This window comes from Pseudomonas sp. GD04015 (genome assembly GCF_029837675.1).
Classification (GTDB): domain Bacteria; phylum Pseudomonadota; class Gammaproteobacteria; order Pseudomonadales; family Pseudomonadaceae; genus Aquipseudomonas; species Aquipseudomonas paralcaligenes.
The window spans coordinates 1-57,509 of sequence record NZ_JAOEEE010000026.1 but is presented as its reverse complement, the minus strand read 5'-3'; the positions used below and the strand labels follow the sequence as shown (position 1 = coordinate 57,509).

The 57,509-nt window shown below is 68.1% G+C and carries 44 protein-coding genes; 20 read left to right on the top strand and 24 right to left on the bottom strand.

The annotated features are described in order from the left end of the window. Nucleotides 1-4 precede the first annotated feature (4 nt). Nucleotides 5-718 carry a DTW domain-containing protein gene (locus N7640_RS18965; RefSeq protein ID WP_279905012.1) on the top strand — a complete coding sequence of 238 codons (714 nt, stop codon included), beginning with the start codon at nucleotides 5-7 and terminating at the stop codon, nucleotides 716-718. A 126-nt stretch (nucleotides 719-844) separates the two neighbouring features. Here the strand turns inward: N7640_RS18965 and N7640_RS18960 are convergent, their stop codons facing one another. After that, nucleotides 845-1,723: a DMT family transporter gene (locus N7640_RS18960; RefSeq protein ID WP_279905014.1), complete on the bottom strand. Its 879-nt coding sequence runs from the start codon at nucleotides 1,721-1,723 to the stop codon at nucleotides 845-847. Nucleotides 1,724-1,847: 124 nt separating this feature from the next. On the opposite strand from N7640_RS18960, the gene erdR reads away from it, so the two are divergent. Both erdR and N7640_RS18950 read left to right on the top strand, forming a co-directional pair. Next, a complete protein-coding gene (gene erdR, locus N7640_RS18955; RefSeq protein ID WP_220812736.1) occupies nucleotides 1,848-2,498 on the top strand; it encodes a response regulator transcription factor ErdR in 651 nt (216 codons plus the stop codon). A 189-nt stretch (nucleotides 2,499-2,687) separates the two neighbouring features. Next, complete coding sequence (locus tag N7640_RS18950) at nucleotides 2,688-3,053, top strand: diacylglycerol kinase (protein ID WP_279905015.1); 366 nt, start codon at nucleotides 2,688-2,690, stop codon at nucleotides 3,051-3,053. Between the two features lie 81 nt (nucleotides 3,054-3,134). On the opposite strand, the gene N7640_RS18945 is transcribed toward N7640_RS18950, so the two are convergent. The 7 genes from N7640_RS18945 to N7640_RS18915 form a co-directional block, all read right to left on the bottom strand. Further along, nucleotides 3,135-4,466, bottom strand: coding sequence for a DUF58 domain-containing protein (locus tag N7640_RS18945; protein ID WP_279905016.1), 1,332 nt, complete (start codon nucleotides 4,464-4,466; stop codon nucleotides 3,135-3,137). 4 nt (nucleotides 4,467-4,470) lie between these two features. Then, a complete protein-coding gene (locus N7640_RS18940; RefSeq protein ID WP_279905017.1) occupies nucleotides 4,471-5,544 on the bottom strand; it encodes a MoxR family ATPase in 1,074 nt (357 codons plus the stop codon). Continuing rightward, nucleotides 5,541-6,803: a DUF4350 domain-containing protein gene (locus tag N7640_RS18935; RefSeq protein ID WP_279905019.1), complete on the bottom strand. Its 1,263-nt coding sequence runs from the start codon at nucleotides 6,801-6,803 to the stop codon at nucleotides 5,541-5,543. The genes N7640_RS18940 and N7640_RS18935 overlap by 4 nt, the downstream gene beginning before the upstream one ends. Further along, complete coding sequence (locus tag N7640_RS18930) at nucleotides 6,800-8,386, bottom strand: DUF4129 domain-containing protein (RefSeq protein ID WP_279905020.1); 1,587 nt, start codon at nucleotides 8,384-8,386, stop codon at nucleotides 6,800-6,802. Before N7640_RS18930 ends, N7640_RS18935 begins: the two co-directional genes overlap by 4 nt. After that, nucleotides 8,373-9,353: a stage II sporulation protein M gene (locus tag N7640_RS18925; protein ID WP_279905021.1), complete on the bottom strand. Its 981-nt coding sequence runs from the start codon at nucleotides 9,351-9,353 to the stop codon at nucleotides 8,373-8,375. Before N7640_RS18925 ends, N7640_RS18930 begins: the two co-directional genes overlap by 14 nt. Next, nucleotides 9,350-10,075: an RDD family protein gene (locus tag N7640_RS18920; RefSeq protein WP_279905022.1), complete on the bottom strand. Its 726-nt coding sequence runs from the start codon at nucleotides 10,073-10,075 to the stop codon at nucleotides 9,350-9,352. The genes N7640_RS18925 and N7640_RS18920 overlap by 4 nt, the downstream gene beginning before the upstream one ends. Before the next feature lie 94 nt (nucleotides 10,076-10,169). Next, on the bottom strand, nucleotides 10,170-10,931 hold the full coding sequence (locus N7640_RS18915) for a hypothetical protein (RefSeq protein ID WP_279905024.1): 762 nt from the start codon (nucleotides 10,929-10,931) through the stop codon (nucleotides 10,170-10,172). Nucleotides 10,932-11,095: 164 nt separating this feature from the next. On the opposite strand from N7640_RS18915, the gene sbcB reads away from it, so the two are divergent. Further along, a complete protein-coding gene (gene sbcB / locus N7640_RS18910; protein WP_279905025.1) occupies nucleotides 11,096-12,532 on the top strand; it encodes an exodeoxyribonuclease I in 1,437 nt (478 codons plus the stop codon). 56 nt (nucleotides 12,533-12,588) lie between these two features. Here sbcB and mvaT read toward each other — a convergent pair whose 3' ends face one another. Next, the gene (gene mvaT, locus N7640_RS18905; RefSeq protein ID WP_279905026.1) at nucleotides 12,589-12,966 is read right to left on the bottom strand and encodes a histone-like nucleoid-structuring protein MvaT; all 378 of its coding nucleotides are present in this window, start codon (nucleotides 12,964-12,966) and stop codon (nucleotides 12,589-12,591) included. Nucleotides 12,967-13,254: 288 nt separating this feature from the next. On the opposite strand from mvaT, the gene purU reads away from it, so the two are divergent. Both purU and N7640_RS18895 read left to right on the top strand, forming a co-directional pair. Continuing rightward, nucleotides 13,255-14,106, top strand: coding sequence for a formyltetrahydrofolate deformylase (gene purU, locus N7640_RS18900; RefSeq protein WP_279905028.1), 852 nt, complete (start codon nucleotides 13,255-13,257; stop codon nucleotides 14,104-14,106). A gap of 16 nt (nucleotides 14,107-14,122) precedes the next feature. Further along, complete coding sequence (locus N7640_RS18895; RefSeq protein WP_279905029.1) at nucleotides 14,123-14,311, top strand: hypothetical protein; 189 nt, start codon at nucleotides 14,123-14,125, stop codon at nucleotides 14,309-14,311. Between the two features lie 385 nt (nucleotides 14,312-14,696). On the opposite strand, the gene N7640_RS18890 is transcribed toward N7640_RS18895, so the two are convergent. Then, nucleotides 14,697-16,574, bottom strand: a complete 1,878-nt coding sequence (locus N7640_RS18890) for a methyl-accepting chemotaxis protein (protein ID WP_279905030.1) — start codon at nucleotides 16,572-16,574, stop codon at nucleotides 14,697-14,699. Between the two features lie 122 nt (nucleotides 16,575-16,696). Between N7640_RS18890 and N7640_RS18885 the strand changes: the two genes are divergently transcribed. Next, nucleotides 16,697-18,193: a helicase HerA-like domain-containing protein gene (locus tag N7640_RS18885; protein WP_279905031.1), complete on the top strand. Its 1,497-nt coding sequence runs from the start codon at nucleotides 16,697-16,699 to the stop codon at nucleotides 18,191-18,193. Between the two features lie 28 nt (nucleotides 18,194-18,221). Here N7640_RS18885 and N7640_RS18880 read toward each other — a convergent pair whose 3' ends face one another. From N7640_RS18880 to N7640_RS18850, 7 genes are all read right to left on the bottom strand, one after another. Next, entirely contained in the window at nucleotides 18,222-18,416 is a 195-nt protein-coding gene (locus N7640_RS18880) for a hypothetical protein (RefSeq protein ID WP_220812873.1), read from the bottom strand. Nucleotides 18,417-18,743: 327 nt separating this feature from the next. Then, the gene (gene cysN, locus N7640_RS18875; RefSeq protein ID WP_279905032.1) at nucleotides 18,744-20,645 is read right to left on the bottom strand and encodes a sulfate adenylyltransferase subunit CysN; all 1,902 of its coding nucleotides are present in this window, start codon (nucleotides 20,643-20,645) and stop codon (nucleotides 18,744-18,746) included. Continuing rightward, nucleotides 20,645-21,580 carry a sulfate adenylyltransferase subunit CysD gene (cysD, locus tag N7640_RS18870; RefSeq protein ID WP_279905033.1) on the bottom strand — a complete coding sequence of 312 codons (936 nt, stop codon included), beginning with the start codon at nucleotides 21,578-21,580 and terminating at the stop codon, nucleotides 20,645-20,647. The genes cysN and cysD overlap by 1 nt, the downstream gene beginning before the upstream one ends. An 87-nt stretch (nucleotides 21,581-21,667) precedes the next feature. Next, the gene (locus tag N7640_RS18865) at nucleotides 21,668-22,564 is read right to left on the bottom strand and encodes a PHB depolymerase family esterase (protein ID WP_279905034.1); all 897 of its coding nucleotides are present in this window, start codon (nucleotides 22,562-22,564) and stop codon (nucleotides 21,668-21,670) included. A 10-nt stretch (nucleotides 22,565-22,574) separates the two neighbouring features. Further along, nucleotides 22,575-22,961, bottom strand: coding sequence for a hypothetical protein (locus tag N7640_RS18860; protein ID WP_220812754.1), 387 nt, complete (start codon nucleotides 22,959-22,961; stop codon nucleotides 22,575-22,577). Nucleotides 22,962-22,973: 12 nt separating this feature from the next. After that, a complete protein-coding gene (locus tag N7640_RS18855; protein WP_279905036.1) occupies nucleotides 22,974-23,885 on the bottom strand; it encodes a sulfotransferase in 912 nt (303 codons plus the stop codon). Continuing rightward, nucleotides 23,885-24,721, bottom strand: a complete 837-nt coding sequence (locus N7640_RS18850; RefSeq protein WP_220812756.1) for a sulfatase-like hydrolase/transferase — start codon at nucleotides 24,719-24,721, stop codon at nucleotides 23,885-23,887. Before N7640_RS18850 ends, N7640_RS18855 begins: the two co-directional genes overlap by 1 nt. Before the next feature lie 668 nt (nucleotides 24,722-25,389). Here N7640_RS18850 and N7640_RS18845 point away from each other — a divergent pair. Genes N7640_RS18845 through N7640_RS18820 form a run of 6 tightly spaced genes read left to right on the top strand, consistent with a single transcriptional unit; the run spans nucleotide 25,390 to nucleotide 45,217 of the window. Beyond that, the gene (locus tag N7640_RS18845) at nucleotides 25,390-33,582 is read left to right on the top strand and encodes a type I polyketide synthase (RefSeq protein ID WP_279905037.1); all 8,193 of its coding nucleotides are present in this window, start codon (nucleotides 25,390-25,392) and stop codon (nucleotides 33,580-33,582) included. After that, nucleotides 33,582-38,180 (top strand): type I polyketide synthase, encoded by a 4,599-nt coding sequence (locus N7640_RS18840; RefSeq protein WP_279905038.1) that lies wholly within the window; start codon nucleotides 33,582-33,584, stop codon nucleotides 38,178-38,180. The genes N7640_RS18845 and N7640_RS18840 overlap by 1 nt, the downstream gene beginning before the upstream one ends. After that, nucleotides 38,173-38,469 carry a hypothetical protein gene (locus N7640_RS18835; RefSeq protein ID WP_220812759.1) on the top strand — a complete coding sequence of 99 codons (297 nt, stop codon included), beginning with the start codon at nucleotides 38,173-38,175 and terminating at the stop codon, nucleotides 38,467-38,469. Before N7640_RS18840 ends, N7640_RS18835 begins: the two co-directional genes overlap by 8 nt. Beyond that, entirely contained in the window at nucleotides 38,466-40,076 is a 1,611-nt protein-coding gene (locus N7640_RS18830; protein WP_279905039.1) for an alkaline phosphatase family protein, read from the top strand. The genes N7640_RS18835 and N7640_RS18830 overlap by 4 nt, the downstream gene beginning before the upstream one ends. Before the next feature lie 6 nt (nucleotides 40,077-40,082). Continuing rightward, nucleotides 40,083-42,665 carry an alpha/beta fold hydrolase gene (locus N7640_RS18825; RefSeq protein ID WP_279905040.1) on the top strand — a complete coding sequence of 861 codons (2,583 nt, stop codon included), beginning with the start codon at nucleotides 40,083-40,085 and terminating at the stop codon, nucleotides 42,663-42,665. After that, a complete protein-coding gene (locus tag N7640_RS18820) occupies nucleotides 42,662-45,217 on the top strand; it encodes an efflux RND transporter periplasmic adaptor subunit (RefSeq protein ID WP_279905041.1) in 2,556 nt (851 codons plus the stop codon). The genes N7640_RS18825 and N7640_RS18820 overlap by 4 nt, the downstream gene beginning before the upstream one ends. A gap of 179 nt (nucleotides 45,218-45,396) precedes the next feature. Here N7640_RS18820 and N7640_RS18815 read toward each other — a convergent pair whose 3' ends face one another. Further along, nucleotides 45,397-46,656 (bottom strand): FAD-dependent oxidoreductase, encoded by a 1,260-nt coding sequence (locus N7640_RS18815; protein WP_279905042.1) that lies wholly within the window; start codon nucleotides 46,654-46,656, stop codon nucleotides 45,397-45,399. 243 nt (nucleotides 46,657-46,899) lie between these two features. On the opposite strand from N7640_RS18815, the gene N7640_RS18810 reads away from it, so the two are divergent. Beyond that, nucleotides 46,900-48,459 carry a sensor domain-containing diguanylate cyclase gene (locus N7640_RS18810; protein ID WP_279905043.1) on the top strand — a complete coding sequence of 520 codons (1,560 nt, stop codon included), beginning with the start codon at nucleotides 46,900-46,902 and terminating at the stop codon, nucleotides 48,457-48,459. 21 nt (nucleotides 48,460-48,480) lie between these two features. Here N7640_RS18810 and N7640_RS18805 read toward each other — a convergent pair whose 3' ends face one another. After that, on the bottom strand, nucleotides 48,481-49,176 hold the full coding sequence (locus N7640_RS18805; protein ID WP_279905044.1) for an aspartate/glutamate racemase family protein: 696 nt from the start codon (nucleotides 49,174-49,176) through the stop codon (nucleotides 48,481-48,483). A 159-nt stretch (nucleotides 49,177-49,335) separates the two neighbouring features. Between N7640_RS18805 and N7640_RS18800 the strand changes: the two genes are divergently transcribed. After that, nucleotides 49,336-50,220: a pseudouridine synthase gene (locus N7640_RS18800; protein WP_279905045.1), complete on the top strand. Its 885-nt coding sequence runs from the start codon at nucleotides 49,336-49,338 to the stop codon at nucleotides 50,218-50,220. Here N7640_RS18800 and N7640_RS18795 read toward each other — a convergent pair whose 3' ends face one another. Together N7640_RS18795 and N7640_RS18790 are read right to left on the bottom strand one after the other, a co-directional pair. Then, the gene (locus N7640_RS18795; RefSeq protein WP_279905046.1) at nucleotides 50,221-51,132 is read right to left on the bottom strand and encodes an AraC family transcriptional regulator; all 912 of its coding nucleotides are present in this window, start codon (nucleotides 51,130-51,132) and stop codon (nucleotides 50,221-50,223) included. Nucleotides 51,133-51,241: 109 nt separating this feature from the next. Continuing rightward, complete coding sequence (locus tag N7640_RS18790) at nucleotides 51,242-51,985, bottom strand: transporter substrate-binding domain-containing protein (RefSeq protein WP_279905047.1); 744 nt, start codon at nucleotides 51,983-51,985, stop codon at nucleotides 51,242-51,244. Nucleotides 51,986-52,170: 185 nt separating this feature from the next. Here N7640_RS18790 and N7640_RS18785 point away from each other — a divergent pair, with 185 nt between their 5' ends. Next, complete coding sequence (locus tag N7640_RS18785) at nucleotides 52,171-52,536, top strand: antibiotic biosynthesis monooxygenase (RefSeq protein ID WP_279905048.1); 366 nt, start codon at nucleotides 52,171-52,173, stop codon at nucleotides 52,534-52,536. Here N7640_RS18785 and N7640_RS18780 read toward each other — a convergent pair. The 3 genes from N7640_RS18780 to N7640_RS18770 all read right to left on the bottom strand — a co-directional run bounded on the left by N7640_RS18780 (nucleotide 52,512) and on the right by N7640_RS18770 (nucleotide 53,940). Then, nucleotides 52,512-52,964 carry a hypothetical protein gene (locus N7640_RS18780; protein ID WP_279905049.1) on the bottom strand — a complete coding sequence of 151 codons (453 nt, stop codon included), beginning with the start codon at nucleotides 52,962-52,964 and terminating at the stop codon, nucleotides 52,512-52,514. The genes N7640_RS18785 and N7640_RS18780 overlap by 25 nt on opposite strands. Next, a complete protein-coding gene (locus N7640_RS18775; protein WP_220812770.1) occupies nucleotides 52,964-53,269 on the bottom strand; it encodes an I78 family peptidase inhibitor in 306 nt (101 codons plus the stop codon). Before N7640_RS18775 ends, N7640_RS18780 begins: the two co-directional genes overlap by 1 nt. 71 nt (nucleotides 53,270-53,340) lie before the next feature. Next, complete coding sequence (locus tag N7640_RS18770; protein WP_279905050.1) at nucleotides 53,341-53,940, bottom strand: short chain dehydrogenase; 600 nt, start codon at nucleotides 53,938-53,940, stop codon at nucleotides 53,341-53,343. 114 nt (nucleotides 53,941-54,054) lie between these two features. On the opposite strand from N7640_RS18770, the gene N7640_RS18765 reads away from it, so the two are divergent. The 4 genes from N7640_RS18765 to N7640_RS18750 all read left to right on the top strand — a co-directional run. After that, nucleotides 54,055-54,966: a LysR family transcriptional regulator gene (locus N7640_RS18765; RefSeq protein ID WP_279905051.1), complete on the top strand. Its 912-nt coding sequence runs from the start codon at nucleotides 54,055-54,057 to the stop codon at nucleotides 54,964-54,966. Between the two features lie 392 nt (nucleotides 54,967-55,358). Further along, complete coding sequence (locus N7640_RS18760; RefSeq protein WP_279905052.1) at nucleotides 55,359-55,772, top strand: HPF/RaiA family ribosome-associated protein; 414 nt, start codon at nucleotides 55,359-55,361, stop codon at nucleotides 55,770-55,772. Between the two features lie 137 nt (nucleotides 55,773-55,909). Continuing rightward, complete coding sequence (locus tag N7640_RS18755; RefSeq protein ID WP_279905053.1) at nucleotides 55,910-56,065, top strand: hypothetical protein; 156 nt, start codon at nucleotides 55,910-55,912, stop codon at nucleotides 56,063-56,065. Between the two features lie 92 nt (nucleotides 56,066-56,157). Beyond that, nucleotides 56,158-57,509 (top strand): glutamine synthetase family protein (locus N7640_RS18750; RefSeq protein WP_279906220.1); only part of this gene is annotated, 1,352 nt, incomplete at its 3' end.

Here is a 57,509-nt window from a genome sequence, read left to right as displayed (position 1 = left end):
GATCATGAGCCATGCCGTCGCCCGCCTGCGCGCCGAGCGCCTGGCGCGCAGCCTGAAGCCTTTCGTGTCCCGCGGCTCGCGCGCCGAGCGCTGCCCGGGATGCCGGGTGATCCCCAGCTATTGCCTGTGCGCCTGGCGGCCGAGGGTCGAGGTGCGGGCCGGTGTGTGTTTGCTGATGTATGACGTGGAGGCGCTGAAGCCGAGCAACACCGGTTGGCTGATCGCCGATCTGGTGGCCGACACCCATGCCTTCGGCTGGCAGCGCACTGCCGTCGACCCGCGCCTGCTGGAGCTGCTGGACGATCCGCAGTATGCGCCCTGCGTGGTGTTTCCCGGCGAGTATGCCGAGCCCGGACGGGTGGTCGAGGAGTTGCCGCTGCTGCCGTCCGGCAAGCGGCCACTGTTCATCTTGCTCGACGCCACTTGGACCGAGGCGCGCAAGATGTTCCGCAAGAGCCCCTATCTGAACCGCTTTCCCGTGCTCAGCCTGAAGCCGGAGCAGCTCTCGCGCTATCGCCTGCGTCGCTCGAAGCGCGACGAGCATCTGTGCACCGCCGAGGTCGCGGCCCTGTGTCTCGAACTGGCCGGCGAACCGCAAGCGGCGGTGGCCCTGGACGCCTGGCTGGACCTGTTCACCGAGCGCTATTTGAGTGCCAAGCACCGCTGGGTGCTGGATGAGCACAGTGCGGCGCATGTGGCGCTTGAGCCCTTCCTGTAGATATCGATTCGCTGCGTGTTGGGGAAAACTCCGCTGTGGGAGCGGCCTTGGCCGCGAAGTGGGGCAGAAAAAGCTTCGCGGCCGAGGCCGCTCCCACAGTGGTTCGCGGTGAGATCGTGGGCAGGCTCAGGCCTTCCTTGGCCACAGCTGTGCCAGCAGCATGCCGGCGAACATCAGCGCGCAACCGGCGTAGCCCTTCAGGGCCAGTGCTTCGCCGAGCAGCAGCGCGCCGGCGATGGCGGCGAACACGGCCTCCAGGGAGAGGATGATGGCGGCGTGGGAGGCGATGGCGTGCTTCTGCGCGACGACCTGCAGGGTGAAGCCCACGGCCACGCCGAGCAGGCCCCCATAAAGGATGGCCGGGCCGGCGGCGAGGATGGCGTCCAGCCGTATCTCTTCGAACACCACTGCCAGGACCAGGCTGAGCACGGCGCAGGTGGCGAACTGCAGCAGCGCCAGGCGCAGCGGATCGTGGCGGCTGGCGAAGAAGCTCACCATCAGCACATGGATGCCCCAGACGAAGGCGCCGGCGAGCTGCAGCCAGTCGCCGGAGGCGACGTGGAAGCCCTCGCCGACGCTGAGCAGGAACATGCCGACCACCGCCAGGCCCGCGCCCAACCAGGTGCCCAGGCCGGTGCGCTGGCCGATCAGCAGGCCGAGCAGCGGTACTACTATGACGTACAGGCCAGTGATGAAGCCGGAGTTGGTCACGCTGGTGAACAGCAGGCCGACCTGCTGCAGGTTGATCCCCAGCGACAGCGCCAGGCCCATCGCCAGGCCGCCCAGCAGCAGGCTGCGGTTGAGCGGTTCGGGTCTGCTGGTCGCGCGGCGGCTGAGCCAGAGCACCAGCGGCAGCAGCGCCAGGGTGGCGAGGGCGAAGCGCAGGCCGGTATAGAGGAAGGGCCCGATGGCGTCCATGCCCAGGCGCTGGGCGACGAAGGAGGAGCCCCAGATCATCGCGGTCAGCAACATCAACAGGTCGGCGCGCAGGGCTTGGCTTCGCATGGTGGTTCTCGGCGGGAAAAGCTGGCGACTTTGCCGCAAAGCACGGAACTTGACCACCCCGTCACGGCTGGGCATGCTGAGCGCCGCCTCGCTGGCCCGCTCGACAACAACAACAGGAAAGTACATGGCCGCATACGAGATTCTCATCGCTGACGACCATCCGCTGTTTCGCAGCGCCCTGCAGCAGGCGCTGACCCTGGGGCTGGGCTCGGAGGTCCGCCTGGTCGAGGCGGCCAGCATCGCCGAACTGGAAGCCTGCCTGGGCGAGAAGAGCGACTGGGACCTGGTCCTGCTCGACCTCAACATGCCCGGCGCCTATGGCTTCTCCGGCCTGGTGCTGTTGCGCGGCCAGTACCCGCAGATTCCGGTGGTGATGATCTCGGCGCAGGAAGAGGCGGCCGTGGTGGCGCGCTCGCGGGAGTTCGGTGCCAGTGGCTTCATTCCCAAGTCCAGCCCGCTGGAGATCATCCAGCAGGCCGTGCGCCAGGTGCTCGATGGCGATGTCTGGTGGCCGCCGCAGGTTTCCGCCGCCGCCGCTGTCTCGGCCGAGGCGAAGGCCGCCAGCGCGGGCCTGGCGAGCCTGACGCCGCAGCAGTTCCGCGTGCTGACCATGGTCTGCGAAGGGCTGCTGAACAAGCAGATCGCATTCGAGCTGAGTGTCTCCGAGGCCACCATCAAGGCCCATGTCACCGCCATCTTCCGTAAGCTGGGCGTTCGCACCCGCACCCAGGCGGCTCTGCTGCTGCAGCAGATGGAGTCGATCCCGGGGTCATGATTACCGTGGGAGCGGCCTTGGCCGCGAATCGGGCAATGCAGGAGAAAGCTTCGCGGCCAAGGCCGCTCCTACGACGGTGCGTCTCTCCTTGCTCGCAAGATTACAAACAGGCTCATAGAGCCTTCACGCATTTTTGACGGCGTGGCCCCTAAGGTGCCGCGCTTCATCGCTCAGGACAGCCATTCCTCCATGTCGCCATTCAAGGGCCAGACCGGCCTGAAACGTATCCTCAACGCCGCCGGCTATTCCTTCGACGGCCTGCGCGCGGCCTTTGTCGGCGAAGCCGCCTTCCGCCAGCTGGTGCTGCTCAACGCGGTACTGATTCCCCTGGCCTTCTGGCTCGACGTCAGCCCCGTGGAGCGGGCGCTGATGGTGGCGGTGAGCATGCTGTCGCTGATCGTCGAGCTGCTCAACTCGGCGGTGGAGGCGGCGATCGACCGCATTTCCCTGGAGCGCCATCCGCTGTCGAAGAACGCCAAGGACATGGGCAGCGCCGCGCAGCTCACCTCGCTGGCGGTGATCGCGCTGGTCTGGGGCATCATCCTGCTGGGGTGAATCGAGCCCGGTGCGCGTGGCGCACCCTACGCCATCTCCTGCACGCATCGCTCTCGATGTGTTGCGCGGGTTTCACCCGCCCTACAGGACGCCGGCCTTCTTCCAGGCCAGGTAGCGGCCGACCAGTTCCGGCCCCAGTTCGTTGGGCCGTGCGTCCAGCACCGGCACGCCGTGGGCGAGCAGGCGCTCGTGCAGGCCGGCGCGCGCATTGAGGTAGTCCACCGTGCCGCAGTAGGCCAGGGCCTGTTCGTAGTTCTGCACCTGGGTGTGGCGCAGGCGGTCCAGCACTTCCTCGCGCAGGCTGGCGATCAGCACGCGGTGCTGGCGGCCCAGGCGCTTGACCGCGCCGAGCAGTTCCTCGTCGTCCTCGTCGCGCAGATTGGTCACCAGCACCACCAGGGCGCGGCGGCGCTGGCGGGCGAGCAGGGCGTTGATGGCGGCGGCGTAGTCCGCCGGCCGCCGGGTGCTGTCGAGGGCGTAGACGGCATTGAGCAGGCTGCTGATATGAGCCTGGCCCTTGACCGGCGCGACGTACTGGTCCTGGTTGCCGGCGAAGGTGGCCAGGCCCACGGCGTCGCCCTGGCGCAGGGCGACGTAGCTGAGCAGCAGGCAGGCGTTGAGTGCGTGATCGAAGTGCGACAACTCGTCGTCCTGGCTGCGCATGCGCCGGCCGCAGTCGATCAGGAAGACGATCTGCTGGTCGCGTTCGTCCTGGTACTCGCGGGCGATGGGAGTACGTTTGCGCGCGGTGGCCTTCCAGTCGATCTGGCGCAGGGTGTCGCCGTCGCGGAATTCGCGTAGCTGGTGGAATTCCATGCCGAGGCCCCGCCGCTGTCGCTGGCGCACGCCCATCTGGCTGAGCCAGTCGTCGACGGCCATCAGCTGGGCGCCGTAGAGGCGGGCGAAGTCGGGGTAGACGCGGGTCTCGCTGGCCTGGTCGAGGAAGCGCCGCGACTGCCACAGGCGCAGCGGGCTGGGCAGCAGCAGTTCGCAGCGCGGGAAGCGGAAGTGGCCGCGCTTGAGCGGGCGTACCCGGTAGCCGAATTCGGTCTGTTCGCCCGGATGCAGTTCCACCCGCTGCGGCAGGAACTCGAAGTCCATGTGCTCGGGCAGGTGGTCGAATGCCTGCACGGCCAGGGACTGGCGATAGTCATGGTGCAGGGTCAGGCGCACCTCGCTCCAGCGCCCCAGCGGCAGGTTGCCCGGCAGCTGGCGCTCCATGCGCGGCGAGGGCAGGCGGTGCAGCCAGGCGGCGTCCAGTGCCGCGACCAGCAGCAGGGCGAGCAGCAGCCCCCACCACAGTGGCTGCAGGGTCGCCGGCAGCTTGGTGCCGAGCAAAGGCAGGCTGCCGAGGACGATGGCCAGGGCGAGCAGGCCGCCGAGCAGGCCGAGGAACAGGCGGGATGGCTTCATGCGATCACAGGCGCGGGGCCGGAACCTGGTCCAGCAGTTGCTGCAGCACCTGGTCCACGGAGAGGCCCTCGATATCCAGTTCCGGCGCCAGGCGCACGCGGTGGCGCAGCACGGCCAGGGCGCAGGCCTTGACGTCATCCGGCAGGACGAAGTCGCCGCCGCGCAGCAGGGCGCGGGCGCGGCCGCCGCGTACCAGGGCGATGGAGGCGCGCGGGCCGGCGCCCATGGCCAGGCCTGGCCAGGTGCGGGTGGCGCGGGCCAGGCGCACGGCGTAGTCGAGCACCTGGTCGTCGATCGGCAGTTCGCTGGCGATCTTCTGCAGCGCCAGCACGTCCTTGGCCTGCAGCAGGGTGCGCAGCGGCGCGACCTCGAGCATGTCGGCCCTGGCCGAGCGGGTCACCTGGCGCACCAGGCTCAGCTCCTCGTCGGCCTGCGGGTAGTCCATGCGCAGCTTGAGCATGAAGCGGTCGAGCTCGGCTTCCGGCAGCGGGTAGGTGCCTTCCTGCTCGATGGGGTTCTGGGTGGCCAGCACCAGGAACGGCTGGGGCACCGGCAGGGCGCGCCCTTCCAGGGTGATCTGGCGCTCCTGCATCACTTCCAGCAGGGCGGCCTGGGTCTTGGCCGGGGCACGGTTGATCTCGTCGGCCAGCAGCAGGTTGGTGAAGGCCGGACCCTTGCGCAGCTTGAACTGCTCGCTCTGCAGGTCGTACACGGCATGGCCGGTCACGTCGCTGGGCATCAGGTCCGGGGTGAACTGGATGCGCGCGAACTCGCCGCCGAAGCAGCGGGCCAGGGCGCGCACCAACAGGGTCTTGCCCAGGCCGGGTACGCCCTCGACCAGCACGTGGCCGCCGGCGATCAGGGCGGTGAGCACGTCGTCCACCACCTCGCGCTGGCCGACCACGGCCTTCTGCAGTTCCAGGCGCAGGGCCTGGAGCATCTGGCTGGCGCGCTGGCGCTGTTGGCCCGCAGGGTTGGCGGGCGCCGCCGCTGCGGTAGCCGGCGCGGTGGGTGCGGCGGCCGGGGCTGTGGGCGCTTCTGCGCCGGTATCGGATTGCTGCGGAATTTGTTCGCTCATAGGGCATTCCTGAGGGTTTGCAGGTTGGCGACCTGGCGGGTGAAGTCGGCGGCGGAAAGGCGGCGGGTCGGCAGCGGACGCATGGCGGCGCTCACCGCGCCGCTGGGCAGGCGGGTGAGGCGGCCGAGCACCTGCCACTGGTCGGCGACCGGCAGCCGCTCGAAGCCTGGGTGGCGATGGCGGGCGCGGCGCAGGATGTCGCGCTGCAGGCTGCCCAGCAGGTGCTGCTGGCCGGCGCGGCGCAGGAGGAAATCGGCGCCGGCGCGCAGGTGTTCTTCGAGCTGGCGGCGCGCGTGGACCGGCGGTGCGAGCAGCGGGCCGTGGCGCATGCCCACGTGCCACAGCAGCAGGCCGATCAGCAGTGCCAGCGCGGCGAGGGCGGCCGGGTAGTGTTTCAGCAACTGGCTGAAGAGGCCGTCGCGCTCGGCGTTGTAGACCAGGGTCACCGCGCTGTCCTGGCCCAGGTACCAGAGCAGCCAGGCGTTGTCGTAGTCGCCGATGCTGTCGTTCTGCCAGAGCCAGGCGTCGGTGAGCACCGTGACCAGGCCCTTGCCGTGTTCCAGCTGCAGCATGTGGGTGGCCTCGGCGCTGTTGGCCCAGGCGTAGGCCCGGTTCTCGCTGTCCAGCAGGTGATAGCCGGTGTCGAACTCGACGTAGGCCGGCGCTTCCTCGTTCTCCAGGTAGATCTTGGTCAGCTCGGGGTAGCGGTCTTCTTCTTCGGCCTGCTCTTCTTCGGGCGCTTGTTCCGTTTCGGCCTCGTCTTCCGCGGCCTCGTCTTCTTCTTCGATGGTTTCGCCGTCGCCGGACTCGGCTTCCTCGTCGTCCTCGTAGTCGTCTTCTTCGTAGACGCTGGTCTGGCGGATGCCGAGGCTGTCCAGCAGCAGGTCGCCGCTGCGGCCGTCCTCTTCGTCCCAGATCTCTTCGGCGACGAACACCAGGTGGCCGCCCTGGGCCGCCCAGTCCAGGACCTGGCGGGCCTGGCGCGGCGTCATGTTGTGGCGCGGGGCGAACAGCATCAGCGTCTGCCCGGTCGAGGGCAGGCCATTGAGCACGTCCAGGCCGTCCGCACGCTGGACCGTGATCTTCTGCTCGCGCAGGAACATTTCCGCCGCCAGGTATTCGTTGGCGCGGGCTTCGGGCGAGGGACCATGCTTGATGGTCTGCTCGTAGGGTTCCAGGCGCTGCACGACCAGCAGGCCCACCCAGAGGGACACGACCAGCAGGAGACCCGTGAGGCCGATCTTGAGCGGGCGGCTCATGCGGCGGCCCCCGCTGCGAACAGGCGCCGCCAGCCTTCGCACAGGCCGCGCTTGAGCGTGTCCGGCGGTGGGCGGTGGCCGTAGGCGAGGTTCTGCCAATGGCGGGTCAGCACGCCGCTGAACCGGCTCAGCTCCTCGCGATCCAGGCGCTCGACCATGCGCAGCACCTCGCCCTCGGTATGCGAGCCCTTCAGCGGCAGGCGGAAGTCATGCAGCAAGCGGCTGAGCAGGGCGCGGTAGAGGAGGCCGAGCGCCTCGCGCGGGTGCTCGTTCCAGAGCCTCTCGGCTTCGCTCGCCACATCGTCGGGCAGACTTTCCGGTGCGACCTCCAGGCCGAACAGCTGGCTCGGCATCTCGCGCACGCGGTGGCGCTGCAGACCCAGGTGGCTGGCGAAGGTCTCCAGCCATTCCCGGTAGCGCCACAGCAGCAGGCCGATGGCGAGGAACAGCAGGGTCCACAGCAGTATCTCGAACCCGTGCGCCACCACGTCGAGCTTGCTCCAGAACTCGCCGAGTTTGAGCAGCTTCTTGATCATGTCGATGAAGCTCTGCACATCCTCGTCGCTGGGCTCCTCGGCCTTCTCCTCCTCGCCGAAGCGCCACAGGGTCACTGTCTCGTTGTTCTCGAAGGGCGGTGCCTCGAGCATCTTGCCGACGCTGTCCTTGGCAGCCTTGCTGCTCAGCGGCTGGTTGAGCAGGCGCTCGGATTCCGGCCCCAGGGGATCGTCGATGGGCACGGGGCAGGCGGTCGGCGCCTTGGCGGCCAGCGCGTCGGTTGCCGGCAGGACGAGCATCAGTGCGGCGCAGGCCATCAGCAGGGCGTAGGCGCTGCCGACGAGGCGCTGGCGCAGGCGGCGGAAGGTCAGCTCGATGTCCCATGCCTCGAGTTCGGTGCGCCGGTTGAGGTAGAGGGTGAAGCCACAGGCGACGTAGATCGGCTCCCAGAACACCAGCACCAGGGCGTAGAACAGGTTGGACAGGTGCTCGACCCAGACCCATTTGCCGCTGCTGGCTTCGATCAGGGTGTCCCAGTCCAGCTGGATCTCCACCTGCTGCGGCACCATGAGCCAGACCAGGGTGATCACGCCCATCCACAGCAGCATTTCCAGATGCACGCCGAGGATGGTCAGCCAGGCTGCGCTGCCCGCATGACGCTGGCCAAGCACCATCAGGCGCTTGCTGCGGGCTTCTCCGCCCAGGCCTTCGAGCTGCAGCACCGGCAGGTCGAAGCTGCGGGTGGGGCTCAGGCGGCGCCAGGTCAGACTGGCGAGCAACTGTGGCTTGAGCAGGCGCGGGAAGGCCCTGAGCGCCTCCTTGAGCGTCGGGACGTCGCCGAACAGCGAGCGCGAGAGGATGTGCAGGGGCAGCCGTTCCCAGGCCGGTTTCAGCCACCAGAGCAGGATGCCCACGACGGTCGGGTACTGCCAGAACAGCGCCGTGAGCACGGCGAACAGCGGCAGGGTCACGATGGCCCAGCTGGCCATCAGCAGGCCGGCGTGACGGCGCGCCAGGAGCACGCCCAGGTCGATGGCCTCCCAGGCGCTGCGCGGGCGGATGGCGACGCTGGCGTCAGTCAGGCGCATGGCGTTTCCGTCCGGCGAACACGAAGTAGGCGATCACCAGCAGCCACAGGCCCGCGCCCACCCAGTACTTGACGGTGGGAGTGGTGTAGGTCATGGACGACCAGTAGGCCTCGACGAAGGCGGCGATCAACAGGAACAGGATGACGCCCGCGACCAGTTGGATGGCCTTGCCGGCGGCCTGGCGCAGCGCTTCTCCGCGGCCCAGGCGGCCGGGGGAGAGCAGGGCCCAGCCGAGCTTGAGGCCGGCGGCGCCGGCGAAGGCGATGGCGGTGAGTTCGAAGGCGCCGTGGCCGATGACGAAGGACCAGAACGTCTCGCTATAGCCGATGCGGGTCAGGTGGCCGGCGACGGCACCGATCACCAGACCGTTGTAGAGCAGGAAGAACAGGCTGCCGAGGCCGAAGATCAGGCCGCCGGCGAAGGTCTGAAAGGCAATGCCGATGTTGTTCATGATGTAGTAGCCGAACATCATCCAGTCGTCCCCGGAGTCGCGTTCGGCGAAGCGGCCGACGCGGCGCGCGGAGGGGTCGTACATTTCCTCCATCTGCCTCACCTGCTCGGGGTCCATCAGGCTGTAGATGAGGTCAGGGAACAGCCAGGTCAGCAGCCCCATGCCGATCAGCGAGCCGAAGAATAACGCGCTGCCGGCCAGCACGGCCCGCCATTCGCGGCGCACCAGTTGCGGGAAGCCGGCCAGGATGAAGCTGATGATCTGTGCGCCCAGGTGGCTGCGGTGGCGGTAGAACTGCTGGTGGCCGCGCATGGCCAGCCGCTGCAGCTGGTCGATGAGGTGGCTGCTGTAGCCGCGCTCCTGAGCCAGGGCCAGGTGCTGGCAGAGATGTCGGTAGTCGGCGGCGAAGCTCTCGCAGTCGCGGCGCTCGGCCTTGCCCTTCTCCAGGGTGTCCAGGCGTTCGGCGAAGCGTTGCCAGTCGGCGCCGTGGCGCTGTTCGAACAGGTGCTGCTTCATGCCGTGCCCACCAGGCCGCGCGCGATGCCGTGCAGGCGCGCCTCGGCGTGTTCGGGCAGGCTTTCCAGCGGTTCGGCGAGGATGCCGGCCAGCTCGGCGCGGCGTGCGCCGGACAGGCTGGTGTGGCGCTCGGCGAAATCCATCACGGCGCGCTGTTCGGCCAGGCTCAGCGGGAAGGGTGCGCGCTCGACATCGGCCTCGGGAATCTGCGGGCGCTTGAGTTCATCTTCCTGATAGACCACCAGGGTGCCGGCGGCGAGATCGCCGAGGCGCTTGAACGAGGGATGGCTGAGGCTGCTGATGGCGCCGATGCAATAGGCGAACGGCAGCATGTCCACAGCGCGCAGCAGGTTGCGGGTCAGCGAGGCGGCCCAGCCCACGGGGGTTCCGTCATCGTGGACCACGCGCAGGCTCATGGCCTTCTTGCCGGGAGTGCGGCCCTGGTAGAGCACCTCGAACAGCACCGGGTACCACCAGTTGATCAGGAAATACAGGATGGTCCCCAGCCCCATGCCGAACTGGCCGAGGATGCCGAGCACGATGAGGGCACCCAGGAGGATGGCGCCGCGGATGAGCAGATCGATGCCGAACGCGAGAGCCCTCGGCATCAGGCCGGCGGGGCGGAGGATCAGGTCGATGCCTTCCGGGGTTTCCACCTGTCGGCGGGTGTCCAGGAGTGGCAGGTCGGAATGCTCCGACGGGAGCGGGGAGTTGGGCTGCATCGGTCGACTGCATCGAGGAAAGCCCCGATGCTAGCCAGCAGCAGGGTGCTAAAGCAATCGGGCCGCCAGAGGCGGCCCGAACTTCTGTAGCGGATCAGTTGGACGCAGGCAGCACGCCGAAGATGGTGCGGTACAGGGCGCCGATAGTGATGATGCACAGCGGCAGGGTCCAGATCAGGCCGATGCCCAGCGGAATCATGCTGACCAGCATGATCAGGCCGAGGACGATGAACAGGCCGAAGACCTTGAACCAGTGCTGGGTGATGGCCTTGCGGGAGGTTTCCAGCGCTTCCCAGGGCGACAGACCACGCTCGATCACCAGCGGGATGGCCAGGATGTAGGCGATGCTGAGGTAGATGCCGGGAATGATCAGCAGCAGCATGCCGGCGTAGATCAGCACGTTCAACAGCAGCGCGGTGATCAGCAGCGGTACGAACAGGCCCAGGCCCTTGAACACGTCGTTGAAGCTGATGGGCAGGTCCGCCGCGCGGCGGATGCCGACCAGGTTGACGCCGGCCAGGAAGGGGTAGGTCAGCGCGGAGCCCAGGATGGAGACGATGATCTGGCCGACCATCATGCTGGTGACACTGGTTTCGGAGATGATGCCCAGCGCGCCGAAGATGAAGCCGAGCACGGTGGTGGCGATCAGCATCACCACGTAGAAGACGATGAATCCGCCGAAGATGATGCCCTTGGTGCCCTTGACACGCTGCCAGGATTCGCTGATCAGGTCGCCGATGTTGAAGTCATATCCACGGCTGAGTGCTTCGGCGATGGTCGGAACCTGGCCGCTCGGGGTTTCCTGCAGGTTGCTGCTGGGGGCGGCGTAGGGATTGGGAGCGGTAGTATCACTCATGAGATGACGGTCCTTGCTGGGAGGGGAATTTCCTGACCGAAGCATCCTATAACCGCAGGCAATCGCCCACAAGCCGGGCGGCGTGAGCTACTTCAAGCTTTCGCCCGGGATTCTCGTGAAGCTGATGCTAGACTGCCGCGGCATGTTTTCCGGGGAGCTTCATCTTGTCCGCAAGTATCTTCTGGTACGACTACGAAACCACGGGTATCAACCCGCGCTGCGATCGGCCGCTGCAGGTGGCGGGCATCCGCACCGACGAGCAGTTGAACGAAATCGGCGAGCCGCTGAATCTCTACTGCCGTCCTGCCGACGACATACTGCCGCATCCGGCCGCCTGCCGGATCACCGGGATCACGCCCCGGGTGCTGCGCGACAAGGGGCTGACCGAGGCGGAGTTCGTGGCGCGCGTGCATGCCGAACTGGCGCTGCCGGGCACCTGTGGCGCGGGCTACAACAGCATCCGCTTCGATGACGAGGTGACCCGCTACGCCCTGTATCGCAATTTCTACGACCCCTACGCCCGGGAGTGGCAGGGGGGCAACAGCCGCTGGGACCTGATCGACCTGGTCCGCGCGGCCTATGCGCTGCGCCCCGAAGGCATCGAGTGGCCGCGGGACGAGGAGGGCAGGGTATCGCTGCGACTGGAGCGGCTCACCGTGGCAAACGGCATCGAGCATGGCCAGGCCCACGATGCGTTGTCCGACGTGCGCGCCACGATCGGCCTGGCACGTCTGATCCGGGACCGGCAGCCACGCTTGTACGACTTCTTCTATCAGCTGCGCAGCAAGGCCAGGGTGTCGGAGCAGATCCAGCTGCTGCAGCCGCTGGTGCATGTCTCGGGGCGCTTCGCCGGTGCGCGCGGCTACCTGGCGGTGGTGCTGCCGCTGGCCTGGCACCCGCGCAATCGCAACGCCCTGATCGTCTGCGACCTGCAGTCCGATCCCCAGCCGCTGTTGGAGATGGATGTCGAGGGGCTCCGGCGGCGTCTGTATACCCGGCGCGACGAGCTGGCCGAGGGTGAACTGCCGGTGCCGCTCAAGCTCCTGCATATCAACAAGTGCCCGGTGGTGGCGCCGCTCAAGGTGCTACGGCCGAACGATATCGAACGCCTGCAAATCGACCTGGGGCTGTGCGAGCAACGCGCCGAAACCTTGCGTGGCGCGCGGACGCAGTGGACGGGCAAGTTGTCCGAACTCTACGCCGCGGATGACTTCGAGTCGCAGCAGGACCCGGAACAACGACTGTATGAAGGTTTTCTCGGTGATCGTGATCGCAGGTTATGCGAGCAGGTCAGGCACTCGACCGCAGAACAACTGGCGCGAGGCAACTGGGCTTTCGAGGATGAACGTCTGCTGGAATTGTTGTTCCGCTATCGGGCGAGGAATTTCCCGGACTCATTGAACGATGCCGAGCGAGTGAACTGGCAGGAGTTCTGTCGGGACAGGTTGAATAACAGTGCTGCCGGGGCGCCCAATACCCTGGCCGACTTCGAGCAGGCGCTGCAAGTGGAGTGGTCGCAGGCTTCTGCCGAACAGCAGCAAGTGCTGCAGGGTTGGCGCGAGCATGCGCAATGGCTGCGGGATCGTTATTGCGCCGTTTAGCTTTTCGCTGAAATAAAAAATGCCGGCGATTGCCGGCATTCTTGTCTCCCGATGGATTAACCGAGTAGGGTGGCCCAGCTTTCCACGGTGTCGGCGCCCCACTTGGCTTTCCACTCTTTCAGAGTCTTGTGGTTGCCGCCCTTGGTTTCGATCACTTCACCGGTGTTCGGGTTCTTGTATTGCTTGACCTTGCGCGCGCGCTTGCTGGTGGCCGGCTTGGCTGCGCGGGTGGTCTTGCCGCCCTTGGCGCCTTCCGGGTCGAGCAGGGCGATGACGTCGCGCAGAGACTTCTGGTATTCGCCCATCAGGGTACGCAGCTTGCCTTCGAATTCGAGTTCTTTCTTCAGTTTGTCGTCTTGCGACAGATTCTTCAGGCGCTCTTGCAGCTCTTTGATGGCTTCTTCCGTCGCGCGATATTCGTTGATCAGAGACATGATGTGTTCTACCCGATGGCCAGTTGCAGTTGTAAGTAACGAGATAATAGACAGGCCAAGTCGGCAAAGTAAACAAGCAGAATAAGTTTCGAGTGTTCCAATGTGCATGCTTCGCGGCGTATGGGCGGCTTATCCCGTGGTGATGTCGGAATTGTTGCAGCATTTGCATACGTAACGGCGGAGCAGCCGAGATCGAAGTGTCTTCGTAGTTGGTGGCCCGGTCAGATATGAAGTTTCCCCGGCTGCGGCTAGAATGGCGCCCTCGCGAAGTTTCTGGAGTTCTCTTTCATGCGTACCTTTCGGCTGGTGATCGCCTGCCCGGACCGCGTCGGCATTGTCGCCAAGGTCAGTAATTTCCTGGCTACCTATAACGGCTGGATCACCGAGGCCAGTCATCACTCGGACAATCAGAGTGGCTGGTTCTTCATGCGCCACGAGATTCGCGCCGACTCGCTGCCCTTCGATCTCGATGGTTTCCGCCAGGCCTTCGCGCCCATCGCCAAGGAATTCTCGATGGAGTGGCGCGTCACCGATTCGCAGGCGAAGAAGCGCGTGGTGCTGATGGCCAGCCGGGAGTCCCACTGCCTGGCCGACCTGCTGCACCGCTGGCACAGCGACGAGTTGGACTGCGAGATTCCCTGTGTCATTTCCAACCACAACGACCTGCGCAGCATGGTCGAGTGGCATGGCATCCCGTTCCACCACGTGCCGGTCGACCCCAAGGACAAGGCCCCGGCCTTCGCCGAGGTTTCGCGCCTGGTCGGCGAATACCAGGCCGATGTGGTGGTACTCGCCCGCTACATGCAGATCCTGCCGCCGCAGCTGTGTCAGGACTACGCTGGCCGGGTGATCAACATCCACCACAGTTTCCTGCCGTCCTTCGTCGGGGCCAAGCCCTACCACCAGGCGTCCATGCGCGGCGTCAAGCTGATCGGCGCCACCTGTCACTACGTGACCGAGGAGCTGGATGCCGGGCCTATCATCGAACAGGACGTGGTGCGCGTGAGCCACCGCGACAGCATCGAGGACATGGTACGGCTCGGCAAGGACGTGGAGAAGATCGCGCTGTCGCGGGGCCTGCGCTTCCATCTGGAAGACCGCGTGCTGATTCATGACAACAAGACGGTGGTGTTCGACTGACCGTCGGGAGGCGAGGATGAAACGGGGCGAGGCGATACCGCCGCCCACGCTCGGCGAGGGCTGTCTGCAGCGTTACGACCCGGAGGCTCTGAGCGAGACCGACGGCACCGAGTTCCCCGGTGCCGCCGAACTCTGGCGGCGACTGCGGCAAGTCGCCGAGGAGGAGGGTGCGGCGCAGGACTTGCCCGCGCCGGATGAGGCCTAGGCTCTGTACGAAAAGTGCCTGCGCTCGGTGATGCTTCGTTAAAAACGGGTTCGGAATGCTCATTTACAGCTCGTAAACTCGCATGCGAGCCCAGTCCGCTTCCTCACCCGTTTTTGTGGGGGCGCCTAGCCCTCGCCTGACCTTCGCTCGACGACTTTTCGTACAGCCCCTAGAACCTGTTTACGGTCTTTCCGAACCTGGCCTGCCGCTCGGTTTGTCCCTAAGACTGAGCTATAGGCCCGTCATGCCGGCGTAGGCCGGTATCCAGTTGCCCGCGCCGAGTCGCCTGATGGTTTTCTGGACCCCGGCCTGCGCCGGGGTGACGGGTTGGAAAGCAAGGCTTCAGTACAAGAGCCGTGCTGCTCAAAAGATCGTAAACAAGCTCTTAGATACGGAAGCTGTCGACCAGGTGCTTCAGGCGCGAGGCCTGCTGCTCCAGGTCGCCACAGGCGCGCAAGGTGGCCTGCAGGTTCTCCACGCCTTCCTGGTTGAGGGTGTTGATCTCGGTGATGTCCATGTTCAGCGAGTCGACCACCGCGGTCTGTTCCTCGGTCGCGGTAGCCACCGACTGGTTCATCCCGTCGATCTCGCCGATGCGCTGGGTCACGCTGCCCAGGCGCTCGCCGGCCTGGTTGGCGATGGTCACGCTCTCCTCGCTGTAGCGCTGGCTCTCGGTCATAGTGGTGACCGATTCGCGAGCGCCCACCTGCAGCTCCTCGATCATCTTCTGGATTTCCTGCGCCGACTCCTGGGTGCGGTGCGCCAGGTTGCGCACTTCGTCCGCCACCACCGCGAAGCCGCGACCGGCCTCGCCGGCGCGCGCCGCCTCAATGGCCGCGTTGAGCGCCAGCAGGTTGGTCTGCTCGGAGATGCTCTTGATCACCTCGAGGATCTGGCCGATGTTCACCGTCTTGCCGTTGAGCGTCTCGATGTTGCGGCACGAGGCGCTGATCTTCTCCGACAGCTCGTTCATCGCGGTGATGGTCTTCTCCAGCACCTGGCTGCCGTCCTCGGCCAGGTGGCGGGCGTCGGAGGCCTGGTGCGAGGCGTCGGCGGCGTTGCGGGCGATTTCCTGGGCGGCGGCGCCCAGCTCGTTGATCGCCGCCGCCACACTGTTGGTGCGGCTGGCCTGTTCGTCGGAGTTGGCCATTGACGAGTTGGAAGCGTTGACCACCAGCTTGGCCACTTCGTTGAGCTGCTGGGTAGCCGAGGACACCTCGCGGATCGAGCCGTGGATGCGCTCGACGAACTGGTTGAAGGACGACGCCAGTTCGCCGAATTCATCGCGGCTGTGCACGCTCAGGCGCTTGGTCAGGTCGCCTTCGCCCTTGGCGATGTCGCTCATGGCGCGACCCATCAGGTGCAGCGGCTGCATCAGCACGCGGATCAGCATGCCCAGCAGCAGGATGATGATCACCACGGCGATCACCGTGGCGATGATGGCCGAGGCGCGGAATTCGGTGAGCATGGCGTAGGCGGCAGACTTGCTGACCGACAGGCCGATGTACCAGTCGACCGAGGGCAGGCCCTGGACATGGGCGAAGGTGAGGATGCGGGTCTCGCCGTCGAGTTCGGACTCGCTGAACTCCGAGCTGATGCGCGGGGTGTCCTTGGGATACACGTCCCTGATCGTCTTCATCACCATGTCCTTGTTCGGGTGAACGAGGATCTTGCCGTCGGCGCTGACCAGGAAGGCGTAGCCGATGCCGTCGAAGTCCAGCGAGTTGATGATCTCGACCAGGGTGTTCAGGCTGAGGTCGCCGCCGACCACGCCGGCGTTGCCCGCCGGGGTGGCGATGGTGATGATCAGGTTTCCGGTGGCCGCATCGATATAGGGTTCGGTGAGGGTCGAGCCGCCGGCGCTGACCGCGTCCTTGTACCAGGGGCGGGTGCGCGGGTCGTAGTCGGCCGGCATCTCGTCCTCCGGGCGCATGGTGAAGTCGCCCTGCGGAGAGCCCAGATAGGTGAAGGCGAAGGTCGATTTGAGCGCGGGGCGTTCGAGGATCGAGGCCAGTTCGTCCGGTGAGGTATCGGCCGAAACCGACTGGGCCACGCTCTCCACCAGCAGGATGCGCCCGGAGAGCCAGTGCTGGATGTTGCTGGCGGTGACGCTGCCCATCTCCTGGAGGTAGCTCTCCAGGTCCTGTCGGATGGCGCTTCGCTGCAGGTAGTCGTTGTACAGGGTGAACAGCGAGAACGCGGCGATCACGACAAGTGACGCGGCGAGGAGGATCTTGTGGCTGAACTTCAGATTCTGGGTCATGGTCACTTGCGTCCGGTAAGGTCTGGCAGCAGTCTTGTAAGCAGTGGGTGCTCGAGTTATTGAGTGGCGCCCTATTTATAACGACCTTATTGCAGTAAAGCTTTAGCTCGAGGGATGGCAAGATGCCTGTATCCGATTCTTTGATTCTCGGCGCCGACCCGCAGGGGCAGCCGATCGCTCAGGCATTGCGCCTGGCCAACCGTCACGGACTGGTGGCCGGCGCCACCGGGACCGGCAAGACGGTGACCCTGCAACGCCTGGCGGAGCTGTTCAGCGATGCCGGCGTGGCGGTGTTCGCCGCCGACATCAAGGGCGACCTGTGCGGCCTGGGCGCCGCCGGCAATCCCCAGGGCAAGGTGGCCGAGCGCATCGCCAGCATGCCCTGGCTGGAGCACCATTCCCAGGCCTATCCGGTCACCCTGTGGGACGTGGCGGGCAAGAGTGGCCATCCCCTGCGCACCACCCTGAGCGAGATGGGGCCGCTGCTGCTGGGCAACCTGCTGGAGCTGACCGACAGCCAGCAGGCCGCGCTGTACGCTGCGTTCCAGGTGGCCGACCGCGAGGGCCTGCTGCTGCTCGACCTCAAGGACCTCAAGGCCCTGCTCAACCACCTCAAGGACAACCCCGAGCTGCTGGGCGAGGACCGTGCCCTGTTCGCCGGCGCGTCCGCCCAGGCGTTGCTGCGCAGACTGGCGACCCTGGAGCAGCAGGGTGCGGAGGCACTGTTCGGTGAACCGGCGTTGCAACTGGAGGACATCCTTCAACCTGATCGCGACGGCCGGGGTCGCATCCATCTGCTGGACGCCAGCCGTCTGGTCCACGAAGCCCCCAAGGTCTACGCGACCTTCCTGCTGTGGCTGCTGGCCGAGCTGTTCGAGCAGCTGCCGGAGCGCGGCGATGCCGACAAGCCGGTGCTGGCGCTGTTCTTCGACGAGGCGCACCTGCTCTTCTCCGGCACGCCGAAGGCGCTGCAGGAGCGTCTGGAACAGGTAGTGCGGCTGATCCGTTCCAAGGGCGTGGGCGTGTACTTCGTCACCCAGTCGCCGAGCGACCTGCCGGACCAGGTGCTGGCCCAGCTCGGTCTGCGCATCCAGCACGGCCTGCGTGCCTTCACCGCCAAGGAGCAGAAGTCGCTGCGCGCGGTGGCCGACGGCTTCAGGCCGAATCCGGCGTTCGACAGCCTGAGCGTGCTCACCGAACTGGGCATCGGTGAGGCGCTGGTCGGCACTCTGGAGGAGAAGGGCACACCGGCCGTGGTGCAGCGGGTCGCCATCGCCCCGCCGCAGTCACGCATCGGGCCGCTGAGCGAGGCGGAGCGGGTGGCGTTGCTGCGCACCTCGCCACAAGCCGGCCGCTACGACAAGCCGGTGGACCGCGAGTCGGCCTACGAGATTCTCATGGCTCGTGCCGCCACCCAGGCGCCTGCAGAAGCGCCGGCGACGAAGGGCAAGGCCGGCAAGAACGCTGATCAGGGGCTGGGCGACATGGCGGGCGAGCTGCTGGGCGGCCTGGCCAGCCAGGTGATGAAGACGGCCGTGCGCCAAGCTGCCAACCAGATTGGTCGGCAGCTGGTTCGCGGCCTGATGGGGTCATTGCTGGGCGGCAGTCGCCGCCGCTGAGCGGCGCTGGAGGGGCCGGGCGTCCGGCCTATTCCGTCTCGCGGGCCTTTTCGATCTTCTGCAGTTCCTGCTGGAACGCCTGGTCCAGCAGACTGGGCCTCTTTTTCCAGGGCTTGCGCTCCGGGTCGGGCTGGGCTGCGTAGGTCACTACTTCGCCGCCATAGACATCCTTGTAACGTTGCGCCTGGCGATCCAATTCCGCGCGCAATTCGTCTTTCGTCACATGTTCACCATTCGGGCTGCGGGAATCGCCTGCAGCCATGAGTATTGCCAGAAGTTCTGGAAAGTATGAGAGCGGCGCGATTATAGCGACAGCCTCGGACATTGTCAGAGGCGGTCTTGATGCACGGCCGTACTTTCTGAGAGGCGCTGGAGCGCGGGGAGTTCATGGATTATTGCCGCCGTACAGTGCGTTCCTGTGCGCGCTGGATACCGGCGAAGGCTTGATGAATCGTGGCGTAGAGCCATATTGCCCATATGGGCGAGTTGTCTCTTTTGCATTGTCAGGGTGCTTTATCGAACGCCGCCCTGACAATGCACATTTATATAGTCAGCCGAGCAGGCCGAGTTCGCGAAGTTGTCCGACGATGAGATCGGCAGCTTCCTCGGCACTGTGTTTCAGTGTTTCGATGCGGATTTCGGGACTTTCCGGCGCCTCGTAGGGCGAGTCGATGCCGGTGAAGTTCTTCAGTTCGCCTCGCCGCGCCTTCTTGTAGAGTCCCTTGGGGTCGCGCTTCTCCACTTCATCCAGAGGCGTGTCGACGAATACTTCGACGAATTCCCCTTCCGTCACCAGGTCCCGGGCCAGCTGGCGCTCGGAGCGGAACGGCGAGATGAAGGCGGTGACCACCATCAGCCCGGCATCCACCATCAGTCTGGCGACTTCGCCGATGCGGCGGATGTTCTCCACCCGGTCGGCGGCGGTGAAGCCCAGGTCCTTGTTCAGGCCGTGGCGCACGTTGTCGCCGTCCAGCAGGTAGGTATGCACGTCCAGGGCGTGCAGGCGCCTTTCCAGCAGGTTGGCGATGGTCGATTTGCCGGCGCCGGACAGGCCGGTGAGCCAGATCACGCAGGGCTTGTGGCCGTTGAGCCGGGTGCGCGCCGCCTTGTCCACCTCCAGGGCCTGCCAGTGGATGTTCTGCGAGCGGCGCAGGGCGAAGTGCAGCATGCCGGCGCCCACGGTCTGGTGGGTGAAGCGATCAATGACGATGAAGCTGCCCATGTCGCGGTTTTCCGCGTAGGGATCGAAGGGCGCGGCGCGGTCCAGGCTCAGGGTGCAGACGCCGACCTCGTTCAGGCCGAGGGTGCGGCACGGCAGCTGGTCGAGGCTGTTGACGTCGATCTGGTACTTCGGCTGGCCGAGCGCGCCGCCGATGCTGCTGGCGCCCAGCTTGATCAGGTACGGCCGCCCCGGCAGCATGGCTTCCTCGCTCATCCACACCACGGTCGCCTCGAACTGGTCCGCCACCGCCGGCGGAGCGTCGGCGGCGGCGATCACGTCGCCCCGGCTGATATCGATCTCGTCTTCCAGGGTCAGGGTCACCGACTGGCCGGCGATGGCCTGTTCGAGGTCGCCGCCGAGGGTGACGATGCGCCGTACCCGGCTGGTCTTGCCCGAGGGCAGCACGCGGATGGCGTCGCCCGGACATACGCTGCCGCCGAGGATGCGCCCGGAGAAGCCGCGGAAATCCAGGTCCGGACGGTTCACCCATTGCACCGGCATGCGCAGCGGTGCGTCCTCGCGGGCCTGTTCCAGCTCCACCGTCTCGAGGAACTGCATCAGGCTGGGGCCGCGATACCAGGGGGTGTTCGGGCTGGGCTCGGTGATGTTGTCGCCGCGCAGGGCGGACAGCGGGATGCTCTGGATGTGCTCGATGCCGAGCTTGCTGGCGAAGGCCCGGTAGTCGGCGTCGATCTGCTCGAACACTTCCTGGGAGTAATCGACCATGTCCAGCTTGTTGATCGCCAGCACCACCCGGCGGATGCCGATCAGCGACACCAGGTAGCTGTGTCGACGGGTCTGGGTCAGCATGCCCTTGCGCGCGTCGATCAGGATCACCGCCACGTCGGCGGTGGAGGCGCCGGTGATCATGTTGCGGGTGTACTGCTCGTGGCCTGGGGTGTCGGCGACGATGAACTTGCGCTTCTCGGTGGCGAAGAAGCGGTAGGCCACGTCGATGGTGATGCCCTGTTCGCGCTCGGCGGAGAGGCCGTCCACCAGCAGGGCGAAGTCCAGTTCGCCGCCCTGGGTGCCGTGTTTCTTCGAGTCGCTCTCCAGGGCGCTGAGCTGGTCTTCCAGCAGGGCCTTGGCCTCGTATAGCAGGCGGCCGATCAGCGTGCTCTTGCCGTCGTCGACGCTGCCGCAGGTGATGAAGCGCAGCAGGGTCTTGTCCTGGTGCGCCCGGAGGTACTGCTCGATGTCCTCTTCGATGAGCTGAGTCTGCGCATTCATCAGAAGTACCCCTCGACTTTCTTCTTTTCCATGGAGCCGGCGCTGTCGTGGTCGATCACCCGGCCCTGGCGTTCGCTGGTGGTGGCCAGCAGCATCTCGCGGATGATCGCCGGCAGGCTGTCCGCCTGCGACTCTACCGCACCTGTCAGCGGGTAGCAGCCCAGTGTACGGAAGCGCACGCTCCTCAGCTCGGGTTGTTCGCCGCCGTGCAGCGGCATGCGCTCGTCGTCGACCATGATCAGCACGCCGTCGCGCTCCACCACGGGGCGCCGTTCGGCGAAGTACAGTGGCACGATCGGAATCTGTTCCAGATAGATGTACTGCCAGATGTCCAGTTCGGTCCAGTTCGACAGGGGAAAGGCGCGGATGCTCTCGCCCTTGTGCTTGCGAGCGTTGTACAGGCGCCAGAGTTCCGGACGCTGGGCCTTGGGCTCCCAGCGGTGCTGGGCGCTGCGGAAGGAGAACACCCGCTCCTTGGCCCGGGACTTCTCCTCGTCGCGGCGGGCGCCGCCGAACGCCAGGTCGAAGCCGTACTTGTCCAGGGCCTGCTTCAGGCCCTCGGTCTTCCACAGGTCGGTGTGCAGGGCCGAGCCATGGGTGAAGGGGTTGATGCCGCGGGACAGGGCCTCCTGGTTATGGTGGACCAGCAGCTCCATGCCCGATTCGCGGGCCATCCGTTCGCGCATCTCGTACATGGCGCGGAATTTCCAGGTGGTGTCCACGTGCAGCAGCGGGAAGGGCGGGCGCGAAGGGAAGAAGGCCTTGCGCGCCAGGTGCAGCATCACCGCGCTGTCCTTGCCGATGGAGTAGAGCATCACGGGGTTTTCCGCCTCGGAAACCGCTTCGCGGAAGATGTCGATGCTCTCCGCCTCCAGGCGTTCAAGATGGGTCAGGGGCATGTCGGGTGCCTCGTGGTGGCCGGTACTGCTGTTCATGGAGTACCGCCCGTCCCTTCGTCCTGAAGAGGCGGGAGCGGCGTTGGGCAGGAAAAGGCGCGGCGGTCATGGCCGCCGCGCGGGGACTCAGTCGTTCTTCTTGAACTGCCGGGCGAATTCCCAGGCGGCCTGGCTGGCGGAGAAGTTGCCGCCGTACAGCTTGCGGTTGCGCCGGCTGTCGCCGCCCGGCCAGACGTGCTCGCCGTTGGGGATCAGGCGCAATTGCAGCGCGGCCTTGCCCCTGCAGTTCCAGGTGGTCAGCTCGGAGCCGTCCGGCAGATCCTTCTCGCTGGCGTCCGCGCCGCAGCCGTGGGCGCTGGCGATCATCCGCAGCGAGTCCGGCACCGAGCGGTGGTTGACCCCGGCGATGGCGTTCTCGCCCTGGCCACCCTTGAAGGGCACGTTGCTGTCCTTGCCGCCGTGGATGTGCAGCACGGGGATGTTCTTCGCCCCGGGACAGCTGTTCAGCGCCAGGGTGCCGGACACCGGCACGATGGCGGCGATGTCGTCGGGCAGCTCGCAGGCCAGGCGGTAGGCCATCATGGCGCCGTTGGAGATGCCGGTGGCGTAGACCCGCGAGTGGTCGAAGCTGTGGCGGCTGGCGATGTCGGCCAGCATGGCGTGGATGAAGGCGACATCGTCGACCTTGCGTTCCACCGCCTGGCCGCAGCAGCGGCCGGCGTTCCAGGTGCGCCGGTTGGGCAGCAGGCGGGCGCCAGTGCCGTTGGGGTAGACCACCAGGAACCCGCTGGCCTGGGCCACCTTGTTCATGCCGGTGGTGCGTTCGGTCTCGTCGGCGTTGCCCAGGCCGCCGTGCATCACGATCATCAACGGCATCGCTTCCTGGCCCGAGCCCTTGGGCACGAACAGCTTGTAGCTGCGCTCCGCGCCGGCGATCTGCATGCGGTACAGCTCGCCCTCGGCGGCCGTGGCCCGGCCGGCGCACAGCGCCAGGCCGAGGATGAACAGGGGAATCAGGCGCATGGCGCTCTCCTCAGTAGTCTTCTTCGGCCCGCTGGACGCTGGCCACGTCCATGGCCGCGTCTTCCAGTTCGAGCACCACGCCGAGGTCGCTGCGCAGCTCGACCAGCACCGCCTCCAGCCACTGGATGTCCGTCTCGATCTTCTGGCGGAACTTGACGATTTCCTTGAGGCTGAGGTTTTCCGAGGGCCGCCCCTGGCCGTCGAACAACAGGCGCACGCTGGCGGCGATCTCGCGGTTGCCGCTGAGGTGGGACAGTTCGCGGTCCAGATAGTGGCGCACGCGGCTGGCCTGCACGCGTTTCTGCAGGTCGTCGCGCAGCACCTGCAGGTGCGCTGGCAGTTCGGGGAGCAGGTCGCTCGGGGTGCTGATGTTGCCCAGCCGGGTACGGGTTGGCATGGCTCGTCTCGCTCAGTGGGAGTAACCGAACTCGAGCGCGAGGCGCTGGACTTCCGGTTTCAGGCAGGCGCCGTCCATGCGCCAGGGCAGGGGCGCGCGCAGCGGCGGTTGTTTCGGCCGGTGCGGTTCGAACACCGGGTTGCGCAGGTAGTTCGGGTCGTTGCCGAACAGCGCGTTGATCGGGCCGACGGTGGCGAAGGGCGACAGCTCCGGGTGGAGCATGTCCTCCAGCGCCTCGAAGTCTTCGCGCAGGCCGAGCCAGCGGCAGATGCGCGGCAGGCACTGCAGCGGGTCGGCCATCACATCCTCGCCGCGCACGTGCATCTTCTGCCGGGGCGGGACCTTCTCCAGCAGCTCCATGATGTTCAGGTTGATGTCGTGCCAGGCAATCTGCGGGTCGATCAGCGCCTGGCCGTCGCAGTAGTCGATGGAGTTCACCGACAGCGCGTAGCCGCCATCCTGGATCTTCATCACCGAGTTGCCCTGGTTGGTCGGATGGCGGGTCAGGTGCAGGTAGAAGGCGTCCGGGTAGTTCTCGTAGATGCGCTGCAGGTACACCGGGCTGACCACGTGGGCGGGGCTCTTGTCGATGGCCATCAGCGGCGACACCGCGTCGACGATCTCGCGGAACACCTGGATGCCGCTGCGGTTCTGCCGCGCCGCCACCCAGTGGTTGGCCATCACCACGGCGCTGCTGCTCTGCTCGCCGGCGTAGATCTCCGCCACCGCGCGCAGGATGCCGTGGCGCTGGAAGCGCGACATGCCGGTCTTGTCCTGGCCGTCCTGCCACATCTCGATGAGCCGGTCGACGGTGAACAGGTTCAGCTCCGGCAGGCCGTAGGCCTGCGGATGCTGGCCGAGCATGCCGGCGATCAGCGAGGTGTAGGACCTCGGCAGCGCCAGGATGAACAGCGGCTGGCGCATCAGGCCTTGCCCGCGAAACCTTCGACGAAGGGAACCTCGAAGCACTTCTCGTGCATGATCGGGCCGTGGCCGAAGTAGCCGTCCTCGCCGAACAGCTCGCCGTGGTCGGCGGTGATGATGAACCAGGTGTTCTCCGGCGCCTTCTCCATCAGCTTGCCGATCAGGCCGTCGACGTACTCCACGCAGCGCACCTGCTGCTGGCGCAGCATCTCCATCTGCTCCTGATCGAAGAACGCGTCGCTGTCCGCGGCGTTGTGCTGGGCTTCGCCGCCCAGGGTCTTGAATACCCCGTGCACGCCGGAAATGCGCGGCAGGTTCTCGTCCTTGAGCATGTAGGGGTAGTGGGTCTCGCCCAGGTTGAGGAAGTAGTAGTGCGGCTCGTCCTCGGGGAAGGTCATCTCCTCGACCATGCCGGCGAAGTCGTTGTGGTTGCTCATCAGCTTGTAGTCGTCGAAGTGCTGGTTGATCGCGGTCTGCTGGTTGAGCACCGGCATCGACACCCGGGCCACGGTGCGGTAGCCCAGCTGGCCGAGCACCTTGGGCAGCGACAGTTCCGGGATGAAGTCGCGGAACGACACGTCGGCGATGCCGGTGCGCTCCACCCACTGCACGAACTCCTCCTTGTACACCTCCGAGGCGTAGACCTCGCGCGGCGTGCTGTGCGGCAGCATGCCCATGGTGAAGGCGTAGTGCGACGGCGCCGTCCAGGAGGCATAGGAATAGCGCTTCTCCACCTGGCCGACGCGCTCGATGTTCGGGGTGCTGGCCGCCATGCAGGAGTCGTAGCGGCAGCTGTCCATGATGATGAAGACGATGTGGTTGATGGGCGCGCTCATGGGGTTGTCCTCTCTGGGCTGATTCAACGGGGGTGGGTCAGCGCGGGGCGCTGCGGCGGGCGGGTGACGGGGGAGCGGTCGGCGGGACCGCCTGGCAGGCCAGGGGACGGCGATGAGGGGTTGGGGCGTCCATACCTTGCTCCTTTGTGCTCGTTGGGCGGCGCCGAGCCGGCGGCTGCCGGGCCCGGCGCAGGACCGAACCACCGATGTGGCCGTGCCCCTCCCGGGGAAGGGGTGTGACACGCCGGAATTCTGATTCAATCGAGTGCTGGTTTTTTGACTTATTTATTTTTGTGTTGTGATTCTGGATGGAATTTTGACATTATTTGAGCGCTGGTGTTAAGTAGCCAGCAGCAGAGTTTTTGCCTTGATGTGTTCCGAGTCGCACTGTATCGGTTCAGGTCATTGAAAATTCAAAGAAAAATAAAACTGTGCTGTTGCCTTGCGTCATGGATCTGTCTGACGTGCCGCGCCGCCGCCCGCCGAATCGGGTGTCGTCGAGGCCGGTGCAAGGGAGTGCTGTGGGGAGGGTCGAGTCATACGCCGGCCGGGCATCCGCCCGTGGTCTGCGTCCGACTCTTCGTGTAGCCGCTGCAAGCTAATTGGCCCCCGAGCGTGAGCGGACATCCGCCGCACGGGGTTTTTTGGCCTCGGAAAGGGCTACGAACATGCAAGTCACCCGCGCTCACGTCGGTCTCACCAAGCTGCTGCTGTCGCCCGAGGGCCTGGGCCATCCCGCGCTCGCCATCGCCGCGTCCCGCGCCGGCGGCCTGGGGGTGCTGGATCTGGAGCTGGGTGCCGCCTCGCTCGCCACCCAACTGGAATTGCTGCGCCGCCATGCCGGCGCATCCGGCTTCGGCGTGCGCCTGGGCGACTTCGATGACGCGCTCGCCGCGCAGCTCGCTGGCTATCTGGAGAATGGCCTGTGCCTGCTGGTGCTGGGGCGCGAGCAGTGGGGCGACTGGCAGGGCTGGCTCGCCGGGCTGGCGGACGAAGGGCCGGACCTGCTGCTCGAGCTGAGCGACAACGATCCCCTCGATACCTCCATCGCCGCCCGGGTCGATGGCCTGCTGCTCAAGGGGCACGAGGCCGCCGGCTTCGTCGGTGAGAGCAGCGCCTTCATTCTCGCCCAGCACTGGCGGGCGACCAGCGACCTGCCGCTGTACCTGCGCGGCGGCATCACCCCGCACACCGCCGCGGCCGCCGCGCTGGCCGGTTTCGCCGGCGTCGCGCTGGACAGTCAGGTCCTGCTGCTGCAGGAGTCGCCGGTGGCCGCCGATCTCCAGCCGCACCTGCGTAGCCTGTCGGGCAGCGAGACGGTCGCCGCCGGCAATGGCGAATCCGGCCGCTACTGCCGCGTCCTCTCGCGTCCGGGCTTCGCCCGCGCCCGTGCCTTCGTCGCCGATGCCGAGGCGCTGAGCCCCCGGCAGATGCGCGAGCGCCTGCTGGCCGAGGTGGAATGGCGCAACCCGGTCGCCGGCCTGTTGCCGTTGGGCCAGGACGTGGCCTTCGCCGCCGCCTGGCAGAAGCAGCATGGCAGCGTCGCCCAGCTGTTCCAGGCCATCGATGCGGCCGTGCGGCACAACCCGCAGATCGCCCTGAGCGCGCGCGCCCTGCGCGGCGAGCGGGCGCCGCTGGCCGACGCCCTGGGCCTGGACCTGCCGCTGGTGCAGGGGCCGATGAGCCGGGTCTCGGACAAGGCCGAATTCGCCGCCGCGGTGGCCGCCGGCGGTGCACTGCCGATGCTGGCCCTGGCCCTGCTCAAGGGCAAGCCGCTGACCGTCCTGCTGGAGAAGACCGCCGAGCTGCTGGCCGGCCGCCCCTGGGGCATCGGCCTGCTCGGCTTCGCCCCGCAGACCCTGCTCGACGAGCAGATCGCCGCCGCCCGGCCGCACCGGCCCAGCTACGCGATCATCGCCGGCGGCCGCCCGGACCAGGCGGTGCGTCTGGAGCAGTCCGGCATCCCCTCGTTCCTCCACGTGCCGTCTTCCAACCTGATCCCGATGTTCCTCAAGGAAGGCGCGCGGCGCTTCATCTTCGAGGGCCGCGAGTGCGGCGGCCACGTTGGCCCGCTGAGCAGTTTCGTGCTGTGGAGCAGCATGATCGACCGCCTGCTGGAGGAAATCGCCCAGGGCGTGCCGGGCGAGGAAATCCAGGTGCTGTTCGCCGGAGGCATCCACGACGCCCGCTCCTCGGCCATGGTCCAGGCCATGACCGCGCCGCTGCTGGCCAGGGGCGTCAAGGTCGGCCTGCTGATGGGCAGCGCCTACCTGTTCACCCGGGAGATCGTCGAGGCCGGCGCCATCGTCGACACCTTCCAGCGGCAGGCCATCGAGTGCGCCCGCACGGTCAACCTGGAATCCGGCACCGGCCACGCCAGCCGCTGCGCCTACACGCCCTTCGCCGCCGCCTTCTTCGCCCGCCGCAACGAACTCAAGCAGCAGGCGGTGCCGGCCGACGAGGCCCGCGAGCAGCTCGACGACCTGATCCTCGGCCGCCTGCGCCTGGCCTCCAAGGGCAGCATGCGGGTGGGCGAGGAGGGCACGCTCAAGACCTTCGAGCCGGCCGAGCAGGTGGCCGACGGCATGTACATGATCGGCCAGGTCGCCACCCTGCGTGACGCCATCACCGACATCGCCAGCCTGCACCGCGGTGTCACCGACGACTCGCTGGCCCTCCTGGAGGACTACCAGCAGGCCCAGCTCGAAACGGCTGTCGAACCCGGCGAGCCGGCCGACATCGCGATCATCGGCATGGGCTCGATCCTGCCCGGCTCCAGCACCACCCGCGAGTACTGGCAGAACATCCTGGCCAAGGTCGACGCCATCACCGAGATTCCCTCGCACCGCTGGGACTGGCGCCTGTACTTCGACGAGAACCGCAGCGCGCCGGACAAGATCTACTCGCGCTGGGGCGGCTTCCTCGACGACCTGGTGTTCGACCCGACCCGCTACGGCATGCCGCCCAAGTCCATCGAGTCGGTCGACCCGATGCAGCTGATGGCCCTCGACATCGCCCGCCAGACCCTGGCCGACGCCGGCTACGAGCAGCGCGGCTTCGACCGCGAGAAGGCTTCGGTGATCATCGGCGCCAGCGGCGGCGCCGGCGACGTCGGCATGCAGTACGGCCTGCGCTCAGAGCTGCCGCGCTTCAAGGGCGACCTGCCGGGCGAGATTGCCGGGCGCCTGCCGCAATGGACCGAGGACACCTTCGCCGGCATCCTGATCAACGTGATGGCCGGGCGCATCGCCAACCGCCTGGACTTCGGCGGCGTCAACTTCGCCACCGACGCGGCCTGCGCCTCGTCCCTGGCCGCCATCTACCAGGGCATCAACGAACTGATGGCCGGGCGCAGCGACCTGGTCATCGCCGGCGGCGTGGACACCGTGCAGGGGCCGTTCGGCTACCTGTGCTTCAGCAAGACCCAGGCCCTGTCGCCGCGCGGCCGCTGCCGCACCTTCGACGAGTCGGCCGACGGCATCGTGATCTCCGAAGGCATCGCCATGCTGGCGCTCAAGCGCCTGGGCGACGCCGAGCGCGACGGCGACCGCGTCTACGCGGTGATCAAGGGCATGGCCGGCAGCAGCGACGGCAAGGCCAAGGGCCTCACCGCGCCGCTGCCCGCCGGCCAGCTGCGCGCCATGCGCCGGGCCTACCGCCAGGCCGGCTTCGGCCCGGACAGCGTCGGCCTGTTCGAGGCCCACGGCACCGGCACCGTGGCCGGCGACACCGCCGAGCTGGACAGCACCACCGCGCTGCTGCGCGAGGCCGGCAGCCGTCCGGCCCAGGCGGTGGTCGGCTCGGTCAAGACCATGATCGGCCACACCAAGGCCACCGCCGGTGTGGCCGGCATGATCAAGGCGGCCCTGGCCCTGCACCACAAGGTGCTGCCGCCGCACCTGGGCGTGCAGTCGCCCAATGCCGTGCTGAAGCAGGCCGACAGCCCGCTCTGCGTGCTCGACGAGGCGCAGCCATGGCTGGCCCGTGGCGACGTGCCGCGGCGCGCGGCGGTCAGCGCCTTCGGCTTCGGCGGCACCAACTTCCATGCGGTGCTCGAGGAATACGCCGGCGAGTACCGGCCCTGGCTGGAGCAGGGCGTCAGCGACGCCTGGAGCGCCGAGCTGCTGCTCTGGCGCGCCGGCAGTCGCGAGCAGCTGCAGGTCCAGGTGGGCCAGTTGCAGGCGCAGCTGGCGGCGCCGGGCAAGGTGGCGCTGCGCGACATCGCGGCCCATCTGGCCGGCGACCTGGGCCAGGGCGAGCACAGCCTGGCGATCGTCGCCGGCAGCTTGGACGAACTGGCCGACAAGCTGGGCAAGGCCCAGCGCCGCCTGGCCGGCGAGGCGCTGATCGACCCGGCCGTGGTGCTCGGCGACAGCCGCGTCGAGTCGGGCCAGGTCGCCCTGCTGTTCCCCGGCCAGGGCTCGCAGAATATCAACATGTTGCGCGAGCTGGCGGTGCTGTTCCCGGCCGTCGCCGAGACCCTGGCCGAGGCCGACGCACTGCTGGCGACCGGCACCGAGCGCTTCGCCGCCAGGCCGCTGAGCCGCTTCATCCACCCGCGCGCCTGCTACGACGAGGCCGCCAGGCAGGCGGCCAGCGCCGCTCTGACCAGCACCGACGTGGCCCAGCCGGCCCTCGGCGCGGTGGAGGCCGGCCTGCTGCGCCTGCTGCGCGAACTGGGCATCGACGGCGACATGCTCGCCGGCCACAGCTACGGCGAGTTCGTCGCCCTGTACGCCGCCGGGCAGATCGATTTCGCCGGCCTGATGAGCCTGTCCGAGGCCCGTGGCCGCTTCATCGTCGAGGCCGCCGCCAGCGCCGGCAGTGAACTGGGCGGCATGGCCATGGTGCAGGCGCCGCGCGAGCAGGTGGAACGCGCTATCGCGGCCATCCCGGACCTGCTGGTGGCCAACCACAACGCGCCGGAGCAGAGCATCATCAGCGGCTCCACGGCCGGCATCGCCCGCGCCCTGGAGGCCTTGCAGCAGGCCGGCGTCAACGCCAGCCCGATCCCGGTGGCCGCCGCCTTCCATTCACCCTTCGTCGCCCCGGCCCAGGGCCTGCTGGCCGCCGCCATCGAGGCCACGCCCTGGCAGGCCGGGCGCCTGCCGGTCTACTCCAACGCCAGCGCCGCCCTGCATGACGTCGAGCCGGCCCGGGTCAGGCAGGCCATGGCCGAGCATCTGGTCAGGCCGGTGGAGTTCGTCAGACAGATCGAGGCCATGCACGCCGCCGGCGCCCGGGTGTTCATCGAGGTCGGGCCCAAGGCGGTGCTCAGCCGCCTGGTCGGCCGCATCCTCGACGGCAAGCCGCACCAGGCCGTGGCCCTGGACGAGCGCGGCGGCGGCCTCGCCAGCCTGCTGCTGGCCCTGGCGCGCCTGCACACCCTGGGCGTGACCTTCGAGCCCCGCCGCCTGTTCGCCGGTCGTGCCTGCCAGCCCAGCGCCAACGGCCGCCTCGAAGGCCTGTGGCGCGACGCCAGCCTGCCCCGGCAAGCCTGGCTGCTCAACGGCAGCGGCGCCCGCCGCGCCAGTGAGGCGCCACGCCAGATCGGCGTGCTGCAGGGCGACCTGCTGCCGGCCGCCGAACCGAAAACCGAGTCGCACCCGGTGGTGGTGCCGCTCAATCGCAACCCCGCAACCCCGCCCCACAGCGCAGCCCCGGCTGCCCCGCGACACAAGGAGAGGCTGGTCATGTCCGAACCCATGGCAATCCAAGGTGACGAAACGTCATCGGTGATGGCGGAATACTTCGCCACCATGCGCCAGTTCCTGGAGACCCAGGAGCGCGTCCTCAACGCCTACATGGTCGGCGCCGCCGCCCCGGCGCTGCCCCGTGGCCTGCCGTCGATGCCGGCCGCAGCGCCTGCGTCGCGTCGCCCGGTGGCCGTCGCGCTGGCCGCGCGCGTGGCACCGGCCCCCGTTGCGATTCCTGTTGCAGCGCCGGCTCCTGTCGCCGCGGCGCCCGCACCCGTTGCCGCACCGGTGGTGACCGCTGCCGCGCCCGTTGCCGCGCCGGCCCCTGTGGCTGCGCCGGCGGCCCAGGTGGAAGGTGGTCGGATCAAGGACATCCTGTTGTCCATCGTCGAGGAGCGTACCGGCTACCCGAGCGACATGGTCGGCCTGGAGCAGAACCTGGAAGCCGATCTCGGCATCGACTCGATCAAGCGCGTGGAGATCGTCGGCGCCCTGCTGCAGACCTTGCCGCCGGCCTACGGCAGCGCCCTGGGCGAGGCGCGCAGCCAGCTCAATACCCGAGCGACCCTGGCGGACATGCTGAAGATGCTCGAAGGTCTCGAAGTCGGCGAGGTGGCCGTCCCTTTTGAGTCCGCCGGGGCGAGCCCGAAGACTGCGCCTGTCCAGGCCAGCCACTCGCCCCGGCATATCGTGGTGCCCGAGGAGGAAACCATCCCCGAGCAGGCCTTGCGCCAGTTCGAGCCCGGCTACTTCATCCTCACCGCCGACGATCACGGTCTCGCCCTGCGCCTGCAGGAATGGCTGGAGCAGCGCGGCTGCACGGTGTCCCTGCTGAGCCCAGGGCTGCTGGCCGACGAGGCGGCGCTGGCCGCCTGGTGCCGGGAGACGGCGGCCAACCCGGACAAGCAGATCGCCGGCGTGATCCACCTGGCTGCCCTCGGCGCGCATGCCCTGCCGGTGGACGCGAATCTGGAGGCCTGGCAGCGCGAGCTGCTGGTCAACGAGAAGTCGCTGTACCTGATTCTTCACGCCCTGGCTGCCCAGCTGCGCGACGACGCCCACGTGGTGACCCTCAGCGCCCTCGGCGGCCTGTTCGCCCGTGGCCTCGACGAGCAGCGCCAGGCCTTGACCCTGCAGGGCGGCGGCAGCGGGCTGGTCAAGTCGATCCGCGAGGAACGCCCGGAGCTGCGTACCCGCGCCATCGACCTCGACCCGACGCTCGGCGACGCCCAGCAACTGGCGATCATCACCACCGAGCTACAGCTGGTCGGCGGGCGCCAGGAGGTCGGCTACCCGGCCGGCCGCCGCACCGTGTTCCGCACCCGGGCGGACGAAGTCGCCGCCGAGAACCTGCTGCCCTCCGTGGAAAACGCCGTGGTACTGGCCACCGGCGGCGCTCGCGGCATCACCGCCGAGGTGCTGCGCGAGATCGCCCGCCCCGGCAACGTGCTGGTGCTGACCGGGCGCAGCCCGCTGCAGGAAGAAGGTGCCGATACCGCAGCCCTGAAAGATGAGGGGCAATTGCGCCAGCACTTTATCGGCGAGGTGCGCGCCGGCCGCCTCAAGCTGACCCCGGCCGAGATGCAGAAACGCATCGCCGCACTGGTCGGACTGCGCGAAATGCACAGCAATATCGCCGACCTGCGCGCTCGTGGCGCGACGGTCGAATACCTGGCGGTGGACGCCACCGACGAGGCGGCCCTGGCTGCTGCGATAGACGGTATTCGTCAGCGCCACGGCAAGCTCAGTGGCGTGGTCCACGGCGCCGGGGTGATCGAAGACAAGCTGTTGGAAGACAAGACGCCGGACAGCTGGATGCGCGTGGTCGGCACCAAGGTGTTCGGCATGCTCCTGCTGCAGAAGCTGGTGCGGGTAGAGGAACTGGAGTTCTTCTGTGTGTTCAGCTCGGTGGCCGGGCGCTACGGCAACAGCGGCCAGCTCGACTACGCCACCGCCAACGAATTGATGAGCCGCTTGTGCAGCCAGCTGCAGCGCCTGTGGGGCAACAAGGTCAAGCTGCTGTCGCTGAACTGGGGCCCCTGGGGGCCGACCCTGTTCGGCGCCGGCATGGTCACCGCCGACACCGAGAAGAAGTTCGCCGACAAGGGCGTGGCCCTGGTCGGGGCGGCGCAGGGCCGCCGCCTGTTCGACGAGGCCTTGCGCCTGAAGGCCGGACATGCGGTGGAAGTGGTGGCCGGCGACGGTCCCTGGGAGCGCCACGAGGCGGATGTCGGCCGCTGGCAGGAAGATGCCGGCGACGCCCCGCAGACCGCCCGCCAGCCGCTGCTGACCCAGTGCCGCATCGAAGATGGCGAGAAGGGCACGCAGATCCTGCACTTCAACCTGGACGCCAGCCACGGCTACCTGCAGGAACACTGCATTGACGGCATCCCGGTGCTGCCGGCGGCCGTGGCCCTGGAGATCATCGCCGAGGCCGCCACCCTGATGTGGCCGGGCTGGCTGGTCGCCGAAGTGGCCGAGCTGCGCCTGCTCAAGGGTGTGCAGCTGAGCGAGCCGACCCAGGCCCTGTCGGTGCTGATCAACCCACCGACCTATGCCAGCAGCGAAGGCTTCGACGCCAGCATCAGCATCCGCTCCGGTAGCGGCCAGCAGCAGCGCATGCACTACCGCGCCGCGGTGAAGATGGCCCAGCAACTGCCCGAGGCGCCGCGCCACGCGATCGGCGAGTACCGCGAGCGCGAGTTGCCGGTGGCCAAGGCCTATCAGGAGTGGCTGTTCCACGGCCCGCGCTTCCAGGTCATCCGCGGCATCAGCGGCCTGTCCAGTCAGGGCGCGGCGGCGCTGATGTGTCCCAGCTCGCCCCAGCAATGGCTGGCCGGTGGTCGTGCCGAACAACAGTGGATCATCGACCCGGCGGTGCTCGACGCCGCGCCGCAGATGGCTCTGCTCTGGGCCCGCACCTTCCACGACGGCTCGGCGCTGCCGGCCCAGTTCGGCCGGGTGATCCGCTACGTCGAGCAACTGCCCGAGCGCTTCCACATGGACTTCCAGTGCCTGCCCGGCGAGGCGCAGCAGGTGCGCGCCAACGTGTTCTTCAGCGACGACGAGGGCCGCCTGCTGCTGCTGATCGAAGACCTGCAATGCATCGTCGATGCGCGCCTCAACCGCCTGGGCGGCACCCACCTGCGCAAGGAAACCGAGTGATGAGCAACGCGCCTATCGCCATCATCGGCATGGCCTGCATCTTCCCGCAGGCCCCGGACCTGGCCGGCTTCTGGCGCAACATCCTGGCCGGCACCGACGCCGTCGGCGAGCCGCAGGACGAGTGGGAGGCACAGCGCTACCTGGACTCGGGGCGCATCAACACCCAGCACGGCGGCTACCTGAACGACCTGTACCGCTTCGACCCGCGTGAGTTCGGCATCATGCCCAACTCGGTGGACGGCGGCGAACCGGACCAGTTCCTCGCCCTCAAGGTGGCCTTCGATGCCCTGCAGGATGCCGGCTACGCGGGCGACGGCATCGACCACCGCGACACCGGCATCATCCTCGGCCACAGCACCTACCTGCACCGCGGCCAGGTCAGCCATATCCAGAACCACATCGTCCTCGACCAGACCCTGGAGCTGCTCAAGGCCGCCCAGCCGAGCCTGAGCGAGGACGACCTGGCGCGCCTGCGCACGGCGCTGCAGAAGCAGCTGCCGCCGTCCAACACCGACATCGCCCCGGGCCTGGTGCCCAACGTGATGACCGGGCGCATCGCTAACCGCCTCAACCTCAAGGGACCGAACTACATAGTCGACGCCGCCTGTTCGTCCTCGCTACTGGCGGTCAACGCCGCCATGGACGAGCTGCGCAGCGGGCGCAGCCGGCTGATGATCGCCGGCGGGGTCAACGCCTCGCTGCCGGCCGAGGTCTCGGTGATCTTCACCCAGCTCGGCGCCCTCAGCGGGCGTGGCAAGGTGCGCCCGTTCGAACAGGGCAGCGACGGCACTCTGCTCGGCGAGGGCCTGGGCATGGTAGTGCTCAAGCGCGTGGATGATGCGCTGGCCGACGGCGACCGCATCTACGCCGTGCTGCGCGGCATCGGCCAGGCCAGCGATGGCCGCGGCACCGGCCTGCTGGCGCCGAGCGAGGAGGGCGAGGCCCTGTCGATCCGCCGCGCCTATGAGAGCAGCGGCGTCGACCCGGCCAGCATCTCCCTGGTCGAGGCCCACGGCACCGGCATTCCGCTCGGCGACAAGACCGAGATCGCCGCCCTGCGCAGCGTGCTCGGCGAGCGCCAGGGCCTGCTCGGCAGCGTGGCCATCGGCTCGGTGAAGTCGATGATCAGCCACTGCATTCCCGCCGCCGGCATCGCCGGCCTGATCAAGACCAGCCTGGCCCTGCACCACAAGGTGCTGCCGCCGACCCTGTGCGGCGCGGTCAACCCGGAGCTGGGCATCGGCGCCACGCCGCTCTACGTCAACACCGCCAGCAAGCCCTGGATCGCCAGGCCGCAGAGCCCGCGCCGCGCCGGCATCAACTCGTTCGGCTTCGGCGGCATCAACACCCACGCGGTGCTGGAAGAGGCGCCGACCGCCGCCCAGCGCCCATTGAGCTTCGCCCGTCGCGAGTGCGAGCTGTGCGTGTTCGCCGCCACCTCCGAGGCCGAACTGCTGGCCCAGCTGCAGCAGGTGCAGCAGTACATAGAGAGCAACCCTGGCGTGGCGCTGCTGGATCTGGCCGCCACCCTGGCCGCCCGCGACTGCGCCGACAAACCGGTACGCCTGGCCGTGCTGGCCGGCGACGTGGCCGAGCTGGCGAAGAAGCTGCAACAGGCGGCGAAGAAGATCGCCGAGGCCAAGAGCCCACGCTGGATGACCCGCGCCGGGCTGGTGTTCAGCAGCCAGCCGCTGCAGGGCAAGCTGGCCTTCCTGTTCCCCGGCGAAGGTTCGCAATACCTGAACATGCTGGCCGATCTGGCCCAGCAGTTCCCCGAGGTGCGCGAGTGGTTCGACTTCTGGCAGGGCCTGTACGACGAACAGCCCGGCTCGACCCGCACCGACATCCTGTTCCCGCCGGCCAGCGAGCTGGACGACGAGCTGCGCCAGCGCCTGGAGGCGCGTCTGTTCGACATGGACGTGGGCTCCGAGGCGGTGTTCGTCGCCAGCCAGGCCCTGTTCAGCCTGCTCGGCGCCCTGGGCGTGGAGCCGGACGCCATGCTCGGCCACAGCACCGGCGAGTCCTCGGCCCTGGCCGCCAGTGGCGCCATCGCCTTCGCCGACAGGGAGCAGTTGGCCGACTTCATCCGCGAGCTGAACCAGGTCTATCGCGGCGTGCTGGACGGCGGCGGCATCGCCACCGGCGCGCTGCTCACCGTCGGCGCGCTCAAGCGCGAGCTGGTGGACCGCCACATCGCCGCCTGCGCCGAACCGGTGGCGGTGGCCATGGACAACTGCCAGAACCAACTGGTGCTGTTCGCCGACCGCGCCACCATCGAGGGCCTGCTCAAGACGCTGAGCGAGGAGGGTGGTATCTGCTCGATCCTGCCTTTCGACCGCGCCTACCACACGCCGCTGTTCGCCGCGGTGACCACGGCCTTCCACCAGTACTACCGGCGTGTCGGTCTGCAGGCGCCGAAGACGCCGCTGTACTCCTGCGCCAGCGCCGACCTGTTCCCGGCCCAGCCGGCGGCGGTGTGCGAGCTGGCGGCGGCGCAGTGGTCGAACACCGTGCGCTTCCGCGAAACCATTGCCCACATGCACCGCGACGGCGTGCGCTACTTCGTCGAGGTCGGTCCTTCGGGCAACCTGACCGGCTTCGTCAACGACATCCTCGGCGGCGAGGAATACCTGGCCATCGCCTCCAACGTGCGCAAGCGCAGCGGTGTGGAGCAGCTGTTCAACCTGCTCGGCAGCCTGTTCGCCAACGGCAGGGCGGTGGACCTCGGCAAGCTCTATCGCGGCATCGCCTGCCGCGTGCTCGACCTCGACCAGCCGTTGCCAAAGCCCAGGCGCGGCATGCTGGTGAAGAACACCATGCCGGTGGTGCATGTGAACGAATCGCTCGGCGAGCTGCTGCGCGAACTGTTCCAGCCGGTCGCGGCCGTGCCAGCGCAGCCGCTGGCTGCCAGCCCGACGGCGCCGCTGCTGGCGGATATCCAGCGCCAGGGCGAGCGGCTCAGCGCCCAGTGCCCGTTGTGGTCCACCGACCGCTTCCTCGCCGACCACGTGCTGTCCGGGCCAAGTTCCTATCACCAGCCCGAGCTGCAAGGCCTGGCCTGCGTGGCGATGATGGCCAGCCTGGAGATCATGGCCGAGGCCTGCGCGCTGCTGGCCGGCAGCGTGGCGATCAACCTGATCGAGAACGTTCGCGCCTTCGACTGGGTGGCCCTGGATCGCGGCGAGCTGACCCTGCAGGTGCAGGCCGAGCGCGTCGCCGACAACCACTACCGGGCCGAGCTGCTCAACGCCGGCAGCCTGGTGATGAGCGCCGAATTCCGCTTCGCCGCGCAGCTTACCGGCACGCCGCTGGCCGAGCTGCAGGGTGGTATCGGTTACCGCTGGCCGGACCACGAGCTGTACAGCACCGGCATGTTCCACGGCCCGCTGTTCCAGAGCATCGCCAGCGTCGGCGCCTGGGCGCAGGAGGGCATCGACGCGCAATTGGCGTCCTGCTCCATCGACGGCTTCGTGCAGGACGGCGAGCCCTGTGCCCTGGTGCTCAACCCGGTGCTGCTGGACGCCCTCGGCCAGCTGGCCGCCTACTGGCTGGCCCAGCAGGTGGGCACCGACTTCAACAGCTTCCCCTCGCACATCGCCCGCATCGAGCTGCACGCGCCGGCCCCGGCCGACCTGTCCGGCGCCTGGCTGCGGGGTCGCCAGCGCCCGGTGGACACGGCCAACAGTGGCCTGGATGCGCCGCGCACCTGGACCTTCGACTGCCTGCATGAGGGCCGCCTGCTGCTGCATGCCAGCGGCTTCGCCAACCTGTTCTTCCCGGTGCCCAACGCCTTCTACCAGCTGCGTCGCGAGCCCATGAATGGCTGGCTCGGCGCGCCGCTGGCCAGTGCGGCGCCGCAGGCATTGCTGTGGCAGCTGGAGCAGCTGCCCGAGGACTTCTGCAAGCAGTCGGCGGCGATCTTCCTGCGCATCCTTGCCCATGCCGTGCTGGCCGTGGACGAGCGCGATGAGTGGGAAAGCGTGCGCCAGACCCGCCGCGCCCGCGAGTGGCTGCACGGTCGCCTGTGCCTGAAGGAGGCGACCCGCTACTTCATCTACCAGCAGACCGGCGAGCTGCTCTGCCCGGCGGACGTGATCGTCCGCCACGACGCCCTGGGCGCGCCCTTCGTCGATGGCTGGTGGAACGGCCACTGGCTGGCCGCGCCGGGCGTGTCGCTGAGCCACGACCGCGATGGCTGCCTGGCCGCGCTGGTGCCGGCCGGCGCCGTGGGCGTGGACGCCGAGCGCCTGGACCGCCTGCAGCGGCCCGAGCTGGTGGCCGGCTCCTTCACCGCCTACGAGCAGCAGGTGCTGGCCGCGGTCGACCCGGCCTGGCAGGGCGAGCTGACCCTGCGCACCTGGTGCGCCAAGGAGGCCGCCGCCAAGTACCTGGGCTGCGGCCTGCGCGGCGCGCCGCAGGATTTCGAAGTGCAGTTCGCCGAGACCGGCGACCTGGCCGAAGTGAGTTTCGCCGGGGACGCCAGCCTGGCGCCGGCGCGCGTGAACGTGGCCTTCGAGGTCCACGGCGATCGGCTGATCGCCCTGGCCGGGGCCGAGAGCGAGTTGTCTGTACAGGAATACGGAGTGGCCAATGGCTGAGAGCAAGAGCGCAATCGAGCAAACCCTGATCCACATCGCCGCCGATCTGACCCAGGACTGGGGCATCGAGCTGGACGAGCCGCTGAGCGCCAAGACCCGGCTGGTGGCGGACATGGAGTTCGCCTCGGTCGACATCATCCAGCTCATCGTCGCCATCGAAGAGCACTACAACCGCCCGAAAATGGGCTTCCAGGATCTGCTGATGAACGACGGCAGTTACGTCGACGATCTCTCCATCGGACAGCTGATCGATTTCGTTCACGAAAAACTCACAGGAGTGCCGGCATGACCACTCGTACCCTCTTCATCGGCATGGATGGCTGCACCTTCACCATCCTCGACGACCTCTGCGTGGAGAAGGACGGCCAGCCGGCCGTGATGCCCTTCCTCGGTGGCCTCATGGCCCGCGGCACCCGCTCCAAGCTGCGCTCGACGCCCAACCCGCTGACCCCGCCGGCCTGGGTCTCGCTGATGACCGGGCGCAGCCCGGGCAACCACGGCCTGCTGGATTTCATCCGCGCCGAGGAGAAGAACGGGGACGTGTTCTTCACCCTCTACGATTCGCGTGACAACCGCGCCGAGACCATCTGGTCGATCGCCAGCCGCCAGGATCGCCGCGTCGCCGTGCTCAACCTGCCGTTCACCGCGCCGCCACCCAAGGACCTCAACGGTTTCATGGTGCCGGGCTTCATCCCGTGGCGGCACCTGCGCCGCAACACCGTGCCGGCCAACTTCTACGACCGCCTCAAGCAGGACCTGCCGGGCTTCGATCCGAAGGAACTGGCCTGGGACTTCGAGCAGGAGAAGCAGGCGGTCAACGACCTCACCGACGAAGACCGCGAGAACTGGGTGCGCTACCACCTGCCGCGCGAGAAGCAGTGGTTCGAGATCGCCAAGTTCCTGCTCAAGGAAGAGGCGCCCGAGCTGATGGCGGTGATGTTCGACGGCGTCGACAAGCTGCAGCACCAGGCCTGGCTGTTCCTCGACCCGGCCCTGCAGCACGACGGCGTCAGCGACTACCACAAGCGCATGCGCAAGCTGTGCCTGGACTACTTCCGCCAGCTCGACGGCTTCATCGAGGAACTGGTGACCATGGCCGGCCCGGACGTGCAGGTGTTCATGGCCTCCGACCACGGCTTCACCGCCACCACCGAGGTGGTGCGGATCAACGCCTGGCTGTTCGAGAAGGGCTACCTGCACTGGAAGGAGGTGCTCGATCCGGACTCCGAGGCCGCCAAGCGTCGCGAGGAAAGCATGTTCGCCAACCTCGACTGGACCAAGACCACCGCCTACTGCCGGACTCCCTCCAGTAATGGCATCAACATCCGCGTGGCGCGCAATCCGGGCGAGACCGGGATCAAGCCGGAAGACTACGAGGCCTTCCGCGAACAGCTGATCATCGACATCAAGGCGCTCAAGGACCCGGTGACTGGCGAGAGCATCGTCAGCGAGATCCACCTGCGCGAAGAAGTCTTCGCCGGCCCGGCGATGATGGACGCACCGGACCTGCTGCTGGTACTGCGCGACTTCGGCTTCGTCTCGATCAAGAACAAGCTGCCGATCGTCGAGCCGCGCGAGGAGCCGGCCGGCACCCACCACCCGGACGGCATCTTCATCGCATGCGGCCCGGGCATCCGCAAGGGCGTGCAGATCGACCGCCGGCACATCTGCGACGTCGGCGCGACCCTGCTCTACAGCCAGGGCCTGGAAGTGCCCGGCGACTTCGAGGGCAAGGTCCCGGCCGACATGTTCATCAAGCCGTGGCTGAACCAGAACCCGATCCGCATCGGCGAATCGACCCGCGGGGTGAACAAGGACGAGAACGCCGAAGGCATGGCCGACGACGAGAAGGACAAGCTGATGGCCCAGCTGCAGATGCTCGGCTACATGGAGTAACGCGCGATGGCGATGGCCGAGGTCAACGGAGTCCGGCTGCACTATCAACAGCTGTCCTGCGAACGCACGGAGGGTGAGGTCGAGGACGTGGTGCTGATCCACGGCCTCGCCGCCAACCTGGCGTTCTGGTACATGCAGATCGGCCACGCCCTGGCCAAGCACTACCGGGTGACCATGTACGACCTGCGCGGCCATGGTCGTTCGAGCATGCCGCTGCGCGGCTACACCCCGGCCGAGCAGGCCGAGGACCTGCGCCAGCTGCTCGACTGGCTGGGCATCGGCCGGGCGCACTTCATCGCCCACAGCTTCGGCGGCACCATCGCGCTGAACCTGGCCTGCGAGCAGCCCCAGCGCTTTCGCAGCCTGACCATCGCCGACACCCACATCGCCGCCATCCGCAACGTCGGTTGCGACTGGCGCTATGCCGACCATATCCAGCGCATCCTGGACGACAACGGCATCCCGCTGAACACCCGCGAACCCTATTTCGGCTATCGCCTGCTCAAGGAGGCGGCGACCCTGCAACTGAACCAGCGCGAGCTGCCCGAGGCCCTGCGCGAGCTGATCAACCCGCTGATGGGCGCGTCCGGCAAGCGCACCGCCGACCAGTGGGTGAAACTGCTGGAGACCACCGCCGCCCAGGACGAACTGATGGGCGACGACGGCCTGGTGGTGGAGCGCCTGCGCCAGCTCGATTTCCCGCTGCTGGCGATCTACGGCGAGCGCTCCCAGGCGGTGACCACCGGCGAGCTGCTGCTGACCGTCTGGCCACGGGCGGACTTCCGCCTGGTGCGCGGCGCCGGGCATTTCTTCCCGGCCTCGCGGCCGCAGAAGCTGATCCGTTCCTTCACCTTCTTCCTGCGCAGCGTCAGCGGCCGGCGCCAGGGCCGCGCTGACGACGCCGAGGCTAGACCCTACTTCCGCAGCGACCGTATCTACAGCCGCGCCGAACAGTGGTTCTACGCCACCCGCGAGGGCAGGGAGCAGGGGCCGTTCGACGGCTTCGAGGAGGCGCTCGACCACCTCAACGCCTTCATCGCCGAGGTGCTGGCGCGCAAGACCCGGGCCGGCTCGATGTTCAACCTGTCGAGCAAGGTGCGGGTACCGGCCGGGCTCGGCGAGGACGACTTCCGCCTGATCGCCCGCAACGGCTTCGGCGACGGCGTCAACGCCTACGCCCACGCCATGGCCTGGTTCAACGACTACCTGTACGTGGGCACCACCCGCGGCAATTTCCCGCTGATGAAGGCGCGCCTGCCGATCAGCATGGACCCCTGGCCGGTGGAGTGCCCGGCCAACCCCTTCGATCTCGACCTGCACGCCGAGATCTGGCGCTACAACCCGCGCACGGACGAGTGGAAGCGGGTGTTCAAGGCGCCCACCATCGTCGGCAGCGACGGTTCGCGGATTCCCCGCGAGCTGGGTTTTCGCGGCATGTGCGTGTACCCCGGCAGCGCCGGGCGCAAGCCGTCGCTGTTCGTCAGTACCTGGTCGCCGGCCAAGGGGCCCGGCCCGCTGCTGCTGCGCAGCGAGGATGGGCTGAAGTTCACCCCCAGCTGCGAGCCGGGCCTGATGGGCCTGCCGGTGACCACCATCCGCACCATGGTCAGCTTCAAGGGGCGCATGTACACCACCCCGGCCGGCTCGCGCGGCGGCAACCCCAATGTCTCGTCCCACTCCATCGTCTACGAGAGCGAGGCTCCGGAGGAGGGGCACTGGGAGCCGGTCAGCGACTTCGGTTTCGGTGACGAGGGCAACAAGACCATCTTCGAGATGTGCGCCTTCGGCGACCACCTCTACGTCGGCACCTTCAACCTCAAGGGCTACCAGATCTGGCGCAGCACCTGCGACCGCAAGCCCTACCAGTGGGAGCAGGTGATCGCCGACGGCGCCGGCCGCGGCCCGCTCAACCAGTCGGTGCTGAGCATGTACCCGTTCAAGGGCGCGCTGTATGTCGGCAGCGCCATCCAGGGCGGCGGCATCGACCGGCAGAACGGCGTCGGCCCGGCGCCGCCCGAGCTGATCCGCATCCGCCCGGACAAGAGCTGGGACCTGCTGGTGGGCGACGCGCGGCAGACCGAGGGCGGCTGGAAGGAACCGCTGTCCGGCTACATGGCCGGCTTCGACAACTTCTTCAACGGCTACTTCTGGCGCATGGCCGAGCACGAGGGCTGGCTCTACCTGTCGACCTTCGACTGGAGCGGCCTGCTCGGCTACGCCCGGCGCGACAGCTGGCCGGAGCCGTTCCTCAACATCGTCAACGAGGTCGGCGAGAAATTCATCTTCGAGCGCCAGTCGGGCTTCGACCTGTACCGCAGCTACGACGGCGAGAACTGGGTGCCGGTGACCACCGACGGCATGGGCAACCCCTACAACATCGGCATGCGCACCATCGTTTCCTCGCCCTACGGCCTGTTCCTCGGCGCCGCCAACCCCTTCGGCCCCAAGGTCTGGCCGCTGGGCGGGGACCGCTACATCGACAACCCGCGCGGCGGCTGTGAGGTGTTCTTCGCCCCGCGCAAGCAGATGACCTCGGCCGCACCCAGTGCCGGTATCCGTGACCGGTCGAAAGGAAGCCCCGTGCTATGAACGGCAACATCTCCGCGAAGAAAGAATCGGACCTGGGCGACGCCCGCAAGATCGCCACGCCGCTGCTGCTGCGCAAGGGCCTGCAGGTGTTCCTGCGCAACGGCCGGCAGGAGCCGCTGTACGTGATCGTCGACCCGGCCAGCCAGCAGCAGTGGGAGCTGGAGACGCACCAGTTCTTCGTCCTGGAAATGCTCCAGGTGGACGAGGAGTTCGTCGCCATCGCCGCCAGCTACGAGCGGCGCTTCTCGCGGATGCTCAGCCGTGGCGACCTGGATGCGCTGCTGGTCGGGCTGATCGACCAGCGCCTGCTGGGCCTGGCCGCCGCCGCCCATCCGCTGGTGGCGCAGTACCGCGAGCAGTTGCAGGAAGACCTGCAGCGCCTGCTGGAGGAGAAGGTGGCGCGCTTCCGCGACAAGGCCGCGCCGCCAGCCAGGCGCCAGTCTCCCGCGCCGGCGCCGGTCACCATCACCGCCGTGCCGGTGCAGGCCGCGGCGCCCGCCGGTGGCGCGGCGCAGCAGCCGGGCGCGGGGGCTTCCAACGACGCCCGGCGCGGCGACGCCGACCATCTGCAGGCCGGCGTGCGCGATTCCGCGGGCATGGACGACACCCTGCGCATCCCGGTGCTGCACCTGTTCAACCCGCACCGCCTGCTCAAGTCCATGCAGGGCTGGACCGAGCCGCTGAAGTACGGGGTGTTCGTCCTGCCACTGCTGTTCGCCATGGCCCTGGGCACCCTGATCAACAACTTCGCCCTGGCCCGGCTCGACGCGGCGACCATGCTGTCCGGCATGGGGGCACTCGGCCACGTGGTGTTCAGCCTGTTCACCGTCAACCTGCTGTGCACCCTGACCCTGGCGCTGACCGCGCAGAAGTACCGGGGCACGGTGTACAGCCTGTCGCTGGCGTTCATGCTCGGCTTCCTGCCGCGCTTCCTGCCGCGCATCCGCCACCTGGTCGGCCTGAGCCGGCGCGAGCGCCTGTGGCTGCATGGCGGGCCGGTGCTGATGCGCCTGGCGCTGTTCAGCCTGGGCGTGTTCACCTGGTACCTGACCCGCGCCTCCAACGGCCTGCTGCCGGCCGCCGGCCTAGCCCTGGCGCTGACCAGCGCGGTGGCTCTGCTGCTGACCCTCAACCCGCTGTCGAAGAGCAGCGGCTATCACCTGATCGCCGTGCTGGTGGACGAGCCTCAGTTGCGTGGCAAAGCCTTCAAGGCGCTGTTCGGTCGGATCAGGGGCAACGCCTATCGCGAGGCCAACGACACCGCGCTGATGGCCTACGGCCTGGCCTCGGTGTTGTACTCGGTGCTGCTGTTCGTGGTCGCGCTGCTGCTGATCGGCAGCTGGCTCAAGGTGCATTTCGGTGGCACCGGCGTGCTCGCCGCGGTGGTGCTGATCGGCTACCTGAGCGTGCTGACCTACCGCAAGTTCAAGTCGGCCAACGAGATGTACGAGCGCGCCGTGCAGTTCGAGCGCTGGAAGCGTCGCCGCCTGCCCGAGAACCTCGAACAGAAGGTCGGCGCCCAGCCCTCGAACAAGACGGCCCGCTATACCGGCCGGGTGCTCGCGCTGTCCCTGCTGATCTGCCTGTTCCTGCCCTATCCCTACGAGCCGGGCGGCTCCTTCGTGATCCTGCCGACCGAGCAGCAGCAAGTGGCCAGCGACATCGGCGGGATCATCACCGAAGTGCTGGTGGAAGGCGGCGAGCAGGTCAAGGCCGGCCAGGTGCTGGCGCGCCTGGCCACCGGTGACTACGCCGGCCACGTGAAGATCGCCGAGGCGCGCATCGCCGAGGAAATGGCGACTGTCGCCGAGCTGAGGTCGCGTCCGCGCCTCGAGGAAGTGGAGGTCGCCCAGCGCAGCCTGGACATGGCGCGCACCCAGACCCAGTTCAGCCAGACCAATCACCAGCGCCATATGACCCTGCTGGCCAAGGGCGGCGTTTCCGCCCAGCAGGCCGACCAGGCTCGCCGCCAGTACGAGGTGGACCTGATGGCGGTCAAGGTGGCCGAGGCCAACCTGGCCCTGGCCAGGACCGGCGCCACGCCCGACACCATCGCCGCCGCCGAGGCCCAGGTGCAGCGTTGGAACAGCGAGCGCGACCTGTACCTGGCGAAGATCGAGCGCTCCCAGCTGCGCGCGCCCATGGACGGCAAGCTGATCACCCTGCTGCTGCGGCAGAAGGTCGGCAAGTTCCAGCCGCCGGGCGAGCCCTTCGCCGTGGTGGAGAAGGCCGACCGGGTGTTCGCCGAGATCGAGGTGCCGGAGACCGAGATCGGCTACGTGCAGCCGGGCGCTGTGCTCAAGGTCAAGCCGCTGGCCTATTCCGAGCGGTTGTTCGACGGCACGGTGACGCAGATCGACGCCAACGTGATCGAGAAGGCCACCGGCAAGTACGTCAAGGTGCTCACCACCATCGACAACCCCGCCGGCGAACTGAAGTCGGGCATGACCGGCTACGCCAAGGCGGCCGGCGAGACCCTGCCGGTGTGGAAGGCCTTCACCCGGGCGATCTTCCGCTTCATCGACGTGGAACTGTGGTCGTGGATTCCCTGAACCCCTAGCCCGGATGAAATCCGGGGAGGCTGGCGGCTCCGTCCCCGGATTGCATCCGGGCTACGGACCAGACCGAGCCTGGTAGGGTGCGCCGCGCGCACCGCAAAGACCGTCAGGTGCGCACTGCGCACCCGACGAAAAACACCGGCCGAGGCCGGTGTTTTCGTTTGCGTCGGCGATCAGGCCGCCGGAACGGGCAGCAGCTCCTTCAGCGGCCGGCTGTCGTCGGCCAGCTGCTCGGCGGTCACGAGGATACCCTCGGCGACCAGGCGCTTGGCGGCGATAAAGTCCTGCGGGCGGTTCACCGTGTCGGCGGCCAGTACCTTGCCGTCCTTGAGGTAGAAGGCGCTGAAGCTGTCGCTCAGTGGGTCGCCGCGCAGCACCAGGCGCTCGAAGCCTTGCGACAGGCCGACCATCTTCAGCTTCAGCTCGTACTGGTCGGACCAGAACCAGGGCACCGAGGCGTAGCTCTTGTGGAGCTTGCCGGCCATGGCTGCGGCGGCCACCCGGGACTGTTCCAGGGCGTTGGGCACCGACTCCAGGCGCAGGCGGCGGCCGAGCACCGGGTTGGGGTGGTTGGTGCAGTCGCCGGCGGCGTGGATATCCGGGTCGTCGGTGCGGGCGTACTCGTCGACCAGGATGCCGTTGTCCACCGCCAGGCCGGCCTCGGCGGCCAGCTCGGTGTTGGCGATCAGGCCGATGCCGACCACCACCAGGTCGGCCTCCAGGCGGCTGCCGTCGGCGCAGAGCACGGCGCTCACGGCGCCGTCGGTCAGCTCCAGGTCGGCCACCAGCACACCGGTGCGGATGTCCACCCCGGCCTCGCGGTGCTTGCGTTCGTAGTAGGCCGACAGCTCGGCGGCGGTGACCCGCTGCAGCACCCGCGGCAGGGCTTCCAGCACGGTGACCTGCAGGCCCTGGGCGACGGCGGCGGCTGCCACCTCCAGGCCGATGTAGCCGCCGCCGACGATGGCCAGGCGCTTGCCGGGTGCCATCTGCGCGCGGATCAGCTCGACGTCGTCCAGGGTGCGCAGGTAGTGGAAGTTGGCGCAGCGCTCGGCCGCCGCGGCATTCGGCACGGCCAGCGGGCGCGGGCGGCCGCCGGTGGCGATGGCCAGCTTGTCGTAGGCCAGCTGCTTGCCGTCGGCCAGCTCCAGACGCTTGTTGGCGCGGTCGATGCGCACCACCCGCACGTTGCCGAAGAACTCCACGTTGGCCTTGTCGTAGGCCAGCTGCGGGCGGATCGACAGGCTGGTCTTCTCCACGCTGCCGGCCAGGTAGGCCTTGGACAGGGGCGGGCGATGGTAGGGCAGGTGCGCCTCCTCGCCGAGCAGCAGGATGCGGCCCTCCCAGCCCTCGTTGCGCAGGGCGATGGCCAGTTCGCCGCCGGCATGGCCGGCGCCGATGATGATGGCGGTGGAGGAAGCAGCGTCTGTCATGGTGGCCTCGGGCGTCGGGAAAAACTGGCGGCTAGTGTATGCATCCAGGCGGGCCAAGTCCCGGCCGAAGATGCCAATCGTCATGCCGTTGCCGCAATGCCCCTCGGGGCCGGCGTTCGTCCTCGCGGGCTGTCGATGGCGGGCTTCCCTGTTGACCCGTGCCAGGCTTTTCTATAGTTGAAGCAAACCAGCCGAAGTCGGACTGCGGTATCGATGAATATTTCTACGGACAGCGGAGGAAGTTTGCGCCGTTGGTGGCAGAGGCCGACGATCCTGTCGCTGGCCCGGATCTTCGTCGTTCTGGTCTGCGTATCGCTGGTGGCGACCGATGGCTGGCTGATCTGGAAAGCCCGCCAGGTGCAGTTGCGCGACGCCGAGATCGAGACCTCGAACCTGGCGGCGGCGCTGGCGCGGCAGGCCGGCGACACCCTGAAGAAGGCCGACATCGTGCTGCTCGACCTGGTCGAGCGCCTGCAGGTGGACGGCACCCGGCACGGGCAACTGCAGCGTCTGCAGGGGCTGATGCGCCAGCAGGTGCAGCAGCAGGTCGAGCTGCACGGCCTGTTCGCCTACGACCGGGACGGCAACTGGCTGGCCAACTCGTTCGGCGAGATCCCGCCCGGCGCCAACAACGCCGACCGCGAATACTTCATCTACCACCGCGAGCACCCGGACGACCACGGCGCCCACGTCGGCGTGCCGGTGCGCAGCCGCACCACCGGCGACTGGATAATCCCGCTGTCGCGGCGGGTCGAGGACGACCAGGGCAATTTCCTCGGCGTGGCGCTGGCGACCATCTCCATCGACTTCTTCCGCCGCTTCTACGGCACCTTCGACATCCGCGAGAGCGGCTCCATCAACCTGGCGCTGAACAACGGCACCGTGCTGATCCGCGTGCCCTACACCGACGCCTCCATCGGCTCCAGCCTGGCCCATGGCCCGATCTTCAGCCAACTGCTGCCGCACAGTCCGTCCGGCACCTCGGTGTTCCCGTCGATCGTCGACGGCGTACGGCGGGTGTACAGCTACCGGCAGCTGGAGGAATACCCGCTGGTGGTGGTGGCCGCGCTGGCCGAGCGCGACATCCTGGCGGACTGGCGCGAGGACACCAACCGCCAGCTGTTCGTGGTGATCCTGCTGGCCAGCCTCCTGGCGCTGTTCGGCTTCTACCTGCTGTACCTGATCAAGCAGAGCCAGAAGGCCGAGGTGGAGCTGATGGCCACGCGCGACGCGCTGCGCAGCTTCAACAAGCGCCTGGAGCAGCAGGCGCTGGAGGACGAACTGACCCGCCTGGCCAACCGCCGCCGCTTCCTGCGCGCCCTCAGCGAGGAGTTCGCCCGCGCCGTGCGCAGCCGCAAGCCGCTGGCCCTGGTGCTGTTCGATGTGGACTACTTCAAGCAGTACAACGACCTCTACGGCCACGTCGTCGGCGACGAATGCCTGCGCCAGGTGGCCGAAGTGATCCGTGGCGGCCAGCGGCGCCCCGCCGACCTGGCCGCCCGCTACGGTGGCGAGGAGTTCTGCCTGCTGTTGCCGGAAACCGACGCCCAGGGCGCGCTGCAGGTGGCGGAGAAGATCCGCCTGGCGCTGGGGGAGCGGGCTCTGGAGCACGCCGGCTCGCCCTGGAAGCGCGTCAGCATGAGCGCCGGCGTGGCCGTCTGCCAGCCGTCCCCGGACGAACCCGACGACGGCGGCCCCGAGCGGCTGATCCAGGGTGCCGACAGGGCGCTCTACGCGGCCAAGGCGGCCGGCCGCGATCGGGTGGTGCTGCACGACGACAAGGTGGATCAGACGATCGGCTGAGCCATTGGCGCCGGCGAGCGATTACTCCACCAGCGCCGCCTTCGCCGCCGCCCGGGCGTGCAGCAGGGTGGTGTCGAACAGCGGCACGCGGGCGTCCGCGTCGCCCACCAGCAAGCCGATCTCGGTGCAGCCGAGGATCACCGCTTCGGCGCCCCTCTCGACCAGGCGCTCGATCACCTGGCGGTAGGCCTGGCGCGATGCCTCGCGCACCTGGCCCAGGCACAGTTCGTCGTAGATCACCCGGTGCACCAGGTCGCGGTCCGCCTCGTCGGGCACCAGCACCTCGATGCCGTGGTGGTTTTCCAGGCGCTCGCGGTAGAACGGCTGCTCCATGGTGAAGCGGGTGCCGAGCAGGCCGACTCGGCGCAAGCCCGCCTCGCGGATGGCCGCGGCAGTCGGGTCGGCGATATGCAGCAGGGGGATGTCCACGGCCCGCTCGATGCCGTCGGCCACCTTGTGCATGGTGTTGGTGCAGAGCACCAGGAAGTCCGCGCCGGCCCGTTCCAGCGCCGCCGCCGCCTCGCCCAGCAGCGCGCCGGCACGGTCCCACTCGCCGCTGCGCTGCAGTTGCTCGATCTCGTGGAAATCCACGCTGTACAGCACCAGGCGCGCCGAATGCAGGCCGCCCAGTTCGGCCTTCACCGCTTCGTTGACATGGCGGTAGTAGGGCAGGGTGGATTCCCAGCTCATGCCGCCGATCAGGCCCATGGTCTTCATCGCTGTCTCCTCGTGGGTCGAGCCCCCATGGTGCGTCGGCATGGCCTCGTCGGGCAGCTACAGTGGGCGACGAATCCGGGCCTACAGTCCCTGGACGGACGGGCGGCATTTTTCTCCCGGCTGAGGAATAATGCGCGGCTTTCCCGTCAGGCTCCCAGCATGTCCCGGCCACCGCTGCACGTCCGCCCCAGCTACCTGCACCTGCCGCCGGGCGACTGGCCGACCGTGCTCGACTGCCTGTGCGCGCGCTTCCCGCGGATACCCCGGCAGACCTGGGAGGCGCGGATGGCGCGGGGCCTGGTGCTGGACGACCGGGACAACCCGCTGGACGCCACGACGCCGTACCGCGAAGCCATGCGCGTGCGCTACTTCCGCGAGATCGACAACGAGCGCCGGATACCCTTCGAGGCCCAGGTGCTGCACCAGGACCGGCACCTGCTGGTGGCGGACAAGCCGCACTTCCTGCCGGTGATGCCGGCCGGCGACTACGCCGAGGAAACCCTGCTCACCCGCCTGGTGCGCGACACCGGCAATCCGCACCTGGCGCCGCTGCACCGCATCGACCGGCACACCGCCGGGCTGGTGCTGTTCTCCGCCGACCCGGCCAGCCGCGGCGCCTACCAGGCGCTGTTCCGCGAGAAACGCATCGACAAGCGCTACCAGGCCATCGCCCCGGCCCTGCCGCAGCACGAATTCCCCCTGCGCCGGCACAGCCGCCTGGAGAAGGGCGAGCCGTTCTTCCGCATGCGCGAAGTGGCGGGCGAGCCGAACAGCGAGACCCTGCTGGAAGTGCTGGAGCGGCGCGGCGACCTGTGGCGCTACCGGCTGTTCCCGGTCACCGGCAAGCAGCACCAGTTGCGCGTGCACATGGCCGCCCTGGGCGCGCCGATCCTCAACGACACCTTCTACCCCGAACTCGTCGACGAGAAGGGCGTGGACGACTTCGCGCGGCCGCTCAAGCTGCTCGCCCACAGCCTGGCCTTCACCGACCCGCTGAGCGGCGAGCCGCGCCGCTTCGAGAGCCGCATCGAGCTGGAGTGGTAGTCAGCCCGCGCGCAGCCGCGCCAGGTCGCGTACCGGCGGTTCGCCGAACAGGCGGCTGTATTCGCGGCTGAACTGGGACGGGCTCTCGTAGCCGACCTTGTAGCCGGCGCTGGATACGTCCAGGTTCTCGCACAGCATCAGCCGCCGCGCTTCCTGCAGGCGCAGCTGCTTCTGGTACTGCAGCGGGCTCATGGCGGTGACCGCCTTGAAGCGGTGGTGCAGGGTGGAGGTACTGAGGTTAGCGACCCGGGCCAGTTCGTCGATGCGCAGCGGTTCGTCGAAGTGGCGGTTCAGCCATTCGATGGCGCGGTTGACCCGGTGCGCCTGGCTGTCGGCGGTGGCGATGTCGCGCAGCAGCTGGCCCTGGGGGCTCTGCAGCAGGCGATAGAGGATTTCCCGCTGCACCAGCGGGGCGAGCATGGCGATGTCGCGCGGGGTTTCCAGCAGGCGCAGCAGACGCAGGACGGCGTCCAGCAACGGGGCGTCGATGGGGTCGACGTGCAGGCCGCGGCCACCGCTGCGGTTGGGCACCCCGAGCGGGCCGGCGGAGGCCAGCAGGCTGCCCAGCTCGCCGGGGGCGATGTCCAGGCGCAGGCTGAGGTAGGGCGCCTCCGGCGAGGCCAGAGTGACCTCGCCCTTGACCGGCAGGGGGACCGAGGTCACCAGGTAGTGCAGCGGGTCGTAGCAGTAGACCTCGTCTTCCAGGCGCACCTTCTTCTGGCCTTGGGCCATGATGCACAGGGCGGGGCGGTACAGGGTGTGGGTGATGGGCGAGGGCTCGGCGGCGCGGAACAGCGCCAGGTTGGGCACGGCCGTCTCGACGACGCCGTCCGCGGGGCAGAACTGGGCAATCAGCCTGGCCAGTTCCTGGCGCTGGGTTTCCACATGGGGCTCGGTAACGGGTGCTGGCATGGCGGGTCTCCGGTTGCCCGCAGCTTAATCCGCGTAGCGGGGGAAATCCCGCCCCGGCGGCGATATCGGCAGGAATGGGCAAGGCGCCCGCAGTTTTGTGCAGATCGCCTCAGTGGGCGAATGCGCCATGCAGCCGCTGGTAGCGTCCATCCCCCTTCAGGCGCTCCAGTGCGTCGCGCCAGCGTTGCACGTCCTCCGCCGAGGTCTGCCGCGACAGGGCGATGTAGCCCCGGTCCTGGCCCAGCGACACCGCGTTCGGCGTCACCTCGTCGACGCCCACCCCGGCGTCCGCCAGCTTGCTCGCCAGGTCGCTGTCGGCGGAGGCCACCAGCCGCACCCGGCCGGCGGCCAGCATGCGGAAGCAGCCGGCATAGGAATTGGCGCGGCGCAACCGGGTGAAACCGCGCTCGCCGAGCAGGCGGTCGTGCGAGCTGCCGTTGAGCACGCACACCGTCAGCCCCGCGGCGTCGCCTATCTCGCGGATGCCGGTCGGCTGCGTCTTCAGTTCGTACAGGTAGTCGGTCTCTTCCAGGGTGGGGCCGACCCAGTGCACCAGGTGCTCGCGATCCGGCGCGCGGCTGAGGTTGAACAGCACCACGCGGGGGCGCGACTGCACCAGCAGGAGGCCGCGCGCCAGCGGCACCTCGACCATCTCGTCGGGCAACCCCACTTCCTTCAGCAGCTCGCGTACCAGCTCGACGTGGAAGGCGCGCTTGCCCGCATGGGGAACGCCGTGCAGGGTACCGTCGACGACGTGGGCCTGATTGCCCAGGCTGTGGGTGTAGACCTGCCAGTCCGCCCCGTATGCTGGGAGCAGGGCGAGCATCAACAGGGTGGTCAGCAGGCTTCTCAAGACCGGTCTCGGCGGTTCGTGGGTGGCGGCAGAGTGCAGCTTCCGGGCCGCCCGTGCAACCGGCTAGGGGAGTCGGAGCATCGGCAGGATCGTGCAATCGGCGCGCAGTTTCCGGCTAACGCGACCGGTGCTGCGGGCGCCATGCTCTGCAACGTCGAGGGCGCCCGTTCAAGGAGAAGCATGCCATGGCATCGATTGCAGAGAGACGACGCGCCGCCGGGCAGCCAGCCTGGTCATGGCCGGGCGGAGCCGCGGCGGTCACCAGCCTTGCCCGCTTCCAGGCCCGGGAGGGTGCCGGCGAGGAGCTGGGCCGTTGCCTGCGCGAGCTTCAGGCGCTGGCCCGTGGCGATGCGGCCTGCCTCGGCTGCGAACTGTTGCGCGAGTCGGCCGGCGACGCCTGGCGACTGAGAGGGTACTGGACGTCCGAGCAGGCGCTGGAGGCGCACTTGCGGTTGCCGCCCCTGCAGTTGCTCGGGCGACTGGTGAGCGGCGGCCTGGTGCGGCACATGGAGATGCGGGTGGAGCGCTACTCCACCGCGCTGGCGTCGTAGCGGTAGGCGCCGCTGTCCAGGTCCAGTTCGATGCGGACGTTCCACTGGCTCTGGTCGTGGCCGTTCTCGACCTGCCCCTCGATCTGCAACTGCGAGCCGCCATCGCTGGAACAGGCGAGGCGGGAGAAGCTCAGCTCGGCGTGGTCGTTGTTGACCTCGGCGAAGCCGTAGCCCCGCTCGACTTGCCAGGTTTCGCCGGCGTGGTCGGGGGTGACGCGGTCGACGAAGATCAGGTCCTGGGCGTACATCGTGAAGCGCAGCAGGCGCAGTTCGTTGAACTGCTCGCCCTGTTCCCAGGTGCCGCATTCGATCACCTGGCGCAGGTTGGCGAAGCGCTCGCGGGCCTCGTCGTAGCCGACTTCCCGGCCCAGGGCCATGGCCTGGCCGGCGATGCAGAGGCCGAGCAGGCCGCAGAGCAGGGCGCGCATCAGCCGCAGCTCAGGCGGATGATGGTGTCGTCCTCGTCGATGTCGATGTTCAGGCGCCGCGGGTTGTACTCCAGGGTGACCGCCTGGTTGGGCGCGGTCACGCGCAGGTGCTCGGCGCCGGATTCCACGCGGGCCTCCTCGGCCATCTCGGTGGTGATGCGCTTGTCCACCAGATGCTGCACCGCCTCTGCGTCGCAGCGGCCGTCGCCCTTGGCGGCGGCCGGGCCGTCCTGGTCCGGGGAGGAGGCGCAGCCGGCCAGCAGGCCGGCGAGGAGCAGGGCGGGGAGGGGATGGATGCGGGGCATGGCGGACGTCCTTGGCAGCTGGAACAGGCCCCCACCGTGCCACCGTCGGCTCGCCCAGGCAACCGCCCCGGTCACAATACGCGATACACCTGCCCGGTCTGCCGGCCCTCGGCGCTCTTGGCGTAGGCCAGCGCCACGGTGGCCGCCGGCACCGCCCTGAAGCCACGGAAGTAGGCGCCGTAGGCGGGCAGCGACTCTTCCAGCACGGTCGGGCTGACGCTGTTGATGCGCAGGCCGCGTGGCAGCTCGATGGCGGCCCCGCGGACGAAGCCGTCTACCGCCGCGTTGGCCATGCTCAGGGCGCTGCCGTGGCGGATCGGGTCCTCGCTGAGCACGCCGGAGGTGAGGGTGAAGGAGGCGCCGTCGTTGGCGAACTCGCGGCCGATCAGCACCAGGTTGACCTGGCCCATCAGCTTGTCGTCCAGGCCAACGGCGAACTCCTTGGCGGTCAGTTCCTCCAGCGGGCCGAAGTGGCCGTTGCCGGCGGCGCTGATCAGCGCATCGAAGCGGCCGGTGCGCTCGAACAGGCGGCGGATGGAGTCGGGGTCGGCGATGTCGACCTGCAGCTCGCCGCTGGTGCGGCCGACGCGGATGATCTGGTGGCGGTCCTTCAGCTCGTGGTCGATGGCACGGCCGATGGTACCGCTGGCGCCGATGAGGATGATCTTCATGGTGAAACTCCCGTGTGGGTGGATGACGGGGACCAGCTTAGGCGAGGTTCTGTTGCCAATAATCCAGGCAACGTGAAACCTTTGGTTCTCAAAAGGAAACAATGAGAGCCCACCATGAGCGATCTGGAAGACCTGGCCGCCTTCGCCCTGCTGATGGAGGCCGGCAGCTTCACCGCCGCCGCCGAGCGCCTGGGCTGCAGCAAGGGCCAGCTGTCCAAGCGCATCAGCGCCCTGGAGCGCGGCCTCGGCAGCCAGTTGCTGCACCGCACCACCCGGCGCCTGCACCTGACCGCCGCCGGCGCCGCGCTGCTGCCCGAGGCGCAGGCGCTGCAGGCCCAGGCCCAGCGCGCGCGCCAGGTGGTGCGCGGCCTGCAGGAAGAGGTCAGCGGCACGGTGCGGCTGACCGTGCCGGTGTCCCTCGGCGAGACCTTCTTCGACGGGCTGCTGCTGGACTTCGCCAGCCGCCACCCGCAGGTGCGGGTCGAGTTGGATCTGGCCAACGCCTATCGCGACCTGCTGGCCGAGGGCTTCGACCTGGCCATCCGCTCCAGCCAGCAGCCGGACGAGCGTCTGGTGGCCCGGCCGCTGTTCGCCCTGCAGGAGATCACCTGCGCGGCGCCGGGCTATCTGGCGCGCCAGCCGGTGCCGCGCACGCCGGCCGAGCTGGCCGGGCACAACTGCCTGCTCAACACCCACTACAGCGGCTTCGAGGAATGGCTGTACCACCGCCAGCACCAGCTGGAGCGGGTGCGGGTGTCCGGCCAGCTGGCCAGCAACCACTACAGCCTGCTGAAGAAGGCGGCGCTGAGCGGCGCCGGGGTGGCCCGCCTGCCGTCCTACATGGTCCAGGAGGAACTGGCCGACGGCCGCCTGGTCTGGCTGCTGCGCGACTACCAGACGCGCAGCACGCCGGTATTCCTCGTCCACCCCTGGCAGGGCGGCCTGCCGCGCCGCACGCGGGCGCTGGCCGACTACCTGCTGGGCTGGTTCGAGCGCAGCCGCCAGGCCCTGGATGGCCTGCGCTAGGTGTTGTACGAAAAGTGCCTGCGCTCGGCGATGCGTTGTTAAAAATCGGTTCGGAATGCTCATGTACCACTCGTACACTCCGCTTCCTCACCGGTTTTTGCCTAGCCTCACCTTCGCTCGGCCGACTTTTCGTACAACCCCCTGGTCTCCCGACCGATGCAACCAGATGAAACACTCCCCGGCGGATCGGGTTTGCTCCGGCCGGGCGGGTGTAGTAAGACTGGGCACAGCGATTCATCCGGACCGGGATCGTCCCGGTCCGTTTTCGGTTGTGCGGCATGGTGGGGGAGCGCGTCGACGGCGACGCGCGATACCGGGCAGGCAGCCACAGAGGAGACGCTTAACCCGCCCGGACCTTGCAGCCGCCGACCTCAGGAAAGCGAGGAAGCCCTATGCAAGTTCAAGTTCACACGAACCAGATCGAAGGTAGCGCCAGGCTTCAGGAATGGGTCAGCGCCGAGATGGCGGACCGGCTGGAACACTTCGACGAGATGCTGACCCGGGTGGTCGTGCACATCAGCGACGAGAACGCGCAGAAATCCGGCAGCGACGACAAGCGCTGCCAGATCGAGGCCCGGCTGAAGGGTCACCAGCCCCTCTCCGTGAGCCACAAGGCCGACGCCGTGGGGGCGGCCATCGACGGCGCTGCCGAGAAGATGCGCCACGCCCTGGAACACCTGGCCGGCCGCCTGGAGGCCAGGGGCGTTTCCACCGGCCGCATCGCCGAGACCGCCGAGACGGAATCCACCGATTCGCTGCTGGAGGAGGAGTTCTTCACCCGGCAGCGTGATCTGGAGCGTGGCTGACGGCCACGCTCAGGCAACCGCCCCTCACGGGGCGGTTGTCGTTTCAGTGGGCGCCGCGGATTGTTTAGCCGGCGCTGAACTGAGTGTGTAGAAAATCCGATTTAACCGCGGCTCGCGGCCATGCGAGTCTCACCGCCATGAGCTTGTCCCGCCTCCATTCCCGTCGTTGCCTCCGCCCGCGCCTGCTCAGGGCCGTCGGCACCGACGTGCTGCTCCCCGAGATCCTGGCCTTCTGGGCGCTCTGGCACTGTCGCCACGCCCGGCCACCGGACGCCCGCCCCGCTATCGTCTGAACAACGTGGCCGCGCCATGCACGCGGCCGCCATCCGACTTCTTGTCTGCCGTCATTCCAGACAGAGCGCCCCCTGGCGCAAAGCGAGGCTCCATGCGATTCGCCCCCCTCGAGGAGGCCCAGGCCTTCCTCGAAGCCAACCCCGATATCGAACTGTTCGAACTCTTTGTCCTCGACGCCAACGGCGTGCCGCGCGGCAAGCTGCTGCACCGCGAGGAGCTGCCGGCGCTGTACGAGAGCGGCCGGCCGTTGCCCAGCACCATGCTCGGCCTGACCCTGCATGGCGAGGACGTGGAAGACTCCGGCCTGGTCTGGGAGGTGGGTGATATCGACTGCCGCGCCTACCCGCTGTCCGGCAGCCTGCAGCGCATGCCCTGGCGGCGCATCCCCACCGCCGCGGTGCAGGTCAGCCTGCACCCCACCGAGGGTATGCCGGCCACGGTCGCCGACCCGCGCCACCTGCTGGTGCGGGTGATCGACGGGCTGAAGGCCGACGGTTACCACCCGGTGATGGCCTGCGAACTGGAGTTCTACCTGCTCGACCAGCAGCGCGACGCCCAGGGTCGCCCGCAACCGGCGCTGGACGCCGACGGCGGCCGCCCGCGCAGCACCCAGGTGTACGGCCTGCGTGAGCTGGAACAGATCGAACCCTTCCTCGCCGACCTCTACGCCGCCTGCAAGGCCCAGGGCATCCCGGCGCGCACGGCGATCTCGGAATACGCGCCGGGCCAGGTGGAGATCACCCTGGAGCACGGCGACGCGCTGCAGGCCATGGACCAGGCCGTGCGCTACAAGCGCCTGGTCAAGGGCGTGGCGCACCGGCACGGCATGCAGGCCTGCTTCATGGCCAAGCCGTTCGACCATCTGGCCGGCACCGGCATGCACATGCACGTGAGCCTGGCGGACGGGCAGGGCGACAACCTGTTCGCCAGCGAGGCGAAGGAGGGCAGCCCGCTGCTGCGCCAGGCGGTCGGCGGCATGCTCGCCAGCCTGCTCGACTCGCTGCTGCTGTTCTGCCCCAACGCCAACTCCTACCGGCGCTTCCAGGCCAACAGCTACGCGCCGCTGGCGCCGACCTGGGGCGTGGACAACCGCACCGTATCGCTGCGCGTGCCGGGCGGCCCGGCACCGACCCGGCATGTCGAGCACCGCATCTGCGGCGCCGACGCCAACCCCTACCTGGCCGCCGCGGCCATCCTCGCCGGCATCCACCGCGGCATCCGTGAGCGCCTCGATCCCGGCGCGCCGGTGGAGGGCAACGGCTATGCCCAGGCCACCGAACACCTGCCTACCGACTGGCTGGCCTCGCTGCGCGCCCTGGAGCGCTCCGACTGGGCGCGTGAGGCCTTCGGCGCCGAGTTCCTGGGCGTCTACCTGGCGGTGAAGCGCGCCGAATACCGCCAGTTCATGGGCGAGGTGGGCGAGCAGGACTGGCGCTGGTACCT

Bases quoted from the DNA above. Each gene is read 5' to 3' on its own strand.
- N7640_RS18965 (WP_279905012.1), top strand. From the start codon at position 5: ATGAGCCATGCCGTCGCCCGCCTGCGCGCCGAGCGCCTGGCGCGCAGC.
- N7640_RS18960 (WP_279905014.1), bottom strand. From the start codon at position 1,723: ATGCGAAGCCAAGCCCTGCGCGCCGACCTGTTGATGTTGCTGACCGCG.
- erdR (WP_220812736.1), top strand. From the start codon at position 1,848: ATGGCCGCATACGAGATTCTCATCGCTGACGACCATCCGCTGTTTCGC.
- N7640_RS18950 (WP_279905015.1), top strand. From the start codon at position 2,688: ATGTCGCCATTCAAGGGCCAGACCGGCCTGAAACGTATCCTCAACGCC.
- N7640_RS18945 (WP_279905016.1), bottom strand. From the start codon at position 4,466: ATGAAGCCATCCCGCCTGTTCCTCGGCCTGCTCGGCGGCCTGCTCGCC.
- N7640_RS18940 (WP_279905017.1), bottom strand. From the start codon at position 5,544: ATGAGCGAACAAATTCCGCAGCAATCCGATACCGGCGCAGAAGCGCCC.
- N7640_RS18935 (WP_279905019.1), bottom strand. From the start codon at position 6,803: ATGAGCCGCCCGCTCAAGATCGGCCTCACGGGTCTCCTGCTGGTCGTG.
- N7640_RS18930 (WP_279905020.1), bottom strand. From the start codon at position 8,386: ATGCGCCTGACTGACGCCAGCGTCGCCATCCGCCCGCGCAGCGCCTGG.
- N7640_RS18925 (WP_279905021.1), bottom strand. From the start codon at position 9,353: ATGAAGCAGCACCTGTTCGAACAGCGCCACGGCGCCGACTGGCAACGC.
- N7640_RS18920 (WP_279905022.1), bottom strand. From the start codon at position 10,075: ATGCAGCCCAACTCCCCGCTCCCGTCGGAGCATTCCGACCTGCCACTC.
- N7640_RS18915 (WP_279905024.1), bottom strand. From the start codon at position 10,931: ATGAGTGATACTACCGCTCCCAATCCCTACGCCGCCCCCAGCAGCAAC.
- mvaT (WP_279905026.1), bottom strand. From the start codon at position 12,966: ATGTCTCTGATCAACGAATATCGCGCGACGGAAGAAGCCATCAAAGAG.
- purU (WP_279905028.1), top strand. From the start codon at position 13,255: ATGCGTACCTTTCGGCTGGTGATCGCCTGCCCGGACCGCGTCGGCATT.
- N7640_RS18895 (WP_279905029.1), top strand. From the start codon at position 14,123: ATGAAACGGGGCGAGGCGATACCGCCGCCCACGCTCGGCGAGGGCTGT.
- N7640_RS18890 (WP_279905030.1), bottom strand. From the start codon at position 16,574: ATGACCCAGAATCTGAAGTTCAGCCACAAGATCCTCCTCGCCGCGTCA.
- N7640_RS18885 (WP_279905031.1), top strand. From the start codon at position 16,697: ATGCCTGTATCCGATTCTTTGATTCTCGGCGCCGACCCGCAGGGGCAG.
- cysN (WP_279905032.1), bottom strand. From the start codon at position 20,645: ATGAATGCGCAGACTCAGCTCATCGAAGAGGACATCGAGCAGTACCTC.
- cysD (WP_279905033.1), bottom strand. From the start codon at position 21,580: ATGAACAGCAGTACCGGCCACCACGAGGCACCCGACATGCCCCTGACC.
- N7640_RS18865 (WP_279905034.1), bottom strand. From the start codon at position 22,564: ATGCGCCTGATTCCCCTGTTCATCCTCGGCCTGGCGCTGTGCGCCGGC.
- N7640_RS18860 (WP_220812754.1), bottom strand. From the start codon at position 22,961: ATGCCAACCCGTACCCGGCTGGGCAACATCAGCACCCCGAGCGACCTG.
- N7640_RS18855 (WP_279905036.1), bottom strand. From the start codon at position 23,885: ATGCGCCAGCCGCTGTTCATCCTGGCGCTGCCGAGGTCCTACACCTCG.
- N7640_RS18850 (WP_220812756.1), bottom strand. From the start codon at position 24,721: ATGAGCGCGCCCATCAACCACATCGTCTTCATCATCATGGACAGCTGC.
- N7640_RS18845 (WP_279905037.1), top strand. From the start codon at position 25,390: ATGCAAGTCACCCGCGCTCACGTCGGTCTCACCAAGCTGCTGCTGTCG.
- N7640_RS18840 (WP_279905038.1), top strand. From the start codon at position 33,582: ATGAGCAACGCGCCTATCGCCATCATCGGCATGGCCTGCATCTTCCCG.
- N7640_RS18835 (WP_220812759.1), top strand. From the start codon at position 38,173: ATGGCTGAGAGCAAGAGCGCAATCGAGCAAACCCTGATCCACATCGCC.
- N7640_RS18830 (WP_279905039.1), top strand. From the start codon at position 38,466: ATGACCACTCGTACCCTCTTCATCGGCATGGATGGCTGCACCTTCACC.
- N7640_RS18825 (WP_279905040.1), top strand. From the start codon at position 40,083: ATGGCGATGGCCGAGGTCAACGGAGTCCGGCTGCACTATCAACAGCTG.
- N7640_RS18820 (WP_279905041.1), top strand. From the start codon at position 42,662: ATGAACGGCAACATCTCCGCGAAGAAAGAATCGGACCTGGGCGACGCC.
- N7640_RS18815 (WP_279905042.1), bottom strand. From the start codon at position 46,656: ATGACAGACGCTGCTTCCTCCACCGCCATCATCATCGGCGCCGGCCAT.
- N7640_RS18805 (WP_279905044.1), bottom strand. From the start codon at position 49,176: ATGAAGACCATGGGCCTGATCGGCGGCATGAGCTGGGAATCCACCCTG.
- N7640_RS18800 (WP_279905045.1), top strand. From the start codon at position 49,336: ATGTCCCGGCCACCGCTGCACGTCCGCCCCAGCTACCTGCACCTGCCG.
- N7640_RS18795 (WP_279905046.1), bottom strand. From the start codon at position 51,132: ATGCCAGCACCCGTTACCGAGCCCCATGTGGAAACCCAGCGCCAGGAA.
- N7640_RS18785 (WP_279905048.1), top strand. From the start codon at position 52,171: ATGGCATCGATTGCAGAGAGACGACGCGCCGCCGGGCAGCCAGCCTGG.
- N7640_RS18780 (WP_279905049.1), bottom strand. From the start codon at position 52,964: ATGCGCGCCCTGCTCTGCGGCCTGCTCGGCCTCTGCATCGCCGGCCAG.
- N7640_RS18775 (WP_220812770.1), bottom strand. From the start codon at position 53,269: ATGCCCCGCATCCATCCCCTCCCCGCCCTGCTCCTCGCCGGCCTGCTG.
- N7640_RS18770 (WP_279905050.1), bottom strand. From the start codon at position 53,940: ATGAAGATCATCCTCATCGGCGCCAGCGGTACCATCGGCCGTGCCATC.
- N7640_RS18765 (WP_279905051.1), top strand. From the start codon at position 54,055: ATGAGCGATCTGGAAGACCTGGCCGCCTTCGCCCTGCTGATGGAGGCC.
- N7640_RS18760 (WP_279905052.1), top strand. From the start codon at position 55,359: ATGCAAGTTCAAGTTCACACGAACCAGATCGAAGGTAGCGCCAGGCTT.
- N7640_RS18755 (WP_279905053.1), top strand. From the start codon at position 55,910: ATGAGCTTGTCCCGCCTCCATTCCCGTCGTTGCCTCCGCCCGCGCCTG.